Source organism: Ochrobactrum sp. RH2CCR150 (assembly GCA_014138095.1).
GTDB lineage: Bacteria > Pseudomonadota > Alphaproteobacteria > Rhizobiales > Rhizobiaceae > Brucella > Brucella gambitense.
In genome coordinates, this window is record JACGXE010000011.1 from 1 (window position 1) to 57,671 (window position 57,671).

Consider the following 57,671-nt stretch of genomic DNA (forward strand, 5'->3'; position numbering starts at 1 on the left):
GGTAATCCTCATGCGAGTTCGATGGTAAAAATATGAGCTGCGCGCCAATCCCAACTGAGTAAGCAGATCAGGGAATTGATAAAGATCTTTTAGGGTGCCAACCAACAGCGTTTTCTCCCGATTACTCAGAAGTTGCAGATCGACGCCCAGGTCTTTTTTTATAAGTTCGGTCGCTTTCTTCAAAAGGTCGTGCTCAAGCTGCAGTTTCTGAATATCGTGCTGCAGTGTTTCGAGCTGGCGCTCTAATTCTTTTCGCTCTGGCGCTGGCGGTGAGTTGTTCTTGCGTTTCATGATTGCGGGAGCCTCCGGACCAAGTAACTGGCTTTTCCAGTTATACAGTGTCGGTCTGCATACGCCGAGCTTTTCGGCCAAAGCCTGTGCACTTTCTTGCCGATTATAAAGTCCGACGACGCCAGCCTTCTTCAGCACATCAGGGTATCGTGGACGTCCAGTTCTTCCAGTGACAGCTTTGCTAGTTTCGGGAAACACCTCACGAACCCATGCTGTCAACGTTGCACGACCGGGATAGCCCAAGGCGCGCATCGTTGCAGAAACACAACGACCATGCGTGCGGTAGTGCTCAACAGCCACTTCCTTCTGCGCCTGTGTGAACTTAGGCGCTCGGGGCGCAAATCCTAAACACAGATCGAGATGGTGCTCATATTCCAGGTACCAGCCCTTCAAAGCGTTCTTGCTTGGATAGCCCAACTGGCGAATAGTCGCTTTCGGGCGCTTGCCCAGCTTGATGTAAAGCGCAACTGCTCGTATCCGGTCTTCGTAGGAATACATGAACTACCTCCCTGATAGTCCAAGTTTTCGTCCGCACCCCCTCCGGCTCACTTCTACGTGGAAATCAACAGAAAGATCCCTTTTCGTCCGTAAGGGGTCAGCCTATCACTTGATGAAGGCTTACTCGTCATGGCAGCAGTTAATTTGGATAAAGCTGTTGTTTGATTTGAAACAGGTACGGCGTTCAAAGGGATTGCTTTTTACGCTGCAGTTTCATTTTGAACGCTGGACTCTCCCTCATCTTCAACAACACCATCCAGATGCAGCAGGCGAAGATCAAAATCTGCTTCTGCCCATTCGCGCGCTAATCGCTTGCTGGCCCGATCAAAGAGCAGAACCATTGACAATGTTCTGCGGGAAAAACGGCCAACAGAGTCAATAAGGAGTGCGCTTCGTTCGGAAATCTTCGAAAACCGTTTAGCGCATTCCTCTAGCCCCGCCCTGTCGGCGCGCGATTCATCGATGGAGAAGTAGAAACAGAGATCATCGTCGTTGACGAGCATGACGCGCGGTCGAACAAATGCTTCAACGATAGGCCCCACCAACTGTATGCTGCTGGCAACGCCGAGGCCTTCCGCATCAAACTTGACGAAACAAGGCGATAACACTCCACCGCAGAACTGCTTGATCTCGATATTTCGGTCCAGCTCATCGTCACACATCAATGCCTGACTCAAAACCGTCTCGTAATTTATTGGTGTTACAAAAAACGACTGCATTTGATCGTGCCCCAATATACTCCCTAACAAAGCGTTAATTTGCATTACTTGATTTTGCAACTCTAGATTACACCGACATACAACTCGATGTTTGAAAGGTAGTCGCTAAAAACTGTTCTAAGCGATCAGCACTCGGTTACCACCAATATCCTCTGACATTGGCGACACCTTAACTCTAGTTCTGGTTCGGTTTCGCCCCGCACTTTTGGCTTCGTAGAGAAGCTTGTCCGCACGTTCATAAACAGACGCGAAACCCTCATCGTCAGCAAGATCAGTTACACCCATGCTAGCGGTTACCGGCTGCCCGAGACCCGAAATGGTATGAGCGACAATTGCGGGGATCGCCTGGCGCCTTAACTCGGCTTGGTTATTGGCGTCTGCTCCGCGAAGGAGAAGCACGAATTCCTCTCCGCCAAGGCGATAAGCGCGAACAGTCGGGCTTGTCTGGAGCGCACTGGCTGTCGCTCGGAGTACTTCATCTCCAACGCCATGACCGTTTCGATCATTGATCGCCTTGAAATGATCAAGGTCAATAACTGCCAGTGTGGTGAATCCTTCAGTTCGGAGTTGCTCGAACTGCCGTTCAATGGCTCGACGATTGAGAAGTCCGGTCAAAGGGTCCGTTTCGGACAGTCGTTCGAGAAGTTCAGCTTCGTTACGCGCCCGATCTCGCTCTTGTTTCATGGTCACAAAGCGGTCTGCCACGCCAAGCGTCGTGAAAAGGACTTCACACATGCACCCTATGTAAAATAGAAGCATCGCGTCCGTGCTGTGCAATCCGGGAATGACACCCGTCACCAAACGGGTCAGTCCAACCAGAACTATGGGTGTGTAACCGACCGCCTGAAACCTCGCGGCGCGGCTTCCACGACGCAATGCATCAATCATGGACAATATGAAGATTGCCAGAATGGGAGCAAACGCTGCCGTATATACGCTCGATTGAATAGACCGTGCGACAAAGGGGAATGCTGCATGAAACGCGCTGAGTGACATCGCCCATATCGCGCAATAGGGAAGCACGCGCCGCAAAATGGGATGCATCAACCCTGGTTCAACGAAGCTATGTGTGAACATCGCGCCTGATGCGACTGTCATGCCGAATATCAATGTCGTCATCCAGCTCAACGTCATGGCCGGAGGATCAAAAAGCACGACCGACACACCCGATGAAACCACAATCGTCAGCAGCAGCGAGAATGTGAGGGCCGAATGCCAGAGTACAAAAGGCTCACGTAAAGCGCGATAGAATGCTGCATTGAAGATCAGGGGCATGACGAGCATACCAGCAAGTCCCGCCAAGACCATAAGAAATCGCATGTCACCAACCGCGTCAGCTGGTGCAAGATATGCTCTCTCCAGAGTCATACGGTGACTTGGCATGTCAATCGCGGCGATAACTTGCCGCGTTTCGCCCGTCACTTCGGGCAGTGCAGCCTTGAAATAACCACCAGCTATTGAACTGGGCAGTGCGGCAGCGGTGATAGAATTTTGCCGAACCGCTCCATTCCGATCAATGGCAAGCTGATGCACGACCTTAAGGGCGCTTCGCCGGGAAAGCAGATACCGGGGAACTACCGAATCGGCGGTGAGGTCAAAACGGAGCAGTACGCGCTCTGCTTCAATGGAGAACCTTCGATCACCACAAGACCATCGTTCTTCGTTTCGAGCTATCTCGACCACATTCTCCGAGAGGCTGCCTGTTGCCCAGCAGGAACTGAAAATGTCGGCAGAATCCCCCGCACTAGCCGATGTGATACTGAATTGCGTCAGTATCAAAAGGGATAGAAGGGTAGCCACAAGACATTTTTGAACCCAGCTCAAAATCATCGCTCTTCGATACGGCAAAAAGCTTTTGATGCCGTTAATCATCTCAGACGACCTGTGGCAACGAGCTTGAGACCAAATGCTGGTCCAGCATAGATCCTATTCTCTGAAACTGCATTTCGGCCCATTCGTTTTCAGCTGAACCAAGAGCATTTGAGCGACCGAAAACTCCCCTGCCCTCGCCTTTTGTGTCAGAGAGCGGAGATATCCGCCGGCAGAGCCAATTTCAGTTACGCGCTGGAGGATACCCGCGATTGTGGCAGAGGTCCCTTCCATACCCAAGACTTCACACGCATCACGATAGGCTGATTGGGTAATGCCTAGGAAAGTAGAAACGATCTTTGTAGCGTCAATCAAATCCCGCCATGAGGTAATCCCTTTCGAACCATATTCGATGATATCCGGGTATGCGCGCAGAACGGTGTCGAGGGAGATTGATTGCGTGGGCTGGCAACAACTGGTGTGGAGCGTAGGCAAAGAGGATTGTGGAGAAGGCTCCTTCAAATCATTCTTTTTGAAATTTTGAGATTCAAAATAGGATTCAGGAAGGGATTCAATATGATGCCGCTCATTTTGGGCGTGATTGGCGCTCATCTCAGCAGCATTATCTCTATGAATCAATGTGTTATCTATTTCCGAACGTAACGTAGTCAGATCGTTGAGAATAGCTGTCATCTCTGAGAGAGCTGCACGACGTGGGATGGCATCGACAATGGCGCGAAAGCGCGTATGAACTGCCAACCAGAAGTCGGACTGGTGATCAGTGAGCGCCACATCGATTATCTGTGCGAGATCCCTGCGCTGCAATGTAATCTGTTCGCGTGTGCGTTTGAGAAGCGCTGCTTCGGTTTGAACTTGTTTGGCCGCTTGGGCGATTTCATCAGCGCGTTCGAGAAGGGGTGCGAAAGAAAAGCCAAAAGCTTCCTCTATCCGCCCCGCCTCATCCTTGTAGGCGTAACGTTTGCCATTCGGGCTATCGCGGCGTGCAATTAGCCCGCTTTCGATGAGAGCTGCAATATGGCGGCGCACGGTCGATTCCGGCATTCCATGCGCGCGCAGCGAGAGCTGGCGGTTGGACGGAAAAACGACAAGACCACCCTCGATGCCGATCTCATTCCCCGGGAGAAACGACAATAGCGAACTCATCACGGCCAGACAGCGATCGTTGATCCCGAACACTGACTTGGCAATGCAAAGCTCTTTGTAGATCGTCCAACGATTGACCGTCCTTCGATCCATTTTAGTTGATGACAGCTTCAATTGCTCAAGCGTCATCGTTCGTCCACGAAAGGTGGACGTTATTGACTCCAGAATTTGCATTTCCTCTCACCCTTTTTCAGGCAAAAGAAATCCACCCGCCGAAATGACGTTTATGACTCTTGACACGGATTCATGGAAATGCGATTCTCTGAGTGCTTAAATCTGAGGAAGGCTTCCATGCGGCAACGTTTTGGGGGCCTTTTTCTTTTGCGGTTTGTTCTCCTGGTTGATGTAACCGTTTCGGTTGGCTTTGAAGATTGGTTCTTCAAGCGCTACTTTGATGTTTCGCTGGCCTTGTACTCTGCGTAGAGGTCGTCAAGACGCGACTGAACGAAGTCGGCGAATTGTGGAGCGGCCTTGTCATTGAAAGTGAACTGCACATTCTTGCCCGCGCGTTTGATCGCAACAGGTTGAGTGCCATCGCCCAGCACAGGCGACACGATAGCAGTAGCCTGACGCTTATCCTTTGACGCGGACGATTTGAGCTTATCGAACACAAACTGAAATCGATCATCGGATGACAAGCTGGCAAAGCCAGGTTCGCTGATGGCGTGAGCCGCAATGGTTTCATTGACAGTTGTCAAAAGGCTGACAAAGTCTTCCCAACGGGTGCGTCCAATCGATGGTGCACGACCGATCTTGCGAATGACTTCTTCTGGGATCGATTTAATGATTGTGATCATCTTGGACAGGATGGCCTTATCAATGCCCGTGGATTGATAAAGCGTTTCTCGCGAATAGCCCTGTCCTTCCAAAGTGTGAGCAAAGAATGCCTTTTCGATGAAGGACAGGTTCGATCGTGTGTTGTTTTCCTGTCCCTGGTGAATGACCAGCTCTTCATTGGTGAGCTGCTTGACGACAGCCCTTACCTTGATGCCGAGCGTTTTAATGGCGGCAACGCGTCGATGACCATAGGCAATCTGAAATCGATCAGGGTTCTCCGGGTGGGGGCGCACCAGAATTGGTACCAGCTGGCCACTCTCACGGATTTGCTCAACGAGCTTTGTCTGGTCTTCATCATCGAATCCGAGCCGGTCTGAGACGAATGAACTGTCGATGAGGTCCGGATCAAGTTCGATGATCGTTTGACCCGAAGAGAGCTGACGTTCGATTTCATCGGCACGAGCGGAGCGTTCGTTGATCTTTTCCAGCGATTGGGAAATGGCACCCAACGCCGCCGGACGATTTGCGCGGTCACGGTCGATACCCGCAAGCGGCCTCGCCTGCTCTACAGGCGGGTTCACTGAATGATCGTCAGCGTTCTGTGACGGTTCGGACGGGCTGGAGAAATCAAAGATGTTTTTTCTTGCCATGATTAGCTACGCCCCCAGGTCTGGCGAATGAGGTCTTCAATCTCGGCGTTGACAGATGTCAACGACTCCAGAGCACGATCATAAGTGCCGCGTGAGAATGCCGAGCGATCCACCTCATAAAGTGTCTGTTTTGTCAGACCGGCATCCGAAATAGCTGTCGACTTGAGCATCGGCGTATCAAGAACACGGTTGCCAAAAATCGAGCGCATAAAACCAGCCATCTGATTTTGCGGCGCGTCATTGGGTTCATAGCGGGTGATTAGATAACGCATCCAGTCATATTGCGTGTTGCCACCTGCCCGCTCGACCACTGCGAGGAGATCAGATGTCATGTGCAGGAACTGGTTCATTGACATGACATCGAGCATCTGGGGATGGACAGTGATCAGGACAGATGTTGCTGCACACAAGGCAGAGAGGGTCAAAAAGCCCATCTGCGGAGGGCAGTCGATCACAACCACGTCGTAAAGGTCTTCGACGACAGCCAGACAACTGCCGATGCGTGAGAAGAACATGGCTTCGTTCTTCTGCTCAGCGAGAACCTTGGGTGTTTCGTGTTCGAACTCCATAAGCTCAAGATTACCCGGGATGACGTGCAGGCCGGGGGTGTAGGTCGATCTGACGATATCCGTAATCTCGCGCCGTTCAGCGTCGTAGCGAATGGCGCCATAAAGCGTATCGTTGACGCGTACGTCGAGTTCGGGCTGATGGCCGAACATGGCGGACAGTGAGGCTTGCGGGTCGAGATCGATGGCCAGAACACGATAGCCACGCAGCGCCAAATACTGAGCGAGGTGGGCCGACGTGGTGGTCTTTGCAGAGCCGCCTTTGAAGTTCATGACCGAAATGATCTGTAACTTCTCGCCATTGCGGCGATGGCGGATATATTTGCCATGCGTCTTCGGCGAATTATCGTCCAGCAATTGCCTTATGGCGTGAATGTCCTGAATTGAATACATCCGACGACCATTGCTCTGCGGCGCAGGTCCGTGACCTTCCGAGACGATCTGTCGGAGATATCCTTCCGCTACACCGATAAAGGATGCTGCTTCCGCTGGTGTAAAAGAACGGATCGACTTCTGCGCTGTTGGCGGAAAAATGCGCATTTGATGCGCCTGAAGTCGTTTCGACAGCTCTTCAGCGTCGGCTTCAATCAAAGACTGAAGGCTGCTATGAGGTTGTGGAGAGGCTGTCGAGTTTTGATGCATTGGTTCGTCCTTATCAGCGCATATTCAGTAAAACCTAACAAATATGCGCAGACGAAGATGCCCCGATTCTGTCTCTGCTGCAATTTATTTTTAGTTAATGAATAGTTAACGCCAAGCAAAGCGAAGAACGTGCCCAACAAGAACTATGGGTGTCACGAATGAGTAGCTGCTGGGCGCATCGGTGATAAGCTTCTACTCATTGACACCTGTCAACATTGTGGAACTGCGCTGACCGTCGCACATTACGAAGATTTGGAATGGCAACGCGCCCATAAACGGTAAGCAGAACGTGAACTGACGTCGAATGTGCTGATGACAGGAATTTGTGCCATCAGCATATTTCGAGAATCTCGATCTCTTGATCTCCCATAAACACAATGTCGCCTACGGATCTGCCGGTAAGCAATCGTGCCAGAGGTGAAACGAATGAGATTGTGCCGTCCTTCGGGTTCGCTTCGTCCTCACCGACGATACGGTAAGATTGAGCCGGGCGATTGTCTCTACTGAAAGAAATAACGCAACCGAAACCAACGCTGGACGGAGATTGAGGTGTGGGCATCAATCGTGCCGAATGTTGGCGGACGGCATAGTATCGGAGGTCGCGCAGCGGATGCGCGGTCTGTCGCCGGCGCTCGGAAATGTCTTCAATGGCATTTGCCTCTTCAAATGCCATCCGTGCCTTCTCAAGTTCCTGTTTCAGGAGTTGGAGACCTCTCTCTGTTACCAGATTGGGGTGCGGTGAGATTTCGCGATCTGGAAGAACCGTCTCCGATGCCGCTTCCGCGCTCTCTTCCTTTGCGAAGGCAACACTCATGAAAAAGCTCCCGTTAAAACTAGGGCAGATTGTATCCGATTCTTAAGTGAATGGCGCTTTCTTCATGTAGGCTTTTATCCGTGCGGCACAGGCGGTCTAGATTTACCTTGGCAGTTGGTGAGCCTATGTGTGGCGTGTTTTATACAGGGGAGAATAGGACAAAGCGACAAGCCGCAGCAAGCATGCCCCCGGGTGCTTGGCGGTTCTTAACATTTATCAATTATTATATACGCAACTATCAACTCATTCATGAAGAGTTCTGTCGGAACAGGAGCGCTGCGAATGATGGCGCCAGCGACCTCCTTGCTCGCTAATCGCGGTAGTGGATGCGTGCTGTTGACAGTTGTCAATTCCGTATAAAGCCAAAACGTCGGGCATTTTCCAACAGGTCTCTAACCGATGAAGCCTGCCATTTGCGGCCGCCGCGAGGCGGAGGGTCACCCATCTCATCAAGTTTCGCCGCTATGGCGCGTAATGAGAGAGATGGGTCGGCTAAGGCGATGGCTGCAACGCGCTTGATAAAATAGTCATCAGGAATTCGCCGTTTGGTCTGGACGAGAAGTTTAGGGTCGGCCTGCTTTTCGCGTACGAGCCGGTGAACGGCGCGTCTTAGTTTTTCGACGGTCCAGCTCTGCCCTTTGAGATTAAGGGTCAGAACAATGTTCTCCCAGCTATGCTGAGGGCGAAGCCTGATGACGATGGGCAACCATGTGGGTGCCGTTGTAAGAAGCTGGTCCAGATAGGCGCGATTGCGCGCTGCCGCGATGTTGCCAATTGCTTCTGGACTGCGCGCACGCAGTCCCGGATTGCCGACAAGTTTGCCGCGGGCTTTCGCAAGTTTCATACCTTCTTTCGTGCGCTCCACTTTGAGTGCGTGCTCGAGTTCAGCGACTGCATCGAGAACGAGTAATGCGGAAGGAGATGTGGTTGCTGAGGTGTCGATTGGGTCACCAAGTGAAACAAAGTGAATGCGGCGCGCCTTCAGGCTTCTGATCAGTTCAGCCAGATGGCCGACAGAGCGGGCTACCCGATCCAGCTTCACGACGACAAGAGTGTCTCCCGCCACGAGGTTGCCTAGAAGCTTTTCGAATGTTGGCCGCGATAGCAACTTCTCACTCAGGTGCTCTTGATAGATTCTGACGCAGCCAGCGTTTTGCAGCCGCGATAGTTGGTTGGTGTTAAATGGATCTTCCGTCGACGCGCGCGCATAGCCGATAAGCGTCCCGGATAGGGGAGGGGGATTAGGTGCGTTTTCAAATTCGGGCATCATCAAATCCGGCTCTACGTCAATCTGTACGAACAAAGACTACGCCATAAAAGGTTCGTTTGTACACGGTTTTAAAAAGCGGATTTGAGGGCTGGTGGAATGGTTTTTTGAGCTTAATGCAGAAGAGCCGGTCGAGCTGAACGTTTACTCACCACGAGCCCATTTGGAGTGAAATTTTCAATCGAGCGCGGTGTGTGTTGTTCTCAATCACATCGTTGCGAAACGCGCGGACGTTATCCGGAACAAAGACCAATTCTGAGGTAAGTGGGGCAGATCCGGTGGGAACGCCGGTACAAACCGGCAAGGAGTAGATGGTGAAAGTCCGTTACGATGAAGGAGTAGCGATCCACATCGACCCCGAGTCATGCGCGGGCAGTTGTGAGGCTGTACGTGAAGTGTTGACAGGGGAGCATGCAGGCCAGCCATCGAGCCGCGAAAGATTGGACATTTCGGGTGCCGACGCTCTCCACCTATGCGGAAGGCAATATGAACGGTCACGTTATCGCAAGTGGCAGTTTGACCCGGCGCGGTCGAAGACCCTGGCATGCATAGACGCTTCTTGCACGGGAACCGGGAGGCCTCGTGACCGGCCAGCGTGGCTTTGCCGTGCTGGTCCGCATCGGGAAGGTGAGGAACCGTAGCCGATGATGCACGATCATGAGGAGTCTGATTCCGCCATAGTAGCGATGAAGCTTGCGAACAAAGCCGGTCTGTCGGCGGCGGAGCAGGTGGAGCGAAGGGCGGGAACCGAGAGGAATGCGGATCAGCACAGCACGCGCCGGGCACAGGACCGGGAAAGTGTGTCCCCTGCGCTGGACCGCATACGGCAAGCCGCAGGGCAAAGAAAGAAGGAGAAGTTCACCGCGCTCTTCCACCACATAAATCCGGAGATGATGAGGGTAGCGTTCTACGCACTCAGACGTAACGCCGCCCCCGGTGTTGATGGGCAAACGTGGAGAACTTACGAGGCAGATCTTGATCGACAGATCGAGAACCTGCACGACCGGGTTCAACGAGGAGCATATCGGGCGCAACCATCACGGCGGACGTACATACCGAAGCCGGACGGACGTCAGCGCCCACTTGCCATCGCAGCCCTCGAGGACAAGATCGTTCAGAGGGCAACGGCAATGGTACTGAACCAGATTTACGAGGAAAATTTCCTTGGGTTCAGTTACGGTTTCCGACCAGAACGAGGCCAGCACGACGCGCTGGATGCTCTTTTTGTCGGGATCGATACGCGAAAGGTGAGCTTTATACTGGACGCCGACATTGCGAGCTTTTTCGACCGGGTCAATCAGGATTGGCTGATCCGTTTCGTGGAGCGTCGCATCGGTGATAAACGCATCATCCGTCTGATCCGCAAATGGCTCAGCGCGGGTGTTCTGGAAAACGGCGTCGTACAAACGAGTGAACAAGGGACTGGGCAAGGGTCGGTAATCTCACCGCTGCTTGCTAATATCTACTTACACTACGTCTTCGACCTGTGGGCAGAGCGCTGGCGACGGCACGAGGCTACAGGCGATATGATCATTGTACGCTATGCGGACGATATCGTGGTCGGCTTTCAATATCAGGCTGATGCGCACCGTTTCTGGAATATGATGCGAGAGCGGTTGCAGGAGTTTTCGCTGCAACTCAATCCGGACAAAACCCGACTGATCAGGTTTGGCCGCTTTGCGGCACTTACCCGTGAGAAGAAGGGACTTGGTAAACCGGAAACTTTCAACTTCCTTGGCTTTACGCACATCTGCGGAAAAGATCGACTTGGTCGATTTCAAATCCGGCGCAAAAGTCGCATAGACCGCAAACGGGCAAAGCTGAAAGAGGTCAGAAGCGAGTTGCAACGGCGTATGCATCACTCAATCCCTGCGCAAGGGAGATGGCTGAAGCAGGTGATGAAAGGCTATTTTGTCTATCATGGGGTTCCAACCAACCATCGGTCGCTTTGGTCGTTTCGTGAGAATGTCAAACGTATCTGGCTTCGCACGCTACGGCGCCGAAGTCAGAAGCATGCACTGACATGGGAGCGAATGCTGAAGATCGCCGATGAGTGGCTGCCGCTACCAAGGATCTTTCACCCATGGCCCAATGCGCGCTTTGCCGTCAAATACTCAAGGTAGGAGCCGGATGCGGGAATTCTGCACGTCCGGATCTGTGCGGGGGGCGCTCAGTAATGAGCGTCCCTACCGCGAACGGTTCGTCTAGCTGCCCGGCATTGAAGTGTGCATAAAGGCAGTATTCGGGAGAAGGTTCTGGCCTCGGGGATTCCCCAGCTAGGGCAAATCATGCTTCGATTCCGTCATGACCAAACGGCGCCCCTCTCCCAAGCATGCCGACACGCTTTCGCTGAAGGCGCTGCGCGGTTTGGTGACAGGCCTTGTCGATCGGGTCGAAGTTCTGTCCGCTGAGGTCAAGGATCTGCGTGAGAAGAACGCGGTCCTTCGCGAGGAGAACGAGATCCTGCGGCTCGAGAATGCTCGGCTGAAGGTCGATAACCAGATGCTGCGTGATGAGAGATCGCCCGCCTCAAAGATCTGCCGCCTCGACCACCGTTTCGCCCGTCCGGCATGGACAAGGCAACGGACGCCGTGTCCACAGACAGACCGCGGCCGAAGAAACCCCGCGGACCAAAGCTCGATGTGAAGCGGATCAGCCGGGAAAAGATATTGCGGATCAATCCGCCGGCGGGATCACGCTTCAAAGGATACCGGAGTTGCATCGTCCGCGAGCTCGTGCTGATGGCCGAGATCGTGCGATACCGTCGCGAGTGCTGGATCACACCGGAAGGAAGGAGAATTCTGGCACCGCTTCCCGCCGGGGTGGTCGGCGGGTATGGCGCCAACCTCAGGCGGCTTTGCATGATGCTGCATGCGCAGGGGCAGGTCACGACGCAGCGGCTAACAACGTTGCTCAATGATATCGGTGTCGACGTATCGAAGCGTCAGGTCGTGCGGCTTCTGACCAGAGGAATGGATGGTCTGGCTGCCGAGGATTCAGCAGTGCTGCATGCCGGCTTGGTGTCGTCCGACTACATCACCGTCGACGACACCGGAGCACGTCATTTCCATAATCCGTGTTACGCCACACAGATCGGCGGCCCGAACTTCACCGTTTTCCGCACCACGCCATCGAAGTCACGCCTCAACTTTCTGAGCCTGCTGCGCGGCAATTATCAGGACTACGTGCTGAACGACGCGGCCTTCGATTATCTGGATCAGCGATATGGCACCGACCCCGCCATCGTGGCCGGGCTGCGAACTCGAACACCGCAGCACTTCTGCAATGAGGTCCCGTTCCTTCACTATTTGGCTAACAAGGGTATCGACATCTTCGACACGGAGAAGATCCGCCCGCTCGCCGAAGCGGGCATCTGGGGTGCGATCCGCCATCATGGCCTGATCGGCAACGCGATCATCGTTTCCGACGATGCCGGCCAGTTCCGCGTCGGCACTCATGCGCTATGTTGGGTTCATTCCGAACGATTGCTGCAGAAATTGATGCCGGCGACGCCTGGACAGGTAAAACAGGTCGAGACCATCCGGGACCTGATCTGGCGTTTCTATAAAGCGCTGAAGGCCTATCGGCAAAAGCCGGATGCGCGGCTCGCTGCCGGTCTCGAAGCGAGATTCGACCGCATTTTTGCGATCCGCACCGGCTATGACGATCTCGACAAGCTCCTGTTGCGGTTGTCGCGCCGCAAGGCCGAGCTGTTGCGGGTGCTGGACCGCCCGGAAATCCCGCTCAACACCAACGCTTCGGAAAACGATCTGCGCAGCTTCGTCATCAAGCGGAAGATCTCTGGCGGCACAATGAGCCGTGACGGCCGCATTGCCCGCGATACGCTGCTTGGCCTGATGAAGACGTGCCAGAAGCTGGGTCTATCGTTCTGGCACTATCTGGGCGACCGGCTGGAGATCGGCAGTCCGGAGCCGATCCCGCCGCTCGCGACATTGATCACGGCGCGGGCCTGAACACTCCCCTCCCCTTTCGAGCCAGGAACGCTGACCGCTCGCAAGATCAGTGCAGCAGCGCGCATCGGGCCTGCCGAAATTGCCTACGCGTTCGACACTGCCACCGAATTTGCCCCGCTTACCATTCTGAGCAGCTTTGGGTTTGAAGACCAATCATTCTAAAGTATTGAAAAACGGAATTAAATTCTGCCATACGAAAGCGAACGCAAGCTTTGGTTTCGCTCGAGCGATTGTCTATCTTTTGATTTTCTCAGAGAAGTAAACTGGTCTATTTCGCACCTTGGACAAGGCTTCGAAGCGCTATCGAATAAACATGACCATATGTGATTTGCGGTTAAAAATCTACAACCTCGGGCGCAAAAGGACCTCGTTGCACCAGTCCTGTCCTTTGGCCTTCTGTCTTCCAAAGCCTCCTTCCAGTATCGCGTTGACCTTCGCTCTATATGACGGTCGTATTTCGATACCAAGAAAGGCGTACCGTTGAAGTCGACAATCTTCGATTAGGTTAGCCAACATTGCACAATGACCATGTTCCCCTCCCACGATGCCTAAACTACAAAATTGATATTTAGAGCAGATTTTTCCCGAGCCTCGGCTTTCTGCCTGTTTGTGAAGACAAAGCCTGTGGGCTCGAGAATTCAAGTCGGGTTGAAAGCAAGGTGTCCCTGGATTCCAGAACGCTTTCACCGGCTTTATCTTGGGGGAGCGTGTGGTGACTGCGTATCACGTCAGATCGAATGGAGAGCTGGTTCCCTCAAGTGGGAAACAAAGAGACACGCCGGTTTCTGGCGGGCCATCATTTAGCGTGCCTGCATTGGTATTGTCATTAGGGACCGGTCTTTTTATGACCGCCCCAGCCTATGCACAGACAGTGTGCACATCGTCACCCTGCACTGGTACCACGGTCATCGACGCGAACTCTGCCGACTATTTCTCCGATACGTCGCGACCCAGCTGGTCATTTCAGGATGCGAGTGCGCTCAATGCGACAGCAACTGACGCGATCAGCGGTGGCATGCAAGTCTTCTATGGTTCCAGTTCTCTGAACGGAACGGCGATGAATGCGATCAGTGGCGGGTCGCAATATTTCAATGGCAGCAGCAGCCTGAATGCTTCCGGCAAGTATGTAGTCGGGGGAGGGGTGCAGAGTTTCTATGAGACTAGCGCGCTCAATGCATCAGCTGAAAATGCGGTGAATGCAGGCGAGCAGTATTTCAACGACGATAGCGCTCTCAACTTAACCGCGGCGGGCGCTCTCAGTGGTGGCCAGCAGTACTTCTACAATACGAGCACCTTGAATGTTAACGCCGTTAACGGGTTAAGCGGTGGCACCCAGATTTTCTACGATACCAGCGCATTGAACGCCTCAGAAGCGAACTCTGTCGTAGGCGGGTCGCAATATTTCAATGGTAGCAGCCGCCTGAATGCAACCTCGTCCAATGCCATCAGCGGCGGATCACAGAGCTTTTACGACAACAGCGTCATGACGTTGACAGCAGTCAACGCCGTTAGCGGCGGCGCTCAATATTTCAACGGAAACAGCATATTGAACGCCAACGCCAGTGGAGCGATTGGCGGTGGGACGCAATATTTCTATAATCTCAGTGTCTTGAATGCCTCAACCGCAAATGCGGTTAATGGCGGCACACAGGATTTCCATGATAGCAGCACTTTCAATGTTTCCGCTGCCAACGGCCTCAGCGGTGGTGTTCAGACTTTCCATGGCAACAGTATGCTGAATGTCCTGACGGATAATGCACTGACGGAAAATGCGAGCGTCAATTTCGATAATCAGGCGGGCGGCCTTGGCGGAACCCTCAAGCTCAATGGGTTCAATACAGTCGTTGGAGCAATCAACAGTGTCAGCGCGGGCGCTGGTCTCATTGAAAATGGCGGAACGACGAACAGTTTACTGACCATTGACGGGTCATCTGTCGGCCCGTCGACATTCTTAGGTGTGATTCAGGATGGTGGCAGCGGCAAACTGGCTTTGGAACTCAGTAGCGGTGTACTGACACTCAGGGGGGCGAATAGTTTCACAGGCGGCACAACGATAACAGGCGGTGTGTTGCAGGTGTCGAGCGATGGTAATCTCGGCGATCCATCGGGCGGTCTGATATTCAATGGCGGGACGCTGGCGACGACCGCGAGTTTCCAGACTGCACGGTCTATTGCACTCGCGCAGGCAGGCATAGTTGATGTTGCAGATAATACCGATCTTGTCGTAAGCGGCGTCATCTCGGGACCTGATGATCTCGTAAAAATGGGCGCAGGCGTTCTTCAACTCACAAACACTGCCAACAGCTATGGTAACACCATAGTCGGGGCTGGTCGTCTCATCGGCAATTCTCAAACGATTGCTGGCAATATTGCAAATGCGGGTGTCGTCGTTTTCGACCAGACGTCGAATGGCAGCTTTGCTGGCAACATTGCAGGCGCTGGTGGAACCACAGGCACGATGATCAAGGACGGGGCAGGCGACCTCCTTTTGAATGGAACGTCAGCTCTTAATTGGCTCGTGCAGCAAGGCAATCTAACCTCAAGTGCTGAGCGCTTTTCAGGCGACGTCGCCATTGCAACGGCAGCGTCTTTGACATTCGATCAATCGACCAGCGCGCAGTTTGATGGCATATTGACGGGTGGTGGAACTTTCATCAAGGCCGGAACTGCAACGCTTCTTTATGACGGTCAAAGCCCGTCATTTACCGGGGCGACCGATGTTCTCGCAGGTGGCCTGATCGTGGGATCGGACGTTGGCCATAGTAACGCTTCTCTCGGCGGATCCTTTTCCATTGGAAATGGTGGCCTGATCGGCGGGCATGGCACCATTGGTTCGAGTGGTGGATCGACCGTCGCAGTTTTGACCGGAGGAACACTGTCGGCTGGAAATTCAATCGGCACATTGACGATCAATGGCGACCTGAAGCTTGAAAGCGGCTCCACCTATGTTGTCGAAATTGCAGGCGCTGGTTTGAGTGATCTCACACATGTTTCCGGAACAACCACGATTTCGGGCGGAAATGTCAGCGTAACGGCGCTTGATCCCGCGACGAGTTATCGAAGCGGACAGACCTATACAATCCTTACATCGGACGACGGCATAAATGGCACATTTCAGGATACTGTGTCTAAATCTGCTTTTATTACCGCAACCGAGGCTTATGACCTCAACAATGTGAAACTCACCATCGCTGTCAAAGGTGGCGTCGGCACGGACCCGACATCAGGCACGCCGCCTGCGATCTTCGAAACTGTATCGCAAACGAAAAACGAAACAGCGACGGCAAAGGCGCTGGATACGCTCCAGCAGTCGGGACAATCGCTCGAACTGTACAACAGACTATTGATGCTGAGCCCGGATGAGGCGCGATCCGCCTTCAATCTTTTGTCCGGCGAAGCCTATGCTTCAACCAAAGCAGCACTCATTGAAGGCAGCTCGGCTATTCGTGACGCCATGAATAGCCGTTTGCGGACGACTGAGGGCTTTGAGCTACCGTCATCGATGACCGTCCTTTCTTATGGGCCAGAGAAAAGCCCCAATGCTGCAGCGCCCGGCGCTTTCGCCACAATCACTCCAGTGCTTCCCGCGCAAGGATATGATGTCTGGATTCAGGGCTATGGTAACTGGGCTTCAATCGATGGCAACGGCAACGCGGCGCGACTTAAGTACAATACGGGCGGCTTCGTCGCGGGTGTGGATGGCACTGTCTTCGACAATTGGCGCCTTGGGTTGTTAGCCGGCTATAGCAGGACAAGCTTTAACGTCGATGGTCGTTCATCGTCTGGGCAGAGCGACAACTATACGCTGGGAGCTTATGCGGGAACGTCCTGGAAGCTGAACAATGGTAATGCCGTCGCCTTCCGCACAGGACTTGCCTATACGTGGCATGAGATCGAGCTGGACCGATCGGCTTATTTTCCGGGCTTTTCTGATAGTCTGAATAGCGATTTTCATGCCGGTACGTTTCAAGCCTTTGGTGAGCTCGCCTATCAGTGGGGCACGGAAGATGCGCCGGTGGAGGCGTTTGCAAACCTCGCTTATGTCCATCTTCACACGGACGGCTTCAATGAAGCGGGGCGAACAGCGGCGCGGTTGTCTGTCGACAGCGATACAATGGACACAGCTTTCACCACTATCGGTTTGCGGGCTTCACGGCGCTTCATGCTGGGCAACGTATCCGCAAATGCGCACGGGTCCATCGGCTGGCGTCATGCCTACGGCGATATTGATACAAGCTCCACAAACAGCTTCATCGGTTCTTCGGCCTTCACCGTTTATGGCGCGCCCATCGCGAAGGACGCAGCCATTATCGAAGCCGGTCTGAACTTCAATCTTTCCCCCCGCTCGACACTTGGTATCAACTATACGGGGCAGATTGGTTCCCATGCCTATCAGCAGGGCGTGAATGCCGTGTTCAGGGTCAGGTTTTGATGGCAGCACGCGCGGCGGCAATGGCGTCGCGCAATTCATCGACTTCGATTGGCTTGTGTAGAAGCGTTGCTCCGCTGGCGTTGACCTCGCGTAATCGTGCGGGTGAAGTGTCGCCGGTTAAGATAATAGCCGGTACGGGGCGACCGACAGCGATGTTCAGCGTCTGAATGGCATCGAGACCGGTGACGCCATCCCCCAACCGATAGTCGGCAATAATCAGGTCGACCGGAGCATCGCCAATCTTCAGGGCTGTTGTGTATGATGCCTGTGCCTCTTCGGGTGATCGCCCAAGGTAAAGCCGGTGGCCCTCGAGAGTGAGTAACCGTGCCATGGCGTCGAGAACATCTTTCTCGTCGTCTATGACCATGATGCCCAGTGATGTTTCCACTTCGAGAGGCCCATGGGCCTGCGGCTCTGGAATTCTATTGTCCCTGGCTTTGGGTAGGGTGATCGAGAACAAGGAGCCTGATCCCGGCACAGACACCAGTTTCAAAGGATGTCCCAGAAGTGCGGCCGCACGCCGAACAATAGCAAGCCCCAGACCCAGACCTTGTGACCGGTCACGCGCAGGATTTTGCAGCTGAGCGAACTCCTCGAAAATTTTAGACTGTTGATCGGCTGGAATACCCGGGCCGGTATCGAGGACCTGAATTTCGACCGTATCGCCACGTCTACGGCAACCGAGAAGGATGCGACCCTCCTTCGTGTAGCGAAAAGCATTGGACAAAAGATTGTTCAAAATACGCTTGAGCATCATTGGATCGCTGTCGACATAAAGGTCGCTTTCAACGACGTGCCATTGAAGACCGCGTTGTTCTGCTTCGAGCGCAAATTCGGCGTGCAGGTCGTGAAACAGCGCGGACAAAGCCACCCGTTCATTCACGACCGTTACAATGCCAGCATCCAGTTTTGAAATATCGAGCAACTCATTCAATAGACCGCTGAGGTCATTGACGACGGATTTTGCCTTTCCGGCCAGATCGCGTGCGTCGCTGGAAGCGACATTGCCGCGCTGCCCCAAAATGCCAAGTGTGGATATGAGCAGGCTCAAAGCATGGATTGGCTGGCGAAGATCATGGCTTGCAGCTGCCAGAAAACGTGTCTTGGCGCGGTCAGCGCGTTGCGCGCGGTCTGTTTCTTCCTGCAAATCCACAACAAGATTTTCGTTTTCCAGTCGTAATCGAATGGTCTCGTGCAGCATGCGATAGGTGATCCGGCAATAATATAGATTTATGGCGACCAGCGCTGTCAGCAGAAACAGAAATGCGCCGGAAATTTCGCTGTCGGTGATGATGCAACGCACGGCGATTGGAACGACCGTCGCGATGATCGAACCCACCAGCGCCGGTGGAAATGCCGAGAGTGAGGGCACTGTGCCGCAGACAAGTCCCGTCAGCACAATGACGGTGAAGGACAGGACGATTGGCGCTTCTGGCAGAAATCCTGCCCAGCCGAGTCCGCCCCATAAAAGGCCGGATATCCATGAAAAGCTCGCGGCAAGCCAAGCCCAACGCTGAATGGACTGCGGATCTCTTTGACGGCTAAAGAACTGTCGGGACGCGAAGACACGTATGGCAGTTAACGCGTAAAGCGCAATGAGCCAGCCGGTGATCCAGCTCATGGGTACGGCGTTTTTTAAAACGTAGATCGCGCCAAGTGAAATGACGATGTTCGAGATGATGACGCCATAGGAATTGCGGTAGAGAAGTTCGGTGAGAGCCTGACGTATCCTGTCTTCCTGCATCAGACATCCCCCGATGTATCGCCCGGTATGGTGCATTGTGGCCTGTTGCGCATTGATATACTTAAATTCTTGATCGATCAGTAACTTGATGCCAATAAATTGTGATTAGACCGATTTGCACCAGCACTCACCAATGTAAGGTAATCGACAGCCGGATGACCCGTCCCCTTACTGCCATTCTAGCCGATGACCATGCGATCGTGCGTCAGGGGTTGAAGCTTCTGATCTCATTGATGGACAACGTGTCCGTTATTGCAGAAGCGGGGGACGGAACGGCCGTGATGGAGCACGTACGTAACTCGAAGGCTGATCTGCTCGTTCTCGACCTCGGCATGCCTGGCGTTGCGGGAATCCAGTTCATCTCGGACATCAGGACTGCTGCACCCCGGCTGAAAATTCTGGTTCTGACTGCCAATATTGAACCCAGAACCATTCGCGCTGCCATGGAAGCGGGTGTCAGCGCATATTTGACCAAGGATGGCGATCCAGAAGAAATCGGTACCGCCATCGAAGCCGTCAGAAAGGGTGGGACCTATCTGGCGCAGGCCGTCCGTTTTGCGGTCACAGGGTCGTCAGGAAACAGCGGTTCCCAGACGCCTGATATCTTGTCCCCAATTCCTTTGACACGTCGGGAACGTCAAATTCTGACGCTGGTTGCACAAGGCCTGACAGCGCGCGACGTTGCCACGCGATTGGGGATCAGTCCTTTGACTGCACGCAAGCATCGCGAAAACCTGATGCGGAAGCTCAATCTTCACAGCTCTGCCGAGTTGACGGCCTACGCCGTTCGCCTGGGCTTGCCGACCGCGTGAGCGGACGTTTCCGGCTAAACCATTCCGCGTTTTTCGACACGGCTCCCGGAGAGATCCTTTCGGATATAAAAGCCATTCGGGATGGCTTCCTGTACCAGCGGAACGTGTGAAATCAATCCAACTGCGCGGTTCTGACTGACAAGCGTGTTGAGCGCTTGCAGGACCTGATCGAGTGTACCGGTGCCATTTTCGGTATCGAGGCTGCCAAAGCCCTCATCGATGAAGATGGTATCGAGACGGACCTTGCCATTTGCGCTTTCAACGACATCTGCAAGACCGAGCGCCAGCGCGAGAGCCGCAATGAAACTCTCGCCGCCGGAGAGCGTTGTGGTGGGCCGCGGTTTCCCCGTATAGGTGTCATGCACATGAATGCCGAGACCCCGCCTGCCGCGCCCGGACCCTTCAAGGGCGCGTTCCAGCTTATACCGTCCGCCAGACATCGGGTTGAGACGCTGATTAGCAGCAAAAAGGACCTGATCGAACATGGCGCCGATCGCAAAAGTCTCAAGGTCAAGATTGTGGGCGTTCTTGGAATCGAAAAGTGCTGCCAGTTCGCGCAAAGGCCCGCTTTCTGCTTCTGCCTTTTCAAGTCGGTTGATCGTCTCAGCGAGTTCAGCAAACAACTTGTTCAACTGATCAAGGCGCGCTTTCGCTTTTGCGAGCTGTGTCTGCGCGTTTTGAAGCGCCATATCAGCATCCAGCAAAGCTAATTCGAACGGAGGCAGGGCAGGGCGCTCGAGAGTTGCGACCACTTCTTTGGCTTTCCGTGCCGCTTCTTCGGCGGCGAACAATGCGCGGCGGTAGTTTTCGACCGTCTCCCGGTCCTTTTCGATAGTGGCGAAAGTGGGCTTGAGCGCGAGATACTCGTCATGAGTCAGAGCTGCCATTTCCAGACGCGAGGCGAACTCGCCTCTGGTCCGCGTCTGTCGGCTTTGTTGTTCTTCGACCCGCCCCTGAGCGCCTTCGTGTTCTTTCCTCGAAGATAACGCCGTTTCTCTCGCGGTCGTTGCCGCTTCCAGTGCGTTGCGTCGTGTGGCTTCGCGTATCGTCAGAGCCTCGCAACGATCTGCGATGTGCTCGGCAAGACGGACTGCATCGCGATGTGCTTCCGGGATATCCGATAGCATTTCTTCAAGGCGCGTTTGCGCTGTGGCGAGTTCCGTTTCTGCCAATTGAAGTGCCGTGCGATGTTGATCGCGGATTTGATCCTCCGCCACCAATCGCCTTTCTGTTTCTTCGAATTGGCTTTCGCCAAGAGCGATGTCCAGATGGGGACCAAGTGCTTTGACCGCGTCTGCAATCTGGTCAAGTTCTGCGCGCAGCTCCATTAACGGGTGCTCGGATGGGCTCAATTCTTGCAGACGCTTCTGGCGTTCCGCGAGAATACCCTGCGCGGATATGAGACTTGCATGCATATCGCGTTCCACGGACTGCCGCTTTTCCCAGTTTTCTTTCGTCTGGCGAAACGCAGCGTCGAGCCCTACATGATGCGGGCTGCCGGTTGCGGGTATGGGATGATCACTTGCGCCGCAAACCGGGCACGGCTCTCCGGGAATGAGTTTGCTCGCCAGATGCAGTGCCTGGGCACTGGAAAGTTGCCGCTCCGCTTCGATAAAGGCAGCTTTCGCGTCGCTCGCAGCTTCCTGTTCTTCGAGGTGACACGCAGACAACGTATCGACCTGTGCCTTTGACGACGCGATATCGACCAGCGCCTTCTCAACGACCTCAGCGTGTTTAACCGCATGCTCAAGCTGAGTGCGTTTTACGAGCAACTCCTGCCGCTTGCCGGCAGTCAGACGCGCCGCTTTCAAACTATCTTGCAGCTTTTGCTTGCGAGTGTTGAGGGCGGTAATTGTCTCAAGGCTCTCTTGCAGAGCCGTATGGTACTTCCGGCGCTCATCGGTCGCCTCTGCAACGGTCTGCGATATGGCAATGGATCGCTCAAGAACTTGCTGTTGACGCCGCATCGCTTCGATATCACGTCGCAACTGCTCAATCTCATCGGCCTTGGCTTCCTCGGCTTCATGTGCGGTTCGGGCGCGTAGTTCAGCTTCGGTCGCAGCTTTCAGTCTTTGAGCCGATGCACCAAGAGCCGCGTCCGCGGAAACCAGTTCCGCTGTTGCTTCCAATGCATGCCGCTCAACGTCGAGCAACAGGCGGGCACGTTCGGCGGATTGCAGCTTCTTGGCGATAGCTTCAATCTCGGAGGCCTGTTCCTGCAGACCAACCGCCTCTCTTGAGGCCTTGATAGCCGTTTCAAACAGTTGATCCAGCGCTTTCGCGGTCTCAAGGGCCGTTTGCGCCTTCTTCTGCGCGTCTCGTTGGCTGGCTTCAACTGCCGCCAGATCGGTGCAGGATGTGTTGTTCTCTTCAATGCCTGACTTCAAAGCATCGAGACTTTCAAAGCCTTCGACACTTAGACGACGCGTGAACACTTCCCGTTCCGTTCGAAACTGTCGTTCGACCGCTTCAGCATCGGCTTTCATCCGCGCTGCAAGTCGCCGATAGAGGGAAACATCGAACAGATCACGCAGAATGCCAAGACGCGCCTTGGTATCAGCGGCAAGAAAGGCTTCAAATCGCCCCTGTGGTAAAAGCACAATCTGGCGAAACTGATCGGCGCCATAGCCAAGCAGTTCCTCGACGGCTTTTCCAACCGGACCGACTTTCTTTTCTTCGATCACCTTTCCCGGACGATCCGGCGTAATGTCGTCGAGCGCCATGCCTGTCGCATCGAACAGCCAGGCCTCGTGCGGGTCTCTGGTCTCGCCATTTCCGCGCTGTTTTGGCCGGGACTGTTCCGGTCTGCGGCGCACGACATAACGGCGATCCGCAATATCGAACACAAATTCGACTTCCGTTGGAAGACTAGCATCAGCATTATCGGACCGCAGGCTCGGCGTTTCTTGCTCCGCCTTCGCGGCTTCTCCAAAGAGAGCAAAGGTCATGGCACTGAAAATTGTCGATTTGCCGGAACCGGTCTGGCCATAAATACCAAACAGGCCTGCATCCACGGCTTCACGAAAATCGACGATTTCCTGCTCATTATAAGGCCCGAAAGCCTGCATTGTCAGGCGAACGGGCTTCATGCCGCATCCTCCGATTGATGAAGATCGCTCAAGGCCGTTTCAACGACACTGCGCTCCGGATCCGTGATCGGATCAACACGAACCTGTTCGACAAAGGCTGCAACCAGATCCATTGGCTTGATCGCCTGAAACTCCGAAATCGAAAGCGATTGTGGCGCGCTTACGCGCTCATCGCGCTGATACGTCAGTTGGCAGGCGTTTGGAAATACTTCGCGTAGTCGCTTCATGGCTTCGATAATTGGCGTTTCGTCTGTCAGGACGGCCTTGATGAAATCTCCCGAGGGTTCATGGGCGAGCAGTTCCGCATGACGACCCTTCAAAACCCGTACTTCTCTGATGGGCTGAAATGGGATTTCCTCCACCTTCACTACACCATCCGCATTGATCTCTACGAGGTTCATCGATTTCACATGATCTGCTTCGTCGAAGCCGAAGGCGAGCGGCGCACCCGAATAGCGAATGTGGTCGCTTCCGACCATTTGTGGACGGTGTAAATGTCCAAGCGCCACGTAGGACGCGCCAGAAAAGACATTGGCGCTTACGGTTTCAATCCCCCCTACACGGGCAAGTGGTCGTTCGGCATCGCTTGGTTCTGCGCCAGCCACAAAAGCATGGGCCAGTATGACCCAGCGCGCGCCATCTGGAACATGTCTGCGTGCGGCGGCCACCTGAGCCTTCAACACGTCTTCGGGCGTTGCCAGCGTCTCGTCGGCAAAGCATTCGCGCGCTGCATATTCATAGGAAAATGGCAGGCCGGAAAAAGCAACAGGACCATGATCGTCATGAAGCATAAATGGCCGTTCGTCGGCGGAGATCATCCCGCGGACCATGCCGCGTCTTATATCATTCATGACCGACATGGATTCAATTCTGTCGCCGGAATCATGGTTTCCGGCAATCAGCAAGACGGCAGCGTCTGTCTCCTCTGCAATGCGCCGCATGAACGCATTGAACTGACGGAAGGCAGTTGCCGGAGGTGAAGCGCGATCATAGATGTCGCCCGCAATGATGAGGACCTGCGGCTGATGACGATGGATCGCTTCGACAACTTGGTTGAGAACCGAGCCGTGATCCTCTTCCAGCGCTATGCCATTGAATTGCCGCCCCAGATGCAAGTCAGCCGTGTGAAGAAATTTCATTCAAATCTCATATGCTTATTTCAGGCCATAACAGGTAGCCGTTGCACTACTCGTTTCAATAATCGAAATTCGAGGCGCTGCAAGCGGCGACACTCAGCCACCAGTGCAGGCCGACGCCTTGGCCCGACCCACGCCCCAAGACAGTTGCCCCTGTATGATGGTCAATGTCTGTCGGCCATTCGAGAATGTGGTTCCTTTGTCGCCCGCGGCGGCAAGATCAATCGCTGGTTTGCCGTTGACGGCAACAGACACATGCTCTCCCATAAGGCGCACCGCTAGCTTCGTGCCGTCTTCGCAAACATAGTTGCTAACGGGGTAGGGGTTGCCCGCACCAACCGAAGCGCCAAGCGCAACATTCATCATGCCGCCAAACAGCAAAACGCTGGTCGCTGCGATCGACAGATTTTTCAGCATTGGGGCTCTCCTGATTAAAACAGTGCGGTGGGAAGCGCGGCGCGTCAAAAATACCGCGTACAGGCGTGATTGGTCAAATGTTCCACGCTCGAGAAAACTGTAATCGCCATTGTCGATAAAAAGTCTATGCCGTAACAATAACTTCGGAAATTAAATAGAAATCCGGGCTGTTGAATGGTTATGATCTTTTCTCTTTCCGTCTACATGTCCCTCTTGGCATTTGCCGTATTGGGATGCGCGTTCTTTCTGCTCGGGCACGGAATGCTCTATGTCTTTGCGAATTATGCAAAACGAGACCCGCTCTCCATACCGATAGGGGCATTCATCGCTACGGTGGCGACGGCATGGGCGCTAGCGCTTGGATTTGTGGCGGCGGATATTTGGGCGATTACGTCAAAGGCAAACCAGGCCACGAGTGATGAGCGCTCGGCCATTGTCCGGCTGGTCGGTATTGCGGATTCCCCAGAGGTGAATGCTGTTCCCCTTCGCGAGGCTTTGATGCATTACAGAACTGCGGTCGTAGACGATGAGTGGGTTAAAAACATCAATCTGTCCCCGGCTGTTTCCGTTGAAAAGGCTCTGCAAGGCATTCGCGATGTAATACTGAGAATGAGCAGGGAAAACATTCCAGCACCAATCATAGCGCATCTTCTGAATGATCTTGATATTCTGCAAGACGCCAGAAGTATGCGGCTGTCTGTTGGTGCTACATCTGTTGATTCCTATAAATGGTATCTCGTTATTTCGCTGACGATCATGACCATCATCACGATTGCTTCCACGCATTCCGACAGAATTCGCGCCGGACGCGTCGCTCTTCTCATATATGCACTCAGCGCAACACTCTGTTTGTGGATCCTTGCCATTCATGCCAATCCCTATCAGGGGCCAGCCAGGCTGGAACCAGCGGTTTTGCTGACGTCGCTTTGATTGGGGCACGCCAGTCTTAGCACTACTGCCCTTGAAACTAGACATTGCGACAGTTTGCAGTTTTTCGCTGGGCCGGTGACGAGGATGGTAATTCAGAACGGGCTTTGTCGCAAATATTTCAGCGGATTAAGGGCGACCCTATTTCTGGACATAATTATGCTGCGAGCTACTCAAAGGCTAGGGCATCTCCCTATGGGTCATGGTCACCGACAAGCTGCAGTCCTACTCTGCAACCAAGGAGGAATTGATGCTGGAAGAGCATCAAAGAATTTGCTCGGAACCACCCATGGGGTTTCCGCGTCGGCACCCTCTGCGCCTTTACCTTTTGTCAGCGTTTTCCAATCGGTCGTCCTGCGTGTCGTCCAGAAACACACGCGGGATGACATTGCCTGTATTGGTCGAAGCGCGAAACACTTTCGTAATTCCCTTGGGCACTTCGGCATGCCAGCCAGGCCCGACAAGGAGGTAAAAGCCCGGTGTTGTGCCATACATCTTGCCAAGCTGAGCAAAGCCATCCGTTCTGGAATCAACCACCTGATAAACCCAAAATCGGTCACCAAAATCTGGCACCTGGATAACAACAGGCGATTTATCCAGAACAATCAGCTCTCCGCCATAAACGACTCCTGATTGGGACAGGCGACCAGACGTACATCCGGCGGGAAGTAATCTGTTAGCATGGTTAGCTCATTTAGCGGAGCCATCGGAGCCGCTCCGACATACATTCTTTCAGGAATTTCGCTGTATGAGGCGCGGCGATTAGCCATGTTCACGAGTGGCCATGCCCAGAAATAAGCGTCGCGAGCCACGAGGCGAGCATAGGCCTCTGTAATCTTCGTGCCGGGAACGGGACCATTCGGCATCGAAGCAGCTATTGAGGGCGACAGGGCAATTGGTTCAGCGCGGACCGCTGTCGGTACCGCTGCTGACACAAGGCATAACAAGGTTAACGGAGTGATAGCACAACTGTCTAATCGGGGGGGCATGACCGACCCGATGGCTCAAAGCATGATGCGCTACGCCTTTTGCTCTAATTTACATTTGGTTAGGAGCGGCAGCAAATTTCTTCCAAGACCGGGAGGGCCAGATGTCGCAAGAAACACAAGAGATAGGCCGCGTTGCGGCTTTGGACGGTTTGCGTGGCCTGGCTATTCTTCTCGTGATCATATTTCATCTGACGTTGTTCTATCCCTTTGCCGAAGCTGAAAAGTCTCTCTTCTATATGGCAGGAGGAATTGGCTGGATCGGCGTCGATTTGTTTTTTGTACTTTCGGGCTTTCTAATAACCGGAATTCTGCTCGACGCAAAAGGCCGCGACAAGTATTTCACCAATTTCTTTGCGAGAAGAACATTAAGAATTTTTCCCATTTATTATTTCGTCTTATTGTTTGTGTTCGTCATTTTGCCGATGTTCGGCATGTTCTATACGCCAGAACTAAACTTCGTTAAGGCATACCAGCCATTCTTCTGGACATATCTAACCAATTGGGGCTTCGTCGCAGCCGGAGGCGCGCGCTACTTTAATACGAGCTGGCTCACCCTCGTTCACTTTTGGTCTCTTGCGGTTGAAGAGCAGTTTTATATTTTCTGGCCGTTTGTCGTTTATTTTCTGAACCGTCGATTATTCGTCCAGGCCTGTGTTGCTTTGTTTCTCATCGCACTTTCCGGACGGTTTGCAATTGCAATTTTTGGAATACCGCAAGGTGCGGCTTACACGCTCACTCCATTCCGTATCGATACGCTCGTTGTCGGCGCTTTGATCGCAGTTGGGGTTCGCAATCAACCAACGAGATCGAGGCTGGTCACGTTGGCGCCCTGGGTGCTACTTCTTGCGGCAATATTCACGACAATTGTCTTCTTTCTGCATGGCGGTGTCTGGTTCGCCGATCGATGGATGCACACGGTTGGATTCTCAATTTTAGCGTTGGGTTGGGGCGGGTTGTTGATCATGTGTCTGCCTGAATACGGCAGCCGTGTTCTGAACTCGCTGTTCCAGACGTCTACTTTGCGCTTTTTCGGGAATATAGCTACGGCCTGTATGTGCTCCACCCCTTTGTTTTGGAACAATATTCATCCTCAACCGATTTCTATGCGCAACTTGAAATTCCGGAAACAATTGCCGCGATTGCCTTTATCGTTGTTGGAATTGCACTGTCGGTTGTTCCCGCGTTGTTGTCATGGCATCTGTTGGAAAAGCGTTTTTTGGTTTCAAACGGTTCTTCGAAGCAAAACAACCCTCTGTTAATCCGACTTATCCGATGCAAGCTGAGAAAAGAGCGGTGTGAAGCGCCGTAACACTTTAACCGTAATGAGCTGCCTAAATACACCTGAACGGAACAATCTGGATAATTATGGCTTCGAAGATCCCGTCCGTGACGCGTCAGGCTTCAGATCATTCATTCCTTGCATGCTACCATGACACCGGGTTTGACGACTTTCGGCAGTTCTTCCGTATCCCCGTTTGTAAGGTGCACACAACCATGGCTCGATGTTTTGCCGATGCGTGAAGGGTCGGGGGTGCCATGAATACCGTAAGTGGGTTTGGAAAGCACAATCCATACCGTACCAACGGGACCGTTTGGCCCAGGCGGAATGGTCAGAACGCCTTCATTGGCTCCCTGTCTGAAGTTGGTCCAGGGATTGTGGGTATAATTGGTTGTCAGATCATTTTTCCGGCCCGCACCAGCCGGGCAAGTAGCCGGCGGCCTTGCGTCTGGCCAATCGCAGGGCCTCCCTCGCCGCCTTGTTGAAGTCGTCCTTCAAGTCGTGTGGATCGATGTGGCGTCGAAAGAAGTCCGCCCACAGGAACTCGGCGAAGGGCGCGGTATCCTTGGCGTAGCCCCCAAGACGCCTCACCTCACCGGCAAGACTACGGAAGGGATCGTCAACGAGACCTTCCACAGTCTTTGGAAGATCGCCATAGGGCCGCCGCTTGCCGGAGGCGTCGAACGGGTGCGTCCAGGCGCGATTGTCCAGAACGGTCAGGAAGGCGTCCTTGTGGAGCGTGGACAGATCGCAGATGACCGTGACCAAGACCTGCTCGATGGCCTCCTGGTGCAGGGCGAGGGCCAGATGGTGGTGGTCCACGATGTGGTAGCGGCCCTTGGGCCCAATGACGGCAGGAAGGGAATGGCCGGCCAGGAAGATGCCCGCCTTACCGGTCGTCATCGATTGGATCTCCTTGCGTTTCAACGCCACTTCGCGCATCCCCACGGTCATCTGGGTGGGACGCAACGCACTCACGGAAACGGTATGCAACAGAGGGAGTATGTTCGTGGACATGGCTCATTCCTTGCTGGCAGCTGATGGTGACGTGTCTCGCTCCCCCGTCAGTGCGCGCACGGTTTCATCGACACTGCGATAGACCCCGGCCGGACCCAGCATGGCGGTGATGCCGAAGCGCTGCAACGCTTCTTGCGCCCTGACCGATTCCAGCCGGGCGATAGAGAAAGTAGCCCCGGCACTGTGGCAATAAGCGATTACCTCGCGTAAGGCCTGTGCCGCCGTATAGTCAATGTCGGTGACGCTACTGGCTTCAAACACGACATGCTGCAGGCCGCCCATGCGCTTTGCCACCAAACTGCGGAAGTCCTGGCCGAAACGGGCGGCATTGAGGAAGGACAGTGGCGCCTGGAAGGCCGCTACCAGCACGCCGTTGACCTGCTCGCCCCGCGGTTTTCCGTCGGGAGGCCACCAAATGGAAGTTCCCGCAACGTGCTCGAATTCGATCGCCCGGACCTGTGTGATGGTCCATACACCATGCAGCAGCGACAGGCCGATGCCAATGGTCACTCCGATCTCGATTGGCAACGCCACGATGGCGAGTGCGGTGGCGATGATCAGCAGGAATTCAGTTGGCGCCTGGCTCAGCGTCGCTGTGAAGGTCTGCCAGCGTATAACGCGCAGGGCGATGAAGAACAGGACGCCGGCCAGCGCCGCCTGCGGCACGTTCTTGAGCAAGTTTGCGCCGAACAGCATCAACAGCAGAACAATGGCCGCGGCAAGCAGGGCGGCCACCTGAGAGCGCCCACCCGTCTCGACGGCGATGGCGGTGCGCGGCGGGCTGGAATTGACCGGAAAAGCTCCGACGAGGCCGCAAAACAGGCTTCCTGCGCCGACGCCGACGAAATCGCGGTTGACGTCACCCGCCCCCGGAGCCTTGGCTCCGGCGAAGGAGCGCGTGGTGGCTGCCGTCTGCACCATGATGACAACAGCGAGCAACAGCGTCAGCGGCACCAGCGTGCGCATGTCCTGGAACGTCACCTGAGGCATATGAAGGCCGGGCGTAGCTGTCGGAATCGTGCCAAGCACCGCCACACCGTGCGCTGGCAGGCCAAAGGTGATCACTGCCAGCGTGCTTAGCGCCAGCGCTACAAGCGCTCCGGGAATACGCGCGCTGATGCGCTCACAAAGCACAATGATGAAAAATACTGAGATACCGATGATCGCGCTGTAGGGATTTATTCCGCCAAGCGTGTCATAGACAGCAGCGAGACGATGGAAGACGTCGCCGCTTCCGGGGGGAAGCCCAAACAATTCCGGCAATTGCGAAACGACGATGTGGATGGCTATGCCGGCCAGGAAGCCGGCCGTGACCGGAACGGAGAGCAGGTCGGCGATCCAGCCGAGCCGCAACAGCCCGGCAGTAGCCATCGTGGCGCCGACCATGAGCGCCAGCAGTGCTGCGAGCGCAGCGTAATGCGGCGAACCCGACGCAGCCAGGAGCGCTAGCCCGGCGGCGAAGATCGGGGTGATGGTGGAATCCGCACCCACCGACAGGTGTCGGCTCGCGCCGAACAACACGAAAGCCGCAGTGCCGGCGAGGAAGGCGAGGAAACCTGTCTGCGGGGAAAGGTCGCCGAGACGCGCAGTGGCCATCTGTTCGGGAATGGCGATGGCCGCCAATGTCAGACCGGCGAAGGCGTCGCCGCCAAGATCGCTAGGCTTCCAGCCGCGAAGAGAGACAAAAAGCCAGGGCCGTTTTGTGTCTGTTGCCTGTGTCGCCCCGTCCTGCATCCCATATCTTTCCGATTGCATCAGAAGCACCTGCCCATAATGTGCGTCCGTATTGATCCACTAGCAACGCATTCACCGGCAAAGAGTTGCCGGATCTGTCACAAAGCTAACTGCGCGCTATGGATAATTTTGACCAAAACCTGAATAGATTTCATCTCCTCAGTGTGGACAGCAACTACGGCTTAAGCGGATAGGGCGCTCTTCACCGACAGGTCGAAGCCGAGCTTTATTGTATGGAAGCCATGTCTCATGGCTAGAAGATTCATGATGTCTTTAACCGCTCACCAGCACTCCGATATTGCACGACCGTCCTCATCTGACATCGGGACGGCTAATTCGAAAATACGACCGCGGCATTTTGGTTGCATGCGTGTCACCAGGTCGGAGTCAGGGCTTTCGTCCAGGCAGAAATATCAGACTTCTCCGCCCAAGTGTTGACCAGCAAACTGACGGATGCGAGCGATATCGAATATATCGCGAGGCTGCATCGATGTGCTCTTATAGAATATTGTTGAGCGACGGCCGCGATTTAGCGCGCAACCCGATAGTGTGAAACGGTGTCAAAATGTATTTGAAAACAAATAATTAGCGACGTTCTGATTGAATCATATCTGAGCTCTAATATGTAATACTTGTTTCCGGTCGCTTTCATAGCGGCGTCGATGGCAGCGATTAACGCTATGCTAGCTGTTCGTGCTGGTCGAAAATAATAGCACTCAATCTCTACTGGATTGTGTAAGATGAACACTAAGCATGACCGGTAATCTCCACCCCTCAATGCGGTGGCGATCTACGGTTATTCTGTGAACACGACCATGACGCCGGGCTTGACGATTTTCGCGAGTTCTTCCGCATCCCAGTTCGTAAGACGCACACAACCATGGCTCGATGTTTTGCCGATACGTGAAGGATCAGGCGTGCCATGAATACCGTAAGTGGGTTTGGAAAGCGCAATCCATACCGTACCGACGGGACCGTTCGGCCCAGGCGGAATGGTCAGAACGCCTTCATTGGCTCCCTGTTTGAAGTTGATCCTGGGATTGTATGTATAATTGGGATTGATCGCTATTCGTTTGACCTGAACCGTGCCCGAAGGAGAAGGAGTGTCCGAAGAGCCGATCGTTGACGGGTAGGCTACCTTCAGCTTTCCATCTGAACCATAGCCCCGAACCTGTTTGCGACCTTTATCTGCTATGATATGGGCAATCGGCGTGCGTTTGGCTTTGCCGAGATTGGGAACTTTGATGATTGAGCCTGGTTGATTGAAATTCACCCCTGGATTGATCTCTTTGAGGAAACCCTCATCGATTTGAAACCGCTCGGCAAGCATTTCCGTGACTGAGGTATAAGCCATTGCTGGCAATTGGGCTTTCAAAGCGTAGTCAGCGGGGATTTCTGCAACAAACTGCCTGCCAACATCTTCATTTGTGATGAGGTAATCCTTGAAAGCTGGTCCGCCGGTATTCTCCAGTTCGGTCTGAACCGCTGCGGGATCGGCTGGATTGATAAATCTACCCGTGATTTCGCCAAAAGCCGCAGCAGCCTTGTCGACATTGCTGCCGGAACGCCCATCGATTGCGCCGGGCGACGCGCCAGCCCTGTTCAACATGATCTGATAGGCTGCAATCTGTTCTTTGGAATCAACGCCTCTTGGCATTTCTATCGCGGGTGCCATGTCGTCGGCGGTTGGAACATAAGTCGATGAAGTTTCCTGACGAGTTGGTTGTGTGCGATTGATGCTGCCAGTGGTCATCTGGTCCAGTTCGGCTTTGATCGGTGCAGTTGACCCCACTAATGCGGGCGGTCTGATATCTTTTACCTGCAAAAGCAGTCCATTGATCGAACGGTCAATTGAGGAAGACGGCATGGAATGGCGTTGGTGCTGTTCGAAAGATTGTCGCACTATCCCATGTTCAAAAAATAGCGTCGCTGCGTTGCCCGAACTGACAAGCACGCCGGAAATTACAACAATACTCAACGTGAACTTAGATAAAAGTGCGAAGTGCGACATACCGTAAGCCTGATTGGACCCGATAAGTATTCGCCGGATTATGGTTAAATATTCGTTTGCGGACGCTTCTCTAGGCAAGAAATTGGAGTGAACACAAACCGAGAACTCTCGCTCGGCGTAGCTGCGATCATAACGGGACTTACGCCGTTACCCCATCTTATTGGCATGTCAGCTATGCGAAACTGGCCCTTCTGTCTGAGATCACGCGGACCTATATGCTGTTTGCAACAAAGAGAGAATTTTTGAGGAGAGAGAAATGAACCTGATCCGCTCGTACGGCAACTGGCGCCGTTATCGTAACACTGTAAACGAACTGAGCCGCCTGAATGCTCGTGAACTGCACGATCTGGGCATCATGGCTTCGGAAATCCCGTCCGTAGCTCGTCAGGCTTCAGGTCGCTGATAATTCTTGATTATCGCTAAGGACCTTCCTCCCAATCCTCAGCGATCAGAGACCAGCATCTTCCTCCCAAGGTCTGGTCTTCCAATAAACACCCGTCGCTCCTCCCGCGGCGGGTGTTTTATTTTCGGGGAGTGAAACCCCACGCCTAGCAGGCCCTATCTCTCCTCCGACTGATCATCCGGACGACAGGGCCAGCACGCGAATTGCTTGCAGATGAGCATGCATGGCTTGGTGGGCGCGCTCGCTTTGCCCTGCTTCAATTGCATCAACTATTGCGAGATGCATCTTACTCTGTTCGGTTGCATATTCGCGTTTGCGTGCTTCGCGAAAGATCGCATCGTGTCTCCGCTGCCAGGTTGAGCGTCCCCGGACCGAGGCGAGAGAGCTGAAGATTGCGGCGAGAAGAGTATTGCCGCTCGATCGCGCGACGGCCTTGTGAAAGGCATTATCCAAACGTTCATACTCCCGCCAGTCACGAGCGGTACCCGTCGCGAGAGCAAGCTCGCGCAAGGTCGAGAGGTCATCTTGTGTGGCATACTGGGCCGCAGCCGCAGCAAGAGCTGGTTCATAAACCAACCTCGCGTCCATGAGGTCCTGAGCGGATGCGGTTTCGATGATACGGTCGATTGGCCGTTCGATATTCGAGGCGGGAGGGCCCATGAAAGTGCCCTTACCCTGATGACGCCACACCAAACCTTCGATCTCAAGCAGCCTAAGTACCTTTCGCGTTGTCTCCCGGCTACAACCGAGTGTCGTCGACAAAATGCGTTCAGGGGGGATTTTGTCCTGCGGACTGAACTCCTGGTCTTCAAGAAGCTTGCGCATGCGTTGCATCGCCTCAGCGGTTGACATGCGTTCTCTCATCTGGCGAAGCTCCATACCAATTTGTAGACCAATTAAGGACAGGCCTATTCCCCAAGCAATGGTCGGTCAAGCCGACGCACATTTGATGGACAAATAGATGCGCGTTGATCCTTTTTTGTTACTCATGATTGCTGCGGTTGTTTTGGCAACCGTCTTCCCTGCCACTGGAAATGCCGCCGATGTGGTCGGTATGCTGGGAACCGTTGGCGTTGCCCTACTGTTCTTCGGGCACGGAGCAGCTCTATCTCATAGCGCGATTGTTTCGGGCTTGAAGCAATGGCAATTGCATGGATTTATTTTTGCGACGACCTTTGTGGTGTTCCCGTTGATCGTGCAGCCTTTGCGGCTTATTCCAGAAAGCATTCTGCCGCAAGATCTGGTCCTCGGCTTCGTCTATCTGGGCGTTTTGCCTTCCGCTATCTCGAGCTCGATTGCCTACACCGCCATGGCAAAGGGCAATGTGCCGGCTGCGGTCTGCAATTCGGCTGGGTCCAATGTCTTTGGATTGTTGCTGACACCGCTTCTGATGACGATTTTCATGCGCTCCTCCGGATCCATCGATTTAGGACAGGCTTTGCGCGACGTGGTGATTGAACTGCTGCTGCCCTTCGGGCTCGGACAAGCCTGCCATCGCAGGCTCGGACCGTTCCTGTCGACGCGCAAGCATTGGTTGGAGAACTATGATCAGTCGGTGATTGTGCTGATCATATATTCGGCATTTTCTCAATCGGTGACTGCCGGGTTGTGGCAGGTTTTGCCGCCTTCGGGGCTTATCATGGCAATTGTCCTTTGCGTCGTGCTGCTGGCGGCTGTGATTGGATTGACAATGATGGGCTCGCGCTGGCTTGGATTTTCTCGTGAAGATGAGATCGCAGCCGTGTTCTGCGGATCAAAGAAAAGCCTCGCATCAGGGCTTCCACTAGCTCAGGTTTTGTTCGCCGGCTTGCCTGGGTTTGGTATGATGGTTTTGCCGATCATGCTCTATAACCAGATCCAGATTTTGGTAGGGGCCATTCTTGCGCGGCGCTACGCGATCCGCGCTTCCACGTCCAAAGCTGCTGTGCAGATAGATTGATATGGCAAAAGATGAAATCCTATCGACAGCACCAGCCGAATGGTTGTGTCCGTTAGAACGCCAGCCGCTTGCGATACAAGCCGCAGAGAAGGTGCGGCTGGCGATCCTTGAAGGACACTGGCGCAAGGGTCAACGACTGCCAAACGAAGCCGACTTGGCAAAAGACCTCAACGTGTCGCGCGCGACCTTGAGAGAGGCAATCGGTATGTTGGTTTTTGCCGGTATCGTGGTGCGCCGGCAAGGCTCTGGGTCGTTTATCCGGAAAGCAATCTGACATCGAGAGTGAAAAGTAGCGAGTTTTCGGTAGGTCCGGTGCTCATGGCGTTGTTACGCTCTAAAGAGCATCAGGCGAAAAAGGTTGGTTGAGATTGCTAATATACGGCAATGCCGCATAGATATTCGCATGCAGAGCGTAATCTAGGCTCCAACTTTTCTCACGCAAGCCAAGCGGTGCGGCTTGTCCGATGAGGAACTTCAAGGGCGTTGTCCGTTATCAGAAGATGATTGCGCTGATAGCGGTGGGGCTAGAATTCACGCGAATTTCCCAACTACAACTTTCCATTCCGCCCTCGCTTGCAGGCGGTGAATTTGGATGGCGAGAGCAGGGCGTTTAGAGCGGGGCGGGACAAACACATTGCGAAGAGCCGAGAAGATCGAAATGAGGCGTTGGAGGCTTCCTTGCGATCGGAAACCTTGCATCGTCCTTTCCCGCTTTCGCAGCGGCAGATGCGAATTCTCAGCTCGATTGTTGAGCCCCTTGTGCGACTGATGCTCGATTGCCGACATCACTTGCCGCCGGGCTGCTCCATAGGATCGCAGCTTGTCTGTAATCATGTGCTTTGGCGCGACGCCCCGTTTCTTCAATAGGCGTATCAGCAATCGCTTGGTGACCTTGGCGCCGCGGCGGTTCGGGACTGTCTCATCAGGGACGTATCCGTCCTGATCGAAGGCTCGTCAAAGCCAATATTTCTTACCAGCGATGCTGACGACGACTCCATCCAGATGCCGGATATCGTTTGAGCCTGGACGTTTCCTTTGGAGCCGACGGGCATAGTCCGGGCCGAATTTCAGTCCCCATCGATGGATGGTCTCATACGAAACGACAATACCGCGCTCCAGCAGCATTTCCTCGACCACGCGCAGGCTCAGCGGAAAGCGAAAGTAGAGCCACACCACATGGGCGATGATCCTGGGCGGAAAACGGTGGCGTTTGTAGCAGATGGGCGAGTTGTTCATATGCCTGCATCTTATCGTAGCGGGGCCGAACAAACAGTCACCGTGACAACACCGTAACGGGCCATGTTTTTATTCGGATCCGATCTTTTGACATAGATATGGAACTGCTGGGCGATCATGCCAGAAAGATCGCTGAAACCGTCCCTCCCGTCTAACGACAGTTTTGAATCAATCAGCTCGGACTGGTTCATTTCGGTGAACTATCCCTGTGCTCCCGGTTTATTATCCGTCAAACGACGTAGAAATGGACGAAAGTTAGGGATGACTGTTTTTTGTCTCGATGGTAAAAAATAATTCACAGGATGAGGAGAGGGGCCATGGAGGGCAATCCCGATTTTCACAGGTCCGGTGCGTTGAAGTCGCTTCTGACCGAAGGCGAGGAAGTGATACGTACTGCACGCGCATTCGATCATCCGAACTGGCTCGATCGGATACCGGCTGTCCCGTTTATCGTGCTCGCACTTGCCTGTGGTTTTGGCACGCTCGTATTTATCACTCAGATTATTTAAATCCCGAGTGCTCTTTCCCGATACGGGGGATGTGCAGACTTGGCTGTCTGCGCACTACATGATTTCGCCTAGGCGCAAATAAATCAGTTTAATTTTTGTTTCTGTCAGCTTTCAAAGCTTTGCAGCTTGTCCAGAAGGCTTTTGGAGATCTCGAATTGTCGCGCTGTTCCACGACCCATGGAGTTCGTCACCATGGTTTCGGTCAACATGCCGCGTTTTACGAGAAGATCAACTGTCTCCTTCACGCCGCTGCGCGTCAATTCAGTGATTTCCATTATATTTGTGAGATTTAGCTTCTGGTGCGTCTGCGTCATCGTGTAAAGGATCGTCATCATGCCGATCTCTTTTACGCGCGCCTGCGGGGTCTCGCCTTCCATCGGATTGTCGAGGATCTCGTGAAGGATCAGTCCGGAAAAGGCGAGACTGTGCAATTGAGATTTAAGCGCTCTTGTCATGTCATTTAACTGTGGTATATACATTAGTCAAAATGCATTGCGTTACCGTATGACGCTGCTTCCATAGCGTGGTGTCATCGTTTCGGAGGGGCAAGTCCATGAAAAACCTTCTGCTTAAATGCCTGCTAACTCTTTCGTCTCTTGCATTACCTTACCTGAATTCCTCCGGCAATGCGCGCGCTGATGAATGGGGATGCAAGGTCATCCTCTGCCTTTCCAATCCGGGAGGGCCAACCGAATTTGCTGAATGCAATCCTCCGATCCAGAAACTCTGGCGAGAGCTTGCAAAGGGTCATGCCTTTCCAACCTGTAGCGGTGCGGGATTTCAGAGTTCACGTCCCGGTTATGAGCCATATTATTGTGATGAAGGCTATCGGCTGTCGCGTAGCTACGACCCTTTGAGCCAAGAGGCGACCTGCGTTTCCACTACTCTGCAGAATGTGAGCCATTCCCTGTGCGCTTTTGATCGTGACAATCGCGGAAGTCAATCCAGCTCGATCCTGTCGGCTCGATTGCAGCGCCAGGACGGTCGACTTCTGTGCATGGGCTATCCCCTCACGCGTCCGAACATTCGGAAACAACCACATTATATCGACGTGTCTATCGACGGCGTCGGCAAACAGCGCGTCTGGTATTGAGCGATGGGTGCTGTATTCGTCGACATCGCACAAAACTGCGCTCCAATGGTTCAGATTGAAACTTTGGCCGCTGTCGTTAGTCTCGAGAGCAAGTTCCAGCCCTTCAATATTCGCATCAATAGCGGCAAGCCGGTTGCCGCGCAGCCGGCGAGTAAAGCCGAGGCGATCGAGATAGCGACATCGCTCATCGCGGGCCTTCAGGATATCCAGATTGGATTGGGTGGGATCGGCGTAGAACAGCTTCAAAGACTGAACCTTTCCGTTTCCGATGCCTTCGATCCTTGCCTGAATCTCAAGGCTACAGCCACGCTTCTTGATGGCTATTATCGTCTCGCCCAACGTTTCGGCCGTGATCCGGAAGGTGCCGAGATGGTTATGCTTCAGTCCTATTATGGGCGAGACGATCCATCCATTGGCGAAATGGTTCGATATGACGAACAGGTGCGCGACGAAGCAAAGCGCCTTTCACCAAGACTAAAGTCGCTCGTCCTCGTCGAGCCGAACCGGGAGGATGCCCGGAAGGATCAGGCCAAGGAACAAGCGGCCGTCAAAATCGGCACAAAAGTCACTCAAAACGAAGAGCCAGTAACGTGGGACGTGTTTCGTTCCAGGCGGCTCTCGTCTGTTCTCGTTTTCCAGAATGATCGATCGGAGCAAAATGAATGATTTCGAAGTCCAAAACACGTCCCCTTGTCGCTTCCATGCTCATGGGCATCGCCATCGTTACGGCGTTAGCAGAGCCGGCTTTTGCACAGTCAGCTGGCATCGAGACCATACTGCAAAATATTGTCGATCTCCTGACCGGTAACATCTTCAGGCTGCTCGCGACGATCGCGGTCATCATTATCGCGATTGCGTGGATGTTTGGATATATGGATTTGAGGCGCGCGGGCTATTGGATCATCGGCATCGGGGTGATTGCGGGCGCTTCGGAGCTCGTCGGCACTATTGTTGGCAGCTGACGCTCATGACAAGCACACCCGTCCTCGAAGAAGACACGCTGTTTCTGGCTTGCACGCGCCCGGCAATGATTGCTGGCGTGACCATGGAAGCGATGGGCATCAATGTCATGCTGACAACCATCCTCTATATCGCTGCCGGATCGATCGCTTACACCCTGGTTGGCATCGCCTTTCATTTCGTGTTCCGGACCCTCGTCAAGCATGACCATAATATGTTTCGCATTCTGCTTGCGTGGGTCGAAACCCGTGGTCGTTCCCGCAACGCAGCCTATTGGGGAGGCGCGACGCTTTCGCCGTTGAAACTTGTGCGGCGTTATGACGAAAGGGATCTGAGCCTTGCCTAGTCCTGCAACGCTGCGGTCTCGCGAACTTGGACCTGAGATCTTCATTCCCTATGTCCGGCATGTTGACGATACGACCATTGCGCTTGATTCCCGGGCATTGATGAGCGTGCTCGTGCTGGAGGGCGTTTCTTTCGAGACCGCTGATGTTCTCGATCTCAATGGTCTGCATCGTAGTCTGAACACGCTCTATCGCAATATTGCCGATGAGCGACTGGCGCTTTGGACGCATGTCATTCGTCGCCGGGACAACGACTATCCCGAAGGGCATTTTGCCAATCCATTTTCCGATAGTCTCAATACCAGATACCGCGAACAGATGGTACGCGAGGACCTGTTTCGCAATGATCTTTATCTCACCCTTGTCAGCTATCCAAACCGCGGTCCAGTCGAAAAGGCAGCCAGTGTTCTCTCGCGTCTGCGCAAGGCGAAACGGTCCGGCGTTGAGATGGACGAAGAGGCACTGAAACACCTGCAAGACAAGGTCGTAGATGTTACGGCAGGGCTGAAGCGCTTTGGGGCCCGTATTCTGTCTCTCTATGAACAAGACGGTATCCTGTTTTCCGAACCGAGCGAGTTTCTTCACCAGCTTGTCGGTGGGCGGCGAGAACCAGTGCCTTTGACGGAAGGTCCGATCTCTTCGGCAATCTATTCGGACCGGGCGATTTTTGGCCGGGAGACAGTCGAAATCCGTCAAGAAGCAGAAACCCGCTATGCGGGCATGTTCGGTTTCAAGGAATATCCAGCAACGACACGCGCAGGCATGCTCGACAGCATTTTGACCGCGCCATTTGAACTTATTCTTACGCAGTCCTTCGCCTTTACGTCCAAGGCAGATGCCCGCACGATCATGGGTCGAAAGCAAAACCAAATGGTGAGTGCAGCTGACAAGGCGGCGTCGCAGATTGAGGAACTCAGCGATGCCATGGATGACCTTGAATCCAACCGCTTTGTGCTGGGGGAACATCATCTCGGCCTTTCAGTCTTCGCTGCGAGCGTGAAGGAACTCACTGACTATATGGCCAATGCGCGCGCGCATCTTACCAGTGGCGGGGCGGTTGTTGCCCGCGAGGATATTGGCCTTGAGGCAGCCTGGTGGGCGCAGTTGCCGGGTAATCTGCGTTATCGCGCTCGCTCGGGCGCCATAACATCGCGCAACTTTGCAGCATTGTCCCCCTTTCATTCTTATCCGACCGGCCAGAAGGACGGAAATGAATGGGGGGCAGCGGTTGCGATGCTAAAGACGGCTTCCGGCTCGCCATTTTATTTTAATTTCCATCACAGCGATCTCGGCAACACCTTCGTTTGCGGACCATCAGGCACTGGCAAGACGGTGCTCCTCAATTTTATGCTCTCGCAGCTCGAAAAACATGACCCGCATATGGTGTTCTTCGATAAGGACAGGGGTGCCGATCTCTTCGTTCGTGCCACGGGTGGAACCTATTTGCCGCTCCAAAATGGCGTCTCAACCGGTTGCGCGCCGTTAAAAGCGCTCGAATTGACCGCAGAGAACAGGATCTTTCTTGCGAACTGGATCGGCAAGCTGGTCGGAGCGGGGACGCGAGAGCTGACTGTCACCGAATTGCGCGACATCGCGTCCGCTGTCGACGGCCTCGCTGACCTTCCGGCCGAGCGCAGGTCCATAGGCGCGTTGCGCACATTCTTAAACAATACCGATCCAGAAGGCATTGCCTCGCGGCTCAGGCGGTGGGAGAGGGGCGGGCCGCTTGGCTGGGTCTTCGACAATGAGCTTGATGATATAGGGATTGGTGCGAAGTTCATCGGCTACGACATGACCGATTTCCTCGATAACGAGGAAATCCGCACGCCGCTGATGGCCTATCTGTTTTATCGCGTTGAGCAGTTGATTGATGGCCGTCGCATTATCATCGTCATTGATGAGTTCTGGAAGGCGCTGCAGGATGAGGGTTTCCGCGACCTTGCCCAGAATAAGCTGAAGACCATCCGCAAGCAGAACGGTCTGATGCTCTTTGCGAGCCAGAGCCCGCGCGATGCCATCGTCTCACCGATCGCCCATACAATCATCGAGCAATGCCCGACGCAGATTTTTCTGCCCAATCCCCGTGGCGACCATGCTGATTATGTCGATGGCTTCAAGCTGACCCAAGGTGAGTTTGAACTGATTTCGCGAGAACTCTCTGTTGAAGATCGCCGTTTCATCGTCAAGCAGGGCCACAACAGCGTGGTTGCTGAACTCAACCTCAACGGTTTCGACGACGAACTTGCGATCCTGTCGGGCCGCACCGCGAATGTGGAACTGGCAGACGCCATCCGCACCGAGCTTGGCGATGGGCGCGAGGACTGGTTGACCGTGTTCCAGCAAAGAAGGAGGACATCATGATCCGCAATGGCAAAAAGACATTATTCCTCACGACGGCCGCGCTGCTGGCGTCGGTCAGTTTTGCCGATGCCCAGGGTATTCCCGTTATCGATCAATCGGCGATCGCCAAGCAGATCGAGAGCATCGTCCAGCTCAAGTCGCAGCTTGATGCGCTGAACCAGCAGATCGAACAGGCACAGCAGCTCTATGGTTCGTTGAACAAGATCACCAACATGGCCGATGTCGCCAGTTTGCTGAACGATTCTTCAATCCGTAAGGCGCTTCCGCAGGACTTTAATGCCATCGAAAGTCTGTTCAAGGGGTCAGGAACTGGAACTATCGCGAGCGCAGCTTCCAAATTCCTGAAGAATAATTCCACCTATCGCACGGATGCGAATGATTTCTACGCGCAGGAACTTTCGCGCACCCAGAACAGGAACGCCGGGCAATTAAGTCTCGGTCAGCAGATCTATGACGCGGCCACCAAGCGCATCGATGGGATTGATGAACTGCGTCAGCAGATTTCGAGTGCAGCCGACGCCAAGGAAATCGCCGATCTGCAGGCGCGTCTGCAAGCGGAAAGCGCTTTCCTTCAAAATGATGTTCTTCGCATGCAAGGTCTGAAGATGGTTCAGCAGGCTGAAATCCAGGTCGATGAACAACGCAAGGCCGAAGACTGGCGCCAGCGCATGGACACGATGGGAGCTGCACTCAAATGAGATGGATCGGTTTCGGTACGGCGACGCTACTGCTTGCGGCCTGCGCTCCTCAGGAAAAGATCTACACGGTTGATGAACTGGTGGCTGACGAAGTCTTGCTCGCGAAAATGATCAGCGAATGTCGTAACAATCCGGGCGAACTCTCCGACACGGCGAACTGTCGCAATGCAGAGGCCGCTGATGGCAAGCTTCGGCTCGAACGTATGCGCAAGTCGCTTGGGGGCTAGACCATGTATGAGGTGTTCAGCTTCGTTGACGGGCAGTTCAAGACCCCGCTCGAAAACTTCGTTTCCACTGGAACGTCCAATATTGCCAGCTGGGTCAGCGGCCCTTTGGCCGCAGCTTTGACCCTTTACATCGTCCTTTACGGCTATCTCGTGCTGCGTGGCTCGGTGCAAGAGCCGATCCTCGAATTTGCCTTCCGGGCAATCAAGCTTGCTATCATTGTCATGCTGGTCAGAAACTCCAGCGACTATCAGACCTATGTCACCAACATCTTCTTCGAAACGCTGCCGAAGGAGATTGCTCAGGCACTGAACACCGGAGCGACACCGAGTGCCTCCACCTTCGACAGCTTGCTCGATAAGGGCCAGAAATGCGCCTACGAGATCTGGTCTCGTGCTTCCTGGCCGGTTGATATCGTGACCGGCGTTGGTGGCATGATGGTGATTGGGGCGAGCTTCCTCGTTGCAGCAATCGGTTACATCGTCTCGCTCTATGCGCGCCTCGCGCTTGCCATCACTCTTGCAATCGGGCCGATTTTCATCGCGCTTGCCATGTTCCAATCTACACGGCGGTTTACCGAATCCTGGATCGGCCAGCTCGCGAACTTTGTCATCTTGCAGGTGCTGGTCGTCGCCATCGGCTCCCTGCTGATCACCTGCATTGATACGACCTTCACGGCGATTGAGGGTTACAGCGATGTGCTGATGCGACCGATCGCTCTTTGCGCCATCTGCATCGCTGCTCTCTATGTCTTTTACCAGCTACCCGGCATTGCCTCGGCACTTGCCGCCGGCGGCGCATCTCTGACCTACGGCTATGGTGCTGCGCGCGATGCGCATGAAGGCACACTCGCCTGGGCGACCTCGCACACAATCCGGTCGGTTCGTCGTCGGCTCAACCGAGTGAAGTGACCGTTCTACACGTATGAAATTGGACAGGTAATCGCAGATGATCCGCATTCTTTTGCCACTTTTACTGACCGCAAGTCTTTCCGGCTGCGCGTCACTCTCTCATCCGCTGCCCAAATGCGATGGTCATGCCCGACGTCCATTGAACCGCTCTATGTGGCAATGGGAAGGCGATGCGAAACTGCAGAAATCGGCAAACGAGAGCATCGCGAACCCGTCAAGTAGCGCGGTTCCTTTCGCAGAGGAACCTGTTCCGGTCATGTCGGCTGCCTTTGCACACTTTGATATCGAGGGGTCCAAGCGCCCCTGCGAGGGCAGTTGAGATGGTAAATTCTGATAGCCTCAAGGATTATTTTGAAAAGGCGCGCCGCTTCGATCAGGATCGGCTGATCCAGGTTGAACGCTCAAATCGCATTGCCTGGTTTGTCGCGATCTCGGCCAGTATCATTGCTGTTGTCTCCGTTGTCGCCATTGCTGGCCTCACGCCGTTGAAGACGGTGGAACCATTTGTCGTACGGGTCGACAATTCGACGGGGATCGTTGACGTCGTTTCAGCCCTAACGTCGACAGCCGGCACCTATGATGAGGCCGTCACGAAATATTTTGCTGCAAGATATGTTCGCGCCCGTGAAGGCTATGTCTGGAGTGAAGGAGAGGAGAATTTCCGGACGGTTGCGCTTTTGTCGACCCAGTCTGAACAAACGCGCTTCGCGGCAAGCTATCGTGGAAGCAATCCAGATTCGCCGCAAAATATCTATGGTCGGGGCGCCACCGCGCGGATCAATATTGTTTCGATCTCGCTGATCAACAAAACCGTCGCATCTGTCCGGTACATGCGAACCGTTACGCGCGGCGATGAAGTGCGCACTACGCATTGGGTCGCGACGCTCACTTTCGCTTACGCCAATGCACCGATGTCCTCCACCGACCGATTGGTCAATCCCCTGGGTTTCGCCGTCAGCGAATATCGTGCCGATCCGGAGGCTATCAATTGAGAAAGAAATTTTTGCCTGTTTTCTTCCTGGTCGCTGGCTTTTCCACGACCGCTGCGGCTCTGGAGATACCGCGGGGTGCGTCTCAGGATAGCCGTGTCCGCTTTATCGATTACCAGCCTTACAACATCACGCGAGTCGTCGGTACGCTGCGCTCATCTGTGCAGGTCGAGTTTGCTGTAGATGAGGAGATCGCTCATGTGGCGCTTGGCAACAGTGTGGCCTGGGAAGTGGCGCCAGCTGGCAACATTCTCTTCCTCAAGCCGCGGGAGAACCAGCCTGTCACCAATATTTCGGTGGTGACGACGAGGCGGGACGGCTCGACGCGCAGTTATCAGATGGAACTGACGGTTCGCGATGGAAGCGTTGAGGCCGGGCAGAACACTTATTTCTATCTGAAATACAGTTATCCGGCAGACGAAGCTGAGCGGCGCAAGGAAGACGCGGCTCTACGTGCCCGGGCTGTCCAGGCAGGTGAAGCTGATCGGGTTTTGTCCCTTCACGAGGCGTATGGGCCGCGGAATTGGCATTATTCCGCCCAAGGCGCACAGTCGCTTGAACCGCAGGCCATCTATGACAACGGCAAGGTCACAACCTTCGCCTTTGTCGGCAATCAGGAAATGCCATCGATCTATATGGAAAATTCCGACGGTACAGAAAGCCTGGTTCCAAAATCCGTCGACGGCAATCTCGTTCTCGTTCACGCAATAAGCCGCAAGTTCATCCTGCGCAGGGGCGGGGATGTGCTGTGCATCTTCAACGAGGCTTACGATCGCGTCGGCATCAATCCCGAGACAAACACGACATCGCCGTCCGTCGAACGCGTGGTGAAAACGCAGCCAGTTTCGGCGCAATAGGAGGTATCATGGCGGACGAAGAAGCCACGCAGATCCCCGGCGAACGTGCAGAAACATCGACCGGTCGGCGGATCGACAACAACCCAAACCTGAAGCGCGGCGCGGTCGCACTTGCCATCGTCGCATTTGTCTCCTTTGCGCTCTGGTCGATGCGAGGGAACAACAAGCCTTCCGAGACGTCAGAGCCGGAGCGGGTTGTCATCCGCCAGACGTCGGATTTCGAGCCTGCGAAAGAGCCGGTCCAGCCCGTGGTGGCGCCGGATAAACTCCAGCTTCCGACCCCGGTTCTGACAGAAGAGAAACCTGCTGACGACGACAAACTGCTCGATGCCGCGCGGCGCGCGCCCGTGATGGCCTATGGAGCCGAGAAAACGCAGTCCACCAGGCGACAACAGGGTGGTGCCGGCGCCGATCCCGATGCAAATTATGTCCCGTTGGGGAACACCACGGGCGGTTTTGACGGCGAGCGCGAGAACGAAGATCAGCGCTTCAATCGCATGCTGACGCCAACGCGGTTGCAGGGCTCGCGTGCCGGCACGCTTGGCAATCGGGATTTTATCGTTGCGATGGGAACGTCTATTCCATGCGTGCTGGAAACGGCACATTCTTCTGATCAACCCGGTTTTACGAGCTGTGTCATCAACCGCGATGTTCTGTCCGACAACGGTCGGGTTGTGCTGATGGAAAAGGGCACACAGGTCGTCGGTGAATATCGCGGCGGACTTCGCCGTGGTCAGAAACGCCTGTTCGTCCTTTGGAACCGTGCGAAGACACCGAAAGGTGTGATCATTACACTGGCGTCGCCTGCAACCGATGCCCTCGGTCGCGCCGGTATGGATGGTCATGTGGACACACACTGGTGGGAACGTTTTGGCAGCGCTATTCTGTTGTCGATTGTTGGCGACTTGACATCCTATGCAAACAGCCGACTGCGGGATAGTGACGTCGATGCGCAGAACACCACCAGTGCCGGTCAGCAGGCTGCGGCGATTGCCGTCGAACAGTCGATCAACATCCCGCCAACCCTGATAAAACACCAGGGAGGGCTCGTTTCGATCTTCGTGGCACGGGATCTCGATTTTTCCAGCGTGTACGGGCTGCGCGTGACCGAGCCGCGCAACCGGATTTACGACCGTGCTGTTCTCGGCGACTTCAGGCCGGATTCCAAAATTGTGACGAAATAGGTAAGACGATGATCGAAGCCGTAGATTCCGGCGTCGTGCGCGAACTGTTGTTGCCGCTGTCACCGTTTCTGCGTGATCAGTCACTCTATGAAGTTATCGTCAACAGGCCGGGACAAGTCATGACAGAAGGATCGGGCGGATGGCAGACACATAGCATACCGGAACTCACCTATGACCGGCTGATGCGCCTTGCGCGGGCGGTGGCGAGTTTTTCCAATCAGTCAATCAATGAAACCAATCCAATCTTGTCGGCAACCTTGCCCGACGCTGAACGTATCCAGATCGTGATCCCGCCAGCGACGATAAAGGAAACGGTGAGCCTCACCATCCGCAAACCGTCGTCGGTGTCGCTCAGCCTTGACGATCTCGACGATGGGGGGCTGTTTGCCGATGTTCGGCATGTGGAAGAAAACCACGGGCAATTCGACCAACGATTGATAGAACTCTATCGGACCGGCGCAGTGAAACGGTTTTTGAGCGAAGCGGTGCTGGCCCGGAAGAACATCATCATCTCAGGTGCAACCGGTTCGGGAAAGACAACGCTATCCAAAGCGCTGATCAGGCACATTCCTGACAGTGAGCGTATCATTTCTATCGAAGATACACCCGAACTGGTAATCCCGCAGCCAAATCATGTTCGGCTTTTCTATTCAAAGGGTGGCCAGGGAATGGCGAGGATCGGCGCAAAGGATCTCTTGGAATCCTGTCTTCGTATGCGCCCCGACCGGATTTTGTTACAGGAGTTGCGCGACGGCACAGCCTTTTACTACATCCGTAATGTGAATTCCGGACATCCCGGTTCGATCACCACGGTCCACGCGGATTCAGCGCGTCTGGCCTTCGAGCAACTCACATTGCTGGTGAAGGAATCGGATGGCGGAAGCGACCTTGAGCGACATGACATTCGTGAAATGCTGACAATCGCGATCGACATCATCGTTCAATGCAAACGGGTCGATGGGCGGTTCCGGGTGAGCGAGATTTACTTCCGCGATTTAGCTGTGTCTGACGCGAAATTCTAGATCACGGCGTCATGTGTGATCACTTACCATCTTGCTCAGCGCTGCAGAGTATCGCGAATAGCGTCGGCAAACAGGATGCCGGCAGGAGGCGGTGAGGGTGGCGGCCAGCAAAGAGGGAGAGGGGGGAAGGGGAGTTCGTGGTGGATTGTGGTTGTCGGAGAAAGGCTCCGGCCAATCCGTCACGGAGAAAAGATATGGCACAGGCCATCCAGAAAATCACGCTCAATGCCGGACGTGACATCCCGTTCGACAAGCTCGTCTTGAGCCAGCAGAACGTCCGCAAGACTAGGGCGGGCGTCTCGATCGAGGAGCTTGCCGAAGACATCGCCCATCGCGGGCTGCTGACCAGCCTCAACGTCCGCGCCGAGATCGATGCCGACGGTAACGAGACCGGAATTTACCGCATCCCTGCCGGCGGTCGTCGCTATCGCGCACTCGAACTCCTGGTCAGTCAGAAAAAGCTGTCGAAAACGGCCGCAGTTCCATGCATCGTCAGCAAGGGCGAAAACCCTGAAGTCGAGGATTCGCTTGCCGAAAACATCAGGCGCGTCGACCTTCATCCGCTGGACGAGTTCCGGGCGATCATGACGCTGCGCGAACAGGAGCTCGATGAGGAGGAGATCGCTGCTCGCCTCCACATGTCGGTGGCGACGGTGAAGCAGCGCTTGCGCCTCGCATCGGTCTCGCCACGTCTTCTGGAACTTTACGCGAATGACGAGATGAAGCTCGGGCAGGTTATGGCATTCTCGATCACCAATGATCACGCTCGCCAGGAACAGGTTTGGGATACGGTTTCGCGGACCTATAGTCAGGATGCCAATTATATTCGTCGCATGCTGACCGAAACCGCGATCAGGGCCACCGATCGCCGCGCCATCTATGTTGGCACCGATGTTTACGAGGCTGCTGGGGGCGTGGTCATGCGTGACCTGTTCGAACCGGACAATGGTGGATGGCTGCAGGATCCGGCGCTGCTCGAACAGCTCGTGATCGAAAAGCTGACCGCCGACGCGGAAGTGCTCAAGGCTGAAGAAGGTTGGAAATGGGTCGAAGCGGCGTTGGACTTCTCTTATGGCCATACCTCCGCTCTTCGCCGGTTCTACGGTAAACAGGCGCAATACTCTGAGGAAGAGCTGGCCCACCACGACACCCTGAAGGCGGAATACGACAAGCTCGACGCCGAATATGCCGATGCGGAAGACTATTCCGAGGAAACCGAGGCCCGGCTTGAGGAACTCGGCAACGAACTCGATGTGTTGAACGACCGGCCCTATGTCTTCGATCCGGAAGAGGTCTCCCGCGGCGGCGTTTTCATCTCACTTGCCGTCAATGGGGAACTGAAGATCGAACGCGGTTTCGTTCGACCGGAAGATGAGCCCATTGCCGAGGCGGAAGCCGACGATGGTCATGGCGGAAATGATACCGTTGCAGCCTCGGCGAATGGTGGAGTTTCGATTAACGGCAGGCCTGCGAGCGTCGAGGAGCCGGAGGACGATGATGGTAAGCTGCGCGCGCTTTCCGATCGTGTTGTCGAAGATCTGACAGCCGCCCGCACTGTCGCCCTTCGCAATGCGCTGGCGAACGACCCGGTGGTGGCCTTCATCGCGGCTCTCCATGTTGCGGTCCTCAAGATCTTCTACAGATACGGGGCAGACTCGTGTCTGGAGGTCACGCTACAGCATACCACCTTCGGCCAGACCCAGGGACTGGGCGATACGGTGTGGGTGAAGGAGATTGAACAGCGGCAGGAATCGTGGGGTTATGATCTCCCTGCGAATGCTGACGAGGTCTGGGATTATCTGATCAAGCTCGATGAACCGAGCCGCATGGCGTTGTTTGCCCATTGCGTCTCGTTGTCGGTCAACACCACGGTCCAGGCGTGGAACAGGCGGGTCACGGAAAATGTCCATGCCCGGCAGCTCGCGATCTCGCTCGGATTTGACATGGTGGAGGCGGGCTGGACACCGACCGTCGACAACTATCTCGGGCGCGTGACCAAGGCGCATATCCTGCAGGCGGTTCGCGAGGCGAAGGGTGAGCAGTCGTCCCAACTCATTGATCACCTGAAAAAGCCCGACATGGCGCGCGAGGCTGCCCGATTGCTGGAAGGCAGCGGATGGCTCCCTGAAGTTTTGCGGCTTCCGTTTGCCGAAACCACTGTGGTCGCCGAGATCGGTGCTGAGGTGACGGAAGATGGTGTCGATGACAATACCTCCAAAACTGCTGATGCCGATTTGCCGGCTTACTTGACCAAAGGCGAGGATGCGGAAGAGGCTTCCATCAATCCCTCTGACGATGGTGAACAACTGGAAACCGCTGAATAGCCGCGTCCGGATCATCCCAACATAGAATCCCGGGCCCGGTCAATACGCCGGGCTCTTTCAGTTTTTGGACATTGGACACAAGCATGTCCGTCATGAACATCTATGAACGCGCCAAAAAGGCTTCAGCCCTCTCCTGCTCGATTGGGAAGCAGAGCAGGTCGGCGATCTGCCCGTTATGACTGGTGAAACAAGCGCATCGGCGGCTCTACGCACTCAGCGCAGCAGCCGCCGTTCGAGAAAGGACTGCATGTCACGCCGACCATCCGCGACGCAATAGACGATCACATTCTCTCCGATGATGCGATAGATCATCCGCCAGGGCTTGTGATGCAGCTCCCGATAGTCGGTGATGCCGAGACCGGTCAATTCCTTCGGAACATTTCCCTTGGCTGGCAAATCCTCGAGCCCCAGACAGGCATACTCGATTTCGCCGAGAATCCGTTCGGCAGTCTCGATGCCATCCCGGCTGGCGAGGAAGCGGTAGAGGTCTTCAAGATCCCGTTCTGCATCCTCGGTAAACAGAACCTGATACGGCATCAGGCGCTAGGCTTCGACAGGCGTGCACGAAGGCGTGCGAAGGTTTCTTTCGCAGGGAGGACCTTCCCGTCCTCCACCTGTTTGTTCGTCAGCGCCAGCACCTTCAAAAGCGCCAGCGTTTCCTGCGTTTCTTCATATTGCGTGACGTCCTGAAGCACGGCTTTCGCCTCGCCATGCAATGTGATTACCACCGGCTGCCGGTCGTTGGCAAGCTGGCGAATGACCTCCGGTGCATGCGCCTTGAGGTAACTGATGGGTTTGACCTGTTCCGACAGTTTCATAGCTGTGAACTCCTTTTGACCAGAATATAGACCTTTAATGGTCTTTCTGGAAGCGATTATTGCGAAGTCGGAAGAGGGAAGAAGGGTTGTTTGCACAGCGGGGGTGCCGTCGGGCCGGAGAGAAGGTTTCCGGGATTGCCTGCATTGTGGAGCCAGGCTGACGGCGATGTCACCCACTCTTCCGTCACCAGCCCGGCTGACCGCAGAAGCGATCAGCTGGGCTCTTTCATTCTTTTCAGGAGACTTCAGCATGAACACTATGATTTCCAGCCCGCTCCAGACCCAGCGCCCGGCATCGACCGGGTTCAAAGTCGATATTTCCCGCGGCGAACGCATAGGGCGGGTGTCGTCCGAATGGTTCTCGCGCCCGGACGATGAGCGCTATCTGTCGCTGTTTGATCTTCATCACGCCGTCAGCACCCGAACCGAGCGTGCCCGGGTTCGCACCATCGAGACCGCCGACATTCGTGTCGAGGCGACGCGCGACAATGCCGAGCGCATGTCCCTGATCGTACCCGGGGGGCGTGAACCGCTGGCACCAACGCACTGGAGCTACGGGCAGCTTTGCAGCCTGGTTGGCGCACCTGCGAGTTATATGCGCCAGCTTCCCGCGCCACTCGCCGCCATCAACCTTCAACATGGACTCCTCAGCCACAAGGCCGAAATGGTGAAAACTCTGGAGATGGACGACGGCCGTCTCGAGCTGCGGGCGGTGACCGGTCCTGAATATGGACGCATATGGGATCATGAGCTTGTCGCCGCCGTGATGAAGATCGCGGGCAATGGCACTGGCGATACCATGTGGAAGGTGCCTGGAACCTTGGATTGGGAAACCATGACGCACAATCCTTTCGTGGATGTGACCAGGGACACGACCACGCTTTACGCGTCGGACAGGGACGTCTTCCTGTTTTTGGTGGATGATACGCGCCCCATCGAAGCCGGACGCCTGTCGAACGGCGAACCCGATCTTTATTTTCGTGGCTTTTATTGCTGGAATAGCGAAGTTGGCAGCAAAACCCTTGGGATTGCGAGCTTTTACCTGCGGGCAGTATGTGCCAACAGGAATTTGTGGGGCGTCGAAAATTTCGAGGAAATTACCATCCGCCACTCGAAATTCGCTGCGCAGCGTTTCGCGCACGAGGCCGCTCCAGCGCTGACGACCTTCGCAAGTTCCTCCCCTGCCCCCTTCATCGCCGGCATTCGCGCCGCCCGTGAACGCGTCGTCGCCCGCAATGATGAGGACCGGCAGACCTTCCTGCGCCGCCGGGGTTTCTCCAAGGCTGAAACCGGCAAGATCATCGAAACGGTTTTATCCGAAGAGGGCAGGCCGCCGGAGAGCATTTTTGACTTTGTGCAGGGCATTACCGCACTGGCGCGGGGAAAGTCGCATCAGGATGCCCGGCTCGAACTCGAAGGCAAGGCGAAGAAACTGCTCGAAAGTGCCGCCTGATCACGACAACCCAACACTAATCCGCATCCATCCCTTTCATCGCCCGGCCATCGTGTGCCGGGCTTTTGCCGCTCTGGAGGACCGAAATGTCGAATGAATTTTCTTCCACCGAGGAACGTTCGATGTTCAGCACAGAAGAACTCTCACCCCTGCAGTCGGGCCGCCTGAAGGTTGCGCTGGATCGGCATTATCGCTTCGATGGTGTCGTCAAGACACTACGCTCTCATATCGAGCAACTGGTGGCGTCTGGCCCGCTCGAGCTATCCGAGAGCGACGGCATGATTGACTACTCACGCATCCGGTTCAATCGGATGGGCTCTTGCAGGGAGCAAGTCGCTATATCGCCCGCCTCAAGACGAAGCGCTGTTTCTATGTGAACGGCTGGGTGATACCGATTGTGCCGGCGTCGGATGGCGGCTCGTCCGTGCTCGCATCAATCATGCTGGCCATTTCATTGGCAGCGACCTGATTGCTTGCCGCTTTCAGGTCAATGGCGCCCCAGATTGAGTTTTGTTGGGTAGACTGACGACGCCGGTTCTTGAACTCGACGATAAATGGCTTTTTCTCAGGCTTCATAATGGTTCGGCTGACGGTGGCGGATGGATTTTCCGGTAGCAGGTGCTCTTATTCGCCGCATCCTGTCAATGGTTGAGGCTCGGATTACCGGATCAGGGGAGCCGGGGAATTTCGCCTTCCGCCACGCGCCAGACCCACGGAGTGATCTCAGGTCGTGTCTCGATCATGTCGGCAAGTGCCTGCTCATACGCGTCATCGGCGCCTGGAGGGACGATGAAGATCGCGACCGGTGCCGGCTTCTGTTCCGGCATCGTGACCGACACGATTGGCGCATCCCGCGGCAGGTTAAAACGCAGCCCCTTGACGATCTTTCGCTTCAGGTGGCTGAGTTGCTCCAGCAGCCTGAGCTCGTGAAAGTTCTCGAACGGGAGCCAATGATCGTTGACCACCATCAGCGCGACCTCTTCCACAGAGGCGATGCCCGCGACTGAAATACCGAACGTGGCAATGACGATCAGGTGGAACGCCTCGTTGGAGCGCCACAGTTCGAGCTCGATCTCATAGCGGGCGGCAAGCCGCCGCCACGCTCCGTCCTCAATTATTAAGGGGAAGGGCATGTGCCGCGCAACGATTTTCTGCCCTTCGCGGGCCGGGGAAAACTCCTTCACCTCGGCTACGATCATCATCAATTTCCGTGGCCCCGACCCGATCGTCTGTACCCGCTTGAGTGCAGCTGCTCGCCGGGCGGTAATGCCATCCTTGTCCTCCGGCTGAAAGACCTCCGGCACGTAGAGCATATCACTCAGGGAACCGCCCCTCGCCGACATCTGTGAAGCGGCGTTGACAAGGCTCGCACGGACCCGACCCCAGCCACGCCGGCCAACCCAGGCAGAGCGCCACTCGGTCAACTCGCCCGCTTCCCAGAGATAGTGGAGCATCGCCTTCAACGACAGTTTCCGCGGCTCGCTGCGGATACCCGATTCGGACGCTTCCGTCGGCGTCGTGGGTGCAGCCCGCGGACTGCGCTTCGTCAGCGAGAAGTCCAGCTTCAGTTCAGCTCGACCGCTGGCGTCGATCTGGATCGCATTGCCGATCAACGGGCCAAGGCCGGAAAGCTCGTAGGGAGGTTCGTAGGATGGGCAGATCGGATCATGCCTGCGCCCCGATAGAGGCATCCGCTTGACAAGATACTGGTCCTCGACGCGGGCGATGTACATCGGTGAGGAAGGGTCCTTGCACAAGCACATTGGACGCAGCCGCTGTTCGTAGGCCTGAGCGAGAACTTCCTGCAGTTCAGGGTCAGCTTCTTCGATCAAGCGATTGCCGATTGCGAACTCTCGCATCCATGTTCTCCTTCTCCAGCATCGAGCTTATACCGCCAATAGGTATTTTACTAACGAAAACTAGTCAGTAAGGAGTGGGATTACGTTTGCAACCTTCGTGTCAGGACTAAAATGCCGAAATCGCTGCGGCCGCAAGGGACAGGCAGTAGAACACGGGAAAAGAGGGGAGTTGGGTTGGTGAAGGCGTGGCCCGGTCGAGATGGGAGAAAGCGCATTTCGACTCGGGTTGTCGTCAGCGCGTTCCGGCCTGAACGGCCGACTAGCCGCATCCACGACCCCTCTGCCCGGTAATTGCCGGGCATTTCCGTTTCAGGAGAGCAACATGACCATTCCTGTACTCGATTTTTGCCAACCAGCCGCAGCTCCGGTCTTTCTGAATTTCCGCTCTGAGGCTGTTCGGCCTGTCTGCTTCGCGATTGTCTACTGGGACGGCCCCGGCGATACGCTCTACGCTTTTGGGGATCGCCGCGACGCCGTCGCCAGCCGTGATATGTTGCTTGAACGGCTCGGCAGCATACCCGCCATTCCAACGGCGCTCGACCAGATCGTCCAGAAATTCGGCAGCAGCCAGGTCGCCGAAATCACAGGCCGCACGCGCCGCATCATCCGGCGCGAGGATGGCGACACGATCGACCGCTTCGCCGTCGAAAGCCGACCGGGCAGCGCCAATATCGACGAGACTCGCGCCTTCATGGACGATGAGAAGCCGATCCTGATCTTCTCTGAAGCGGGCGGTACTGGACGATCCTACCATGCCGATCTCGGCGTGAAGAACCAACGTCTGCGTCTCCACAATCTCCTCGAAGCCGGTTGGCGCGCGGACGTGGCAATCCAGGGGCTCGGCCGCAGCCATCGCACCAACCAGGCGCAGCAGCCGCGCTTCCGCATGGTTGCCACCAATGTGAAGGCCGAACGAAGGTTTTTGTCGACGATCGCCAGGCGCCTCGATACGCTCGGCGCGATCACGCGCGGGCAGCGCCAGACCGGCGGTCAGGGCATGTTCCGCAGCGAAGACAATCTCGAATCCCAATATGCCCGCGATGCGCTCAGGCAGTTTTACAAGTTGGTTCATGCCGGTGGCATCGACGGCTGTTCGCTGGAAAAATTCGAGGCGATCACCGGTCTGTCGCTGACCGCGCAAGAGGGTGGCCTCAAGGACGAATTGCCACCGATCCATACGTTTCTGAACCGAATGCTTGCGCTCACCATCGCCATGCAGAATCTCCTGTTCGACGCGTTCGAGCAATTGCTGGCCGCGCGCATCGAGGGCGCGATCGCCACCGGTGTCTATGACAAGGGGCTGGAGACCCTGACCGCGGACCGAATGACGGTGAAGAACCGGCAGCTGATCTACACCCATCCGGTCACTGGGGCGCAGTCGCATCTATTGACCATCGAGCGCATGGATCGTAACAGGCCGATGTTGCTCGCCGATGCTTTGAGCCTCGCCGCCCGCGATCCGCACGCTGTGCTGATGATCAACGGCAAGTCCGGCCGCCCGGCGGTGCAGGTTCCGACCCGCTCGGTTATGCTCGACGACGGTTCGATCCAACCGCGCGTCGCACTGATCCGGCCAATGGCCGAGATCCGCTTCGAAATGCGCCAGCTGGAAGAAACGAACTGGGAAGCGGCGGGCGAACAAGACTTTTCGGCCGCATGGGAGACGGAAGTCGCCAACCTTGCCGAATTCTCGGTGTCGACCATGCACGTGGTTTCGGGCCTCCTGCTGCCTATCTGGAAATTGCTGCCGCAGGACTATTGCCGGGTCTATCGCCTGCAGACCGACGAGGGCGAGCGTATCGTCGGACGTCTGGTCTCGCCGGATGGATTAACGCGGCTTTGCCGCAACTTCGGGCTCGACAAGACGGAGGTCGTCATCGACGCTGATGTCTGGCAGTCGCTGCTCGCAGGCTCCTCGGTGGTCGCACTTGCCGGCAACATGACGCTCAGGCGTGTCCGGGTGATGAACGACTATCGCGTTGAGCTCAACGGTTTCACCGACGGCATGCGTGACAGGCTCCGGTCCTTCGGCCTGTTCTCCGAGATGATCGCCTGGAAGGTCAGGTTCTTCATTCCGACCTCGGAGGAGGGGCCGGCAATCCTCGCTCGTCTCATCGAACAGCATCGCATCATCGACGTCGCTGGCCGGGGATAACCAAAATGTTGTCCGCGTCCGATCTTGCGGACCGTCTCGCACAGGATGCCGAGGCGGTCTGCCGTCATTATCTCTCCGCCGGCCGAAGGGCCGGCAATTACTGGATCGCTGGCGATGTCGCCAACAGCAAAGGAAAATCGCTCTATGTCCATCTCTCCGGTCCACGCAAGGGCAAGTGGGCGGATGCGGCGACGGCTCACTATGGTGACCTGCTCGATCTCGTGCGGGAAACCTGCGGACTGGTCGATTTCCGCGATGTGGCCGAGGAGGCGCGGCGATTTCTGAACGAGCCCCGTCCCAGTCGCGTGTTGTCCCAAAGGGCCGGCGCTTCTGCCGATCCTCCGATCAACAGACCTGCAAATGAACGGGCCCAACGCCTGTTCCGCATGACGCAGCCGATTGCCGGCACGCTGGCTGAAAGCTATCTGCGCCAGCGCGGCATCATGCAGGCGGCACAGCATCCCGCGCTCAGATTTCATCCATCGTGCTACTATCGCGATCTCGCGACCGGCAGAACCAGCAGCTATCCGGCGTTGATCGCTGCCGTGACCGATCGCTTCGGAACCATCACCGGCGTGCATCGCACCTATCTCGAGCGCTCCGGACTGGATCCGAGCAGCATTGGGAAGGCACAGGTGGATACGCCCCGGCGCGCTCTTGGAGGTCTGCTCGGCAATGCCGTGCGTTTCCGCTTTCCTGTCTTTGGCCCTGTACCCGTCACGACCGTCGGCGAAGGTCTTGAAAGCATCCTGTCGCTCGTCGCTGTGATGCCAGCAATGCCGATGGTCTCGGCATTGACTGCCGCTCACCTCGCCGCCTTCCGTCCGCCGGATGGATGTGAGCGCCTCTACATTGCCGCCGACGCCGACGCTGCCGGCCGGCACGGCATCGAGGGATTGAGCCGTCGTGCGCAATCGCTCGGCATCCTTTCGCTGGTACTTACCCCACAACTCGGTGACTTCAACGAGGATCTGCGCCAGCTCGGGCCGGACCGGCTGATCGCCAGTCTTCGGGCGCAACTTGTCCCGGAAGATGCTCAGGCTTTTCTGTCAGCGTGATCGGGCCGTGATGGGGAGGCGAGGCGCGATTTTAGCGGCACGGGTTGGTTGGCAGGTGCAATGCTGGTTGCCGCCCGGATGGGCGCGCGCCTGCGGGCCTGCCGAGAGACGACCCTTACCATGCGGCGGGCAGGACTTCAGCGGGTCGGGCAGGTTTCTTCCCCTGACGGACCGCGATGCGGCCCGTCATTCCTCGCGGGGCAAGAAACCCTTCCTCCGCCGCCCGGCGCTTCGCTGGGCCGCGGCGCAGAACGCCGCGGTTCCGGCTTGCCACCGCATGGACAGGGATCGCCGTCAGGCCGCGAGAGGCGCGGCGCAAACCGACGGAGACCATCATGAACCTCTTGCTTGCCAACGACGACGCCTTTGAGCTCCACCAACAATCCTCGCCAACCGGCCGCTTCATCCACGAGATGCAGCTTTACGGCCACCGCCCTTTCCAAGACGAACCGGACCCGCGACCGCTGCCCGAGGAGCCGGTCGTTCGCTCGGCGCTGACAGCGATCTTCGACGCC

At 55.2% G+C, this 57,671-nt stretch carries 53 protein-coding genes and 3 pseudogenes (1 of these 56 running past the window's edge); 30 read left to right on the forward strand and 26 right to left on the reverse strand.

The features are described 5' to 3' along the window. The 8 genes from FHW03_RS19100 to FHW03_RS19135 form a co-directional block, all read right to left on the reverse strand. On the reverse strand, nt 1-789 hold a 789-nt coding region (locus FHW03_RS19100; protein WP_182522066.1), incomplete at its 3' end, for a transposase. Nucleotides 790-989: 200 nt separating this feature from the next. Then, nucleotides 990-1,508 carry a hypothetical protein gene (locus FHW03_RS19105; RefSeq protein ID WP_182522067.1) on the reverse strand — a complete coding sequence of 173 codons (519 nt, stop codon included), beginning with the start codon at nt 1,506-1,508 and terminating at the stop codon, nt 990-992. 117 nt (nt 1,509-1,625) lie between these two features. After that, on the reverse strand, nt 1,626-3,380 hold the full coding sequence (locus FHW03_RS19110) for a diguanylate cyclase (protein WP_377515220.1): 1,755 nt from the start codon (nt 3,378-3,380) through the stop codon (nt 1,626-1,628). 54 nt (nt 3,381-3,434) lie between these two features. Further along, complete coding sequence (repC, locus tag FHW03_RS19115; RefSeq protein ID WP_182522068.1) at nt 3,435-4,655, reverse strand: plasmid replication protein RepC; 1,221 nt, start codon at nt 4,653-4,655, stop codon at nt 3,435-3,437. Between the two features lie 212 nt (nt 4,656-4,867). Continuing rightward, entirely contained in the window at nt 4,868-5,908 is a 1,041-nt protein-coding gene (repB, locus tag FHW03_RS19120; protein ID WP_182522069.1) for a plasmid partitioning protein RepB, read from the reverse strand. Nucleotides 5,909-5,910: 2 nt separating this feature from the next. Beyond that, entirely contained in the window at nt 5,911-7,116 is a 1,206-nt protein-coding gene (gene repA, locus FHW03_RS19125; RefSeq protein WP_182522070.1) for a plasmid partitioning protein RepA, read from the reverse strand. A gap of 331 nt (nt 7,117-7,447) precedes the next feature. Continuing rightward, nucleotides 7,448-7,930, reverse strand: a complete 483-nt coding sequence (gene greA, locus FHW03_RS19130) for a transcription elongation factor GreA (protein ID WP_182522071.1) — start codon at nt 7,928-7,930, stop codon at nt 7,448-7,450. Between the two features lie 346 nt (nt 7,931-8,276). Next, nucleotides 8,277-9,197, reverse strand: a complete 921-nt coding sequence (locus tag FHW03_RS19135) for a recombinase family protein (protein ID WP_182522172.1) — start codon at nt 9,195-9,197, stop codon at nt 8,277-8,279. A gap of 647 nt (nt 9,198-9,844) precedes the next feature. On the opposite strand from FHW03_RS19135, the gene ltrA reads away from it, so the two are divergent. From ltrA to FHW03_RS19155, 4 genes are all read left to right on the forward strand, one after another. Further along, the gene (ltrA, locus tag FHW03_RS19140; protein WP_210277338.1) at nt 9,845-11,320 is read left to right on the forward strand and encodes a group II intron reverse transcriptase/maturase; all 1,476 of its coding nucleotides are present in this window, start codon (nt 9,845-9,847) and stop codon (nt 11,318-11,320) included. A 181-nt stretch (nt 11,321-11,501) separates the two neighbouring features. Continuing rightward, on the forward strand, nt 11,502-11,843 hold the full coding sequence (locus tag FHW03_RS19145) for a cell division protein ZapB (protein WP_182522073.1): 342 nt from the start codon (nt 11,502-11,504) through the stop codon (nt 11,841-11,843). Next, entirely contained in the window at nt 11,840-13,171 is a 1,332-nt protein-coding gene (locus FHW03_RS19150) for a transposase (protein WP_377515223.1), read from the forward strand. The genes FHW03_RS19145 and FHW03_RS19150 overlap by 4 nt, the downstream gene beginning before the upstream one ends. An 844-nt stretch (nt 13,172-14,015) precedes the next feature. Further along, the gene (locus FHW03_RS19155; RefSeq protein WP_182522075.1) at nt 14,016-17,603 is read left to right on the forward strand and encodes an autotransporter domain-containing protein; all 3,588 of its coding nucleotides are present in this window, start codon (nt 14,016-14,018) and stop codon (nt 17,601-17,603) included. Here FHW03_RS19155 and FHW03_RS19160 read toward each other — a convergent pair. Further along, a complete protein-coding gene (locus FHW03_RS19160; RefSeq protein WP_182522076.1) occupies nt 17,593-19,347 on the reverse strand; it encodes a hybrid sensor histidine kinase/response regulator in 1,755 nt (584 codons plus the stop codon). The genes FHW03_RS19155 and FHW03_RS19160 overlap by 11 nt on opposite strands. Nucleotides 19,348-19,502: 155 nt before the next feature. Between FHW03_RS19160 and FHW03_RS19165 the strand changes: the two genes are divergently transcribed. Then, entirely contained in the window at nt 19,503-20,159 is a 657-nt protein-coding gene (locus FHW03_RS19165) for a response regulator transcription factor (RefSeq protein WP_182522077.1), read from the forward strand. A 14-nt stretch (nt 20,160-20,173) separates the two neighbouring features. On the opposite strand, the gene FHW03_RS19170 is transcribed toward FHW03_RS19165, so the two are convergent. From FHW03_RS19170 to FHW03_RS19180, 3 genes are all read right to left on the reverse strand, one after another. Continuing rightward, a complete protein-coding gene (locus FHW03_RS19170; protein ID WP_182522078.1) occupies nt 20,174-23,248 on the reverse strand; it encodes an AAA family ATPase in 3,075 nt (1,024 codons plus the stop codon). Further along, nucleotides 23,245-24,387 carry an exonuclease SbcCD subunit D gene (locus FHW03_RS19175; protein WP_182522079.1) on the reverse strand — a complete coding sequence of 381 codons (1,143 nt, stop codon included), beginning with the start codon at nt 24,385-24,387 and terminating at the stop codon, nt 23,245-23,247. The genes FHW03_RS19170 and FHW03_RS19175 overlap by 4 nt, the downstream gene beginning before the upstream one ends. Nucleotides 24,388-24,480: 93 nt before the next feature. Beyond that, on the reverse strand, nt 24,481-24,801 hold the full coding sequence (locus FHW03_RS19180; protein WP_377515227.1) for a hypothetical protein: 321 nt from the start codon (nt 24,799-24,801) through the stop codon (nt 24,481-24,483). 174 nt (nt 24,802-24,975) lie between these two features. Between FHW03_RS19180 and FHW03_RS19185 the strand changes: the two genes are divergently transcribed. Then, on the forward strand, nt 24,976-25,731 hold the full coding sequence (locus tag FHW03_RS19185; RefSeq protein WP_182522080.1) for a hypothetical protein: 756 nt from the start codon (nt 24,976-24,978) through the stop codon (nt 25,729-25,731). 318 nt (nt 25,732-26,049) lie between these two features. On the opposite strand, the gene FHW03_RS26085 is transcribed toward FHW03_RS19185, so the two are convergent. Beyond that, nucleotides 26,050-26,301 carry a DUF1254 domain-containing protein gene (locus FHW03_RS26085; RefSeq protein ID WP_377515229.1) on the reverse strand — a complete coding sequence of 84 codons (252 nt, stop codon included), beginning with the start codon at nt 26,299-26,301 and terminating at the stop codon, nt 26,050-26,052. Between the two features lie 517 nt (nt 26,302-26,818). On the opposite strand from FHW03_RS26085, the gene FHW03_RS19195 reads away from it, so the two are divergent. After that, nucleotides 26,819-27,976, forward strand: a complete 1,158-nt coding sequence (locus tag FHW03_RS19195) for an acyltransferase (RefSeq protein ID WP_182522081.1) — start codon at nt 26,819-26,821, stop codon at nt 27,974-27,976. Nucleotides 27,977-28,127: 151 nt separating this feature from the next. On the opposite strand, the pseudogene FHW03_RS19200 reads toward FHW03_RS19195, so the two are convergent. From FHW03_RS19200 to FHW03_RS19215, 4 genes and pseudogenes are all read right to left on the reverse strand, one after another. Continuing rightward, a pseudogene (locus FHW03_RS19200) lies at nt 28,128-28,394 on the reverse strand (L,D-transpeptidase); the annotation flags it as partial. A 1-nt stretch (nt 28,395) separates the two neighbouring features. Then, nucleotides 28,396-29,013, reverse strand: a complete 618-nt coding sequence (locus FHW03_RS19205; protein WP_182522082.1) for a ParB-like protein — start codon at nt 29,011-29,013, stop codon at nt 28,396-28,398. A 3-nt stretch (nt 29,014-29,016) separates the two neighbouring features. Then, nucleotides 29,017-30,768: a SulP family inorganic anion transporter gene (locus FHW03_RS19210; RefSeq protein ID WP_377515232.1), complete on the reverse strand. Its 1,752-nt coding sequence runs from the start codon at nt 30,766-30,768 to the stop codon at nt 29,017-29,019. Nucleotides 30,769-31,543: 775 nt separating this feature from the next. Beyond that, entirely contained in the window at nt 31,544-32,758 is a 1,215-nt protein-coding gene (locus FHW03_RS19215) for a L,D-transpeptidase (protein ID WP_377515234.1), read from the reverse strand. 256 nt (nt 32,759-33,014) lie between these two features. On the opposite strand from FHW03_RS19215, the gene FHW03_RS19220 reads away from it, so the two are divergent. Then, nucleotides 33,015-33,161, forward strand: coding sequence for a DUF1127 domain-containing protein (locus FHW03_RS19220; protein ID WP_182522083.1), 147 nt, complete (start codon nt 33,015-33,017; stop codon nt 33,159-33,161). 174 nt (nt 33,162-33,335) lie between these two features. Here FHW03_RS19220 and FHW03_RS19225 read toward each other — a convergent pair whose 3' ends face one another. Then, nucleotides 33,336-34,013, reverse strand: a complete 678-nt coding sequence (locus tag FHW03_RS19225; protein WP_377515236.1) for a FadR/GntR family transcriptional regulator — start codon at nt 34,011-34,013, stop codon at nt 33,336-33,338. Nucleotides 34,014-34,122: 109 nt separating this feature from the next. Here FHW03_RS19225 and FHW03_RS19230 point away from each other — a divergent pair, with 109 nt between their 5' ends. Next, nucleotides 34,123-35,100: a bile acid:sodium symporter family protein gene (locus FHW03_RS19230; RefSeq protein WP_182522085.1), complete on the forward strand. Its 978-nt coding sequence runs from the start codon at nt 34,123-34,125 to the stop codon at nt 35,098-35,100. 1 nt (nt 35,101) lies between these two features. Next, on the forward strand, nt 35,102-35,374 hold the full coding sequence (locus tag FHW03_RS19235; RefSeq protein WP_182522086.1) for a GntR family transcriptional regulator: 273 nt from the start codon (nt 35,102-35,104) through the stop codon (nt 35,372-35,374). Nucleotides 35,375-35,631: 257 nt separating this feature from the next. Here FHW03_RS19235 and FHW03_RS19240 read toward each other — a convergent pair. Both FHW03_RS19240 and FHW03_RS19245 read right to left on the reverse strand, forming a co-directional pair. After that, nucleotides 35,632-36,336 (reverse strand): annotated as a pseudogene (locus tag FHW03_RS19240) (IS6 family transposase). A gap of 11 nt (nt 36,337-36,347) precedes the next feature. Then, a complete protein-coding gene (locus FHW03_RS19245) occupies nt 36,348-36,527 on the reverse strand; it encodes a hypothetical protein (RefSeq protein WP_182522087.1) in 180 nt (59 codons plus the stop codon). A 126-nt stretch (nt 36,528-36,653) separates the two neighbouring features. Between FHW03_RS19245 and FHW03_RS19250 the strand changes: the two genes are divergently transcribed. Continuing rightward, nucleotides 36,654-36,845, forward strand: coding sequence for a hypothetical protein (locus FHW03_RS19250; protein ID WP_182522088.1), 192 nt, complete (start codon nt 36,654-36,656; stop codon nt 36,843-36,845). Between the two features lie 104 nt (nt 36,846-36,949). On the opposite strand, the gene FHW03_RS19255 is transcribed toward FHW03_RS19250, so the two are convergent. Beyond that, entirely contained in the window at nt 36,950-37,300 is a 351-nt protein-coding gene (locus tag FHW03_RS19255) for a MarR family transcriptional regulator (protein ID WP_078341111.1), read from the reverse strand. Between the two features lie 98 nt (nt 37,301-37,398). On the opposite strand from FHW03_RS19255, the gene FHW03_RS19260 reads away from it, so the two are divergent. From FHW03_RS19260 to FHW03_RS19325, 14 genes are all read left to right on the forward strand, one after another. After that, on the forward strand, nt 37,399-37,938 hold the full coding sequence (locus tag FHW03_RS19260) for a hypothetical protein (protein ID WP_182522089.1): 540 nt from the start codon (nt 37,399-37,401) through the stop codon (nt 37,936-37,938). Between the two features lie 3 nt (nt 37,939-37,941). Then, nucleotides 37,942-38,604, forward strand: a complete 663-nt coding sequence (locus tag FHW03_RS19265; protein ID WP_182522090.1) for a lytic transglycosylase domain-containing protein — start codon at nt 37,942-37,944, stop codon at nt 38,602-38,604. After that, nucleotides 38,601-38,900: a TrbC/VirB2 family protein gene (locus FHW03_RS19270; RefSeq protein ID WP_121539024.1), complete on the forward strand. Its 300-nt coding sequence runs from the start codon at nt 38,601-38,603 to the stop codon at nt 38,898-38,900. The genes FHW03_RS19265 and FHW03_RS19270 overlap by 4 nt, the downstream gene beginning before the upstream one ends. 5 nt (nt 38,901-38,905) lie before the next feature. Further along, a complete protein-coding gene (locus tag FHW03_RS19275; RefSeq protein WP_182522091.1) occupies nt 38,906-39,244 on the forward strand; it encodes a type IV secretion system protein VirB3 in 339 nt (112 codons plus the stop codon). Further along, nucleotides 39,237-41,603: a VirB4 family type IV secretion system protein gene (locus FHW03_RS19280; RefSeq protein ID WP_182522092.1), complete on the forward strand. Its 2,367-nt coding sequence runs from the start codon at nt 39,237-39,239 to the stop codon at nt 41,601-41,603. Before FHW03_RS19275 ends, FHW03_RS19280 begins: the two co-directional genes overlap by 8 nt. Beyond that, nucleotides 41,600-42,301, forward strand: coding sequence for a P-type DNA transfer protein VirB5 (virB5, locus tag FHW03_RS19285; RefSeq protein ID WP_182522093.1), 702 nt, complete (start codon nt 41,600-41,602; stop codon nt 42,299-42,301). The genes FHW03_RS19280 and virB5 overlap by 4 nt, the downstream gene beginning before the upstream one ends. Beyond that, the gene (locus FHW03_RS19290) at nt 42,298-42,528 is read left to right on the forward strand and encodes an EexN family lipoprotein (protein WP_182522094.1); all 231 of its coding nucleotides are present in this window, start codon (nt 42,298-42,300) and stop codon (nt 42,526-42,528) included. The genes virB5 and FHW03_RS19290 overlap by 4 nt, the downstream gene beginning before the upstream one ends. A 3-nt stretch (nt 42,529-42,531) precedes the next feature. Then, nucleotides 42,532-43,437, forward strand: coding sequence for a type IV secretion system protein (locus FHW03_RS19295; RefSeq protein WP_182522095.1), 906 nt, complete (start codon nt 42,532-42,534; stop codon nt 43,435-43,437). A gap of 37 nt (nt 43,438-43,474) precedes the next feature. Then, nucleotides 43,475-43,756 carry a hypothetical protein gene (locus tag FHW03_RS19300; protein WP_182522096.1) on the forward strand — a complete coding sequence of 94 codons (282 nt, stop codon included), beginning with the start codon at nt 43,475-43,477 and terminating at the stop codon, nt 43,754-43,756. A gap of 1 nt (nt 43,757) precedes the next feature. Beyond that, nucleotides 43,758-44,429 (forward strand): virB8 family protein, encoded by a 672-nt coding sequence (locus FHW03_RS19305; RefSeq protein WP_182522097.1) that lies wholly within the window; start codon nt 43,758-43,760, stop codon nt 44,427-44,429. Then, nucleotides 44,426-45,283, forward strand: a complete 858-nt coding sequence (gene virB9 / locus FHW03_RS19310) for a P-type conjugative transfer protein VirB9 (RefSeq protein ID WP_182522098.1) — start codon at nt 44,426-44,428, stop codon at nt 45,281-45,283. Before FHW03_RS19305 ends, virB9 begins: the two co-directional genes overlap by 4 nt. An 8-nt stretch (nt 45,284-45,291) precedes the next feature. Beyond that, the gene (gene virB10 / locus FHW03_RS19315; RefSeq protein WP_182522099.1) at nt 45,292-46,467 is read left to right on the forward strand and encodes a type IV secretion system protein VirB10; all 1,176 of its coding nucleotides are present in this window, start codon (nt 45,292-45,294) and stop codon (nt 46,465-46,467) included. Between the two features lie 8 nt (nt 46,468-46,475). After that, complete coding sequence (virB11, locus tag FHW03_RS19320) at nt 46,476-47,489, forward strand: P-type DNA transfer ATPase VirB11 (protein WP_182522100.1); 1,014 nt, start codon at nt 46,476-46,478, stop codon at nt 47,487-47,489. Nucleotides 47,490-47,683: 194 nt separating this feature from the next. Next, nucleotides 47,684-49,813, forward strand: coding sequence for a ParB/RepB/Spo0J family partition protein (locus FHW03_RS19325; RefSeq protein WP_182522101.1), 2,130 nt, complete (start codon nt 47,684-47,686; stop codon nt 49,811-49,813). Between the two features lie 213 nt (nt 49,814-50,026). Here the strand turns inward: FHW03_RS19325 and FHW03_RS19330 are convergent, their stop codons facing one another. Next, the gene (locus FHW03_RS19330) at nt 50,027-50,350 is read right to left on the reverse strand and encodes a type II toxin-antitoxin system RelE/ParE family toxin (protein WP_182522102.1); all 324 of its coding nucleotides are present in this window, start codon (nt 50,348-50,350) and stop codon (nt 50,027-50,029) included. Beyond that, entirely contained in the window at nt 50,350-50,631 is a 282-nt protein-coding gene (locus FHW03_RS19335; RefSeq protein ID WP_182522103.1) for a type II toxin-antitoxin system Phd/YefM family antitoxin, read from the reverse strand. The genes FHW03_RS19330 and FHW03_RS19335 overlap by 1 nt, the downstream gene beginning before the upstream one ends. A gap of 250 nt (nt 50,632-50,881) precedes the next feature. Here FHW03_RS19335 and FHW03_RS19340 point away from each other — a divergent pair, with 250 nt between their 5' ends. Next, complete coding sequence (locus FHW03_RS19340) at nt 50,882-52,084, forward strand: DUF932 domain-containing protein (RefSeq protein WP_182522104.1); 1,203 nt, start codon at nt 50,882-50,884, stop codon at nt 52,082-52,084. A gap of 86 nt (nt 52,085-52,170) precedes the next feature. Further along, nucleotides 52,171-52,461, forward strand: coding sequence for a hypothetical protein (locus tag FHW03_RS19345; RefSeq protein ID WP_377515245.1), 291 nt, complete (start codon nt 52,171-52,173; stop codon nt 52,459-52,461). Here FHW03_RS19345 and FHW03_RS19350 read toward each other — a convergent pair. Continuing rightward, complete coding sequence (locus FHW03_RS19350) at nt 52,454-52,660, reverse strand: hypothetical protein (RefSeq protein ID WP_182522180.1); 207 nt, start codon at nt 52,658-52,660, stop codon at nt 52,454-52,456. The genes FHW03_RS19345 and FHW03_RS19350 overlap by 8 nt on opposite strands. Before the next feature lie 92 nt (nt 52,661-52,752). Then, entirely contained in the window at nt 52,753-53,943 is a 1,191-nt protein-coding gene (locus FHW03_RS19355; protein WP_182522105.1) for a DUF1173 domain-containing protein, read from the reverse strand. Between the two features lie 466 nt (nt 53,944-54,409). On the opposite strand from FHW03_RS19355, the pseudogene FHW03_RS19360 reads away from it, so the two are divergent. Both FHW03_RS19360 and FHW03_RS19365 read left to right on the forward strand, forming a co-directional pair. Beyond that, a pseudogene (locus tag FHW03_RS19360) lies at nt 54,410-56,098 on the forward strand (strawberry notch C-terminal domain-containing protein); the annotation flags it as partial. 5 nt (nt 56,099-56,103) lie between these two features. Further along, nucleotides 56,104-57,156, forward strand: a complete 1,053-nt coding sequence (locus FHW03_RS19365) for a toprim domain-containing protein (RefSeq protein WP_182522106.1) — start codon at nt 56,104-56,106, stop codon at nt 57,154-57,156. 115 nt (nt 57,157-57,271) lie between these two features. Here the strand turns inward: FHW03_RS19365 and FHW03_RS19370 are convergent, their stop codons facing one another. Continuing rightward, on the reverse strand, nt 57,272-57,511 hold the full coding sequence (locus FHW03_RS19370) for a hypothetical protein (RefSeq protein ID WP_182522181.1): 240 nt from the start codon (nt 57,509-57,511) through the stop codon (nt 57,272-57,274). Here FHW03_RS19370 and FHW03_RS19375 point away from each other — a divergent pair. Next, nucleotides 57,492-57,671, forward strand: partial view of a DUF2493 domain-containing protein gene (locus tag FHW03_RS19375; protein ID WP_182522107.1) — the 5' portion only. 762 nt of this gene lie beyond the right edge of the window; only the first 180 of its 942 coding nucleotides appear in the window; the start codon lies at nt 57,492-57,494; its stop codon lies off the right edge, out of view. The two genes, FHW03_RS19370 and FHW03_RS19375, sit on opposite strands and share 20 nt — an antisense overlap.

Coding starts and splice junctions, on each gene's coding strand:
- FHW03_RS19105 (WP_182522067.1), bottom strand. CDS start 1,508: ATGCAGTCGTTTTTTGTAACACCAATAAATTACGAGACGGTTTTGAGT.
- FHW03_RS19110 (WP_377515220.1), bottom strand. CDS start 3,380: ATGATTAACGGCATCAAAAGCTTTTTGCCGTATCGAAGAGCGATGATT.
- repC (WP_182522068.1), bottom strand. CDS start 4,655: ATGCAAATTCTGGAGTCAATAACGTCCACCTTTCGTGGACGAACGATG.
- repB (WP_182522069.1), bottom strand. CDS start 5,908: ATGGCAAGAAAAAACATCTTTGATTTCTCCAGCCCGTCCGAACCGTCA.
- repA (WP_182522070.1), bottom strand. CDS start 7,116: ATGCATCAAAACTCGACAGCCTCTCCACAACCTCATAGCAGCCTTCAG.
- greA (WP_182522071.1), bottom strand. CDS start 7,930: ATGAGTGTTGCCTTCGCAAAGGAAGAGAGCGCGGAAGCGGCATCGGAG.
- FHW03_RS19135 (WP_182522172.1), bottom strand. CDS start 9,197: ATGCCCGAATTTGAAAACGCACCTAATCCCCCTCCCCTATCCGGGACG.
- ltrA (WP_210277338.1), top strand. CDS start 9,845: ATGCACGATCATGAGGAGTCTGATTCCGCCATAGTAGCGATGAAGCTT.
- FHW03_RS19145 (WP_182522073.1), top strand. CDS start 11,502: ATGACCAAACGGCGCCCCTCTCCCAAGCATGCCGACACGCTTTCGCTG.
- FHW03_RS19155 (WP_182522075.1), top strand. CDS start 14,016: ATGACCGCCCCAGCCTATGCACAGACAGTGTGCACATCGTCACCCTGC.
- FHW03_RS19160 (WP_182522076.1), bottom strand. CDS start 19,347: ATGCAGGAAGACAGGATACGTCAGGCTCTCACCGAACTTCTCTACCGC.
- FHW03_RS19165 (WP_182522077.1), top strand. CDS start 19,503: ATGACCCGTCCCCTTACTGCCATTCTAGCCGATGACCATGCGATCGTG.
- FHW03_RS19170 (WP_182522078.1), bottom strand. CDS start 23,248: ATGAAGCCCGTTCGCCTGACAATGCAGGCTTTCGGGCCTTATAATGAG.
- FHW03_RS19175 (WP_182522079.1), bottom strand. CDS start 24,387: ATGAAATTTCTTCACACGGCTGACTTGCATCTGGGGCGGCAATTCAAT.
- FHW03_RS19180 (WP_377515227.1), bottom strand. CDS start 24,801: ATGCTGAAAAATCTGTCGATCGCAGCGACCAGCGTTTTGCTGTTTGGC.
- FHW03_RS19185 (WP_182522080.1), top strand. CDS start 24,976: ATGGTTATGATCTTTTCTCTTTCCGTCTACATGTCCCTCTTGGCATTT.
- FHW03_RS19195 (WP_182522081.1), top strand. CDS start 26,819: ATGTCGCAAGAAACACAAGAGATAGGCCGCGTTGCGGCTTTGGACGGT.
- FHW03_RS19205 (WP_182522082.1), bottom strand. CDS start 29,013: ATGTCCACGAACATACTCCCTCTGTTGCATACCGTTTCCGTGAGTGCG.
- FHW03_RS19210 (WP_377515232.1), bottom strand. CDS start 30,768: ATGCAATCGGAAAGATATGGGATGCAGGACGGGGCGACACAGGCAACA.
- FHW03_RS19215 (WP_377515234.1), bottom strand. CDS start 32,758: ATGTCGCACTTCGCACTTTTATCTAAGTTCACGTTGAGTATTGTTGTA.
- FHW03_RS19220 (WP_182522083.1), top strand. CDS start 33,015: ATGAACCTGATCCGCTCGTACGGCAACTGGCGCCGTTATCGTAACACT.
- FHW03_RS19225 (WP_377515236.1), bottom strand. CDS start 34,013: ATGTCAACCGCTGAGGCGATGCAACGCATGCGCAAGCTTCTTGAAGAC.
- FHW03_RS19230 (WP_182522085.1), top strand. CDS start 34,123: ATGCGCGTTGATCCTTTTTTGTTACTCATGATTGCTGCGGTTGTTTTG.
- FHW03_RS19235 (WP_182522086.1), top strand. CDS start 35,102: ATGGCAAAAGATGAAATCCTATCGACAGCACCAGCCGAATGGTTGTGT.
- FHW03_RS19245 (WP_182522087.1), bottom strand. CDS start 36,527: ATGAACCAGTCCGAGCTGATTGATTCAAAACTGTCGTTAGACGGGAGG.
- FHW03_RS19250 (WP_182522088.1), top strand. CDS start 36,654: ATGGAGGGCAATCCCGATTTTCACAGGTCCGGTGCGTTGAAGTCGCTT.
- FHW03_RS19255 (WP_078341111.1), bottom strand. CDS start 37,300: ATGACAAGAGCGCTTAAATCTCAATTGCACAGTCTCGCCTTTTCCGGA.
- FHW03_RS19260 (WP_182522089.1), top strand. CDS start 37,399: ATGAAAAACCTTCTGCTTAAATGCCTGCTAACTCTTTCGTCTCTTGCA.
- FHW03_RS19265 (WP_182522090.1), top strand. CDS start 37,942: ATGGGTGCTGTATTCGTCGACATCGCACAAAACTGCGCTCCAATGGTT.
- FHW03_RS19270 (WP_121539024.1), top strand. CDS start 38,601: ATGATTTCGAAGTCCAAAACACGTCCCCTTGTCGCTTCCATGCTCATG.
- FHW03_RS19275 (WP_182522091.1), top strand. CDS start 38,906: ATGACAAGCACACCCGTCCTCGAAGAAGACACGCTGTTTCTGGCTTGC.
- virB5 (WP_182522093.1), top strand. CDS start 41,600: ATGATCCGCAATGGCAAAAAGACATTATTCCTCACGACGGCCGCGCTG.
- FHW03_RS19290 (WP_182522094.1), top strand. CDS start 42,298: ATGAGATGGATCGGTTTCGGTACGGCGACGCTACTGCTTGCGGCCTGC.
- FHW03_RS19295 (WP_182522095.1), top strand. CDS start 42,532: ATGTATGAGGTGTTCAGCTTCGTTGACGGGCAGTTCAAGACCCCGCTC.
- FHW03_RS19300 (WP_182522096.1), top strand. CDS start 43,475: ATGATCCGCATTCTTTTGCCACTTTTACTGACCGCAAGTCTTTCCGGC.
- FHW03_RS19305 (WP_182522097.1), top strand. CDS start 43,758: ATGGTAAATTCTGATAGCCTCAAGGATTATTTTGAAAAGGCGCGCCGC.
- virB10 (WP_182522099.1), top strand. CDS start 45,292: ATGGCGGACGAAGAAGCCACGCAGATCCCCGGCGAACGTGCAGAAACA.
- virB11 (WP_182522100.1), top strand. CDS start 46,476: ATGATCGAAGCCGTAGATTCCGGCGTCGTGCGCGAACTGTTGTTGCCG.
- FHW03_RS19325 (WP_182522101.1), top strand. CDS start 47,684: ATGGCACAGGCCATCCAGAAAATCACGCTCAATGCCGGACGTGACATC.
- FHW03_RS19330 (WP_182522102.1), bottom strand. CDS start 50,350: ATGCCGTATCAGGTTCTGTTTACCGAGGATGCAGAACGGGATCTTGAA.
- FHW03_RS19335 (WP_182522103.1), bottom strand. CDS start 50,631: ATGAAACTGTCGGAACAGGTCAAACCCATCAGTTACCTCAAGGCGCAT.
- FHW03_RS19340 (WP_182522104.1), top strand. CDS start 50,882: ATGAACACTATGATTTCCAGCCCGCTCCAGACCCAGCGCCCGGCATCG.
- FHW03_RS19345 (WP_377515245.1), top strand. CDS start 52,171: ATGTCGAATGAATTTTCTTCCACCGAGGAACGTTCGATGTTCAGCACA.
- FHW03_RS19350 (WP_182522180.1), bottom strand. CDS start 52,660: ATGAAGCCTGAGAAAAAGCCATTTATCGTCGAGTTCAAGAACCGGCGT.
- FHW03_RS19355 (WP_182522105.1), bottom strand. CDS start 53,943: ATGCGAGAGTTCGCAATCGGCAATCGCTTGATCGAAGAAGCTGACCCT.
- FHW03_RS19365 (WP_182522106.1), top strand. CDS start 56,104: ATGTTGTCCGCGTCCGATCTTGCGGACCGTCTCGCACAGGATGCCGAG.